Origin of the sequence: Streptomyces sp. NPDC001137 (genome assembly GCF_040298885.1) — a bacterium.
GTDB lineage: Bacteria > Actinomycetota > Actinomycetes > Streptomycetales > Streptomycetaceae > Streptomyces.
On sequence record NZ_JBEPBA010000049.1, the window covers coordinates 1 to 41,750 of the forward strand.

The window sequence follows — 41,750 nt, forward strand, 5'->3', positions numbered from 1 at the left end:
GCACCACCGACAAGGTGTCACTGATCACCGACGCGCCCCTGTCCGACCTCGGCAAACTGCTCGGCACCTACCCGGGCGCCATCGAGGTCAAGCAGGAACGGTTCGAGTTGCAGTCCACCCGGTTCAACGACACGTCCCCCTTCTCCGGAGGCGCCTCGATAACCAACGGCGGGGCTACCTGCACCTCCGGCTTCGCCGTACACAACCGCACACGCGCCAGCGACCAGTACATGGTGACCGCGGCTCACTGCTTCCCCAACGGCAACGTCGTCTGGAGCGGGCGGGTGGGCGGCCCGACGCTCGGTGTCGTCAGGTTCAGGTTCAACGACAACGACTTCGAGCTCATCGGCAACGGAAGCTACACGCACAACATCTACACCGGCGGCACCCACGACAGCACCGCGACGCACTTCATCTACACCACGCGGACGGCACGCGTCGGCGTCAAGGTGTGCGTGAGCGGACAGACCACCTTCAACCACTGCGGCCATAAGATCACCAACGACAGGTTCAGCATCTCCAGCCCCAATTCGGCCTTCGGCATCTCCAACGGCAACGGGTTCCTGTTCGCACGCGGCGGAACCAACAACCCCTGCTACTGCAACGGGCAGATGACGACGCACGGCGACTCCGGTGCCCCCATCTACGAACCGGACACGACCGACAGCGGAGCCATGCTCGTCGGTCTCAACCATGGCGCCATCGGGGGCCAGATGATCGGCGTGAAGGTGAACGCCATTCTGAACGAGTCGGGCACCGCGCTCACGACCTGACCGGCAGCGCCCGCGAGGACGGCGGCAGGCGGAACATCTCCGCCCGCCGCCGTCACCGTGCCCGCCGGTCGAAGCCGACGGGCCTCACGATTCCTCCTTGCCGTCGTCGGCGCCCGACCAGGAGATCCGGGAGCCGTGCGCCCCACGCCGCAAGGTCGTCCGCTATTGAGTCGATCCAGACCGAGTAGGTCGCGCGCCGCATCACGATCCGGTCTCAGGGTCTTGCGTCATCCGTGTGTAATCGTTTCCAATCCTCGCCGGCTGGCTGGCCTTCCTGCGCTCCCTGGTCGCGCGGGGTCTGTCCGGCGTCCAGCTGGTCGTCTCCGACGCCCATGCAGGCCTGGTCAACGCGATCGGTGCTGTGTTGCCCGGCGCTTCGTGGCAGCGCTGCCGCACTCACTACGCCCGTGCGTTGCTGAGCCAGGTGCCCAAGTCCGCCCAGCCGTGGGTGGCCACGCTGCTGCGGACCGTCTTCGAACAGCCCGACACCGACGCCGTCCAGGCCCAGATGCGGCACGTGCTGGACGCCCTGGAAGCCAAGTTCCCCAATGCAGCAGCCCACTTGGACACCGCGCAGCACGATCTTCTGGCGTTCACTGCGTTCACTGCGTTCCCGCGCGAGAGCTGGCGGCAGATCTGGTCCAACAACCCGCAAGAGCGGCTGAACAAGGAGATCAGGCGTCGCACCGACGTCGTCGGCATCTTCCCCGACCGCACCGCCCTGATCCGCCTGGTCGGCGCGGTCTTGGCCGAGCAGAACGACGAATGGACCGAGGCCCGCCGCTACATGGGACTCGACCTGCCGGCCAAGGCCCGCCTCCACCCGATCGAGTCAGATACCGACGAGACCGCCCTACCCATCATCGGGGCGCGGTGCCGGAATGAGGACCTGGCGGCCGTCGCGGACGATCACGTGAGCCGTGCTCCCGGTTTCTCGCCGACGGTGATGTCCTCACTGCGCGTTCGCCGACGCCTCCGGCTGGAACGAGGTCGCCTCCCGGCTCATCCGCGACGGCTATCCGGTCATCGCACCGCCGAACCCCTTGCGCAGCGTGGCCTCCGACTCCGCCTATCTGGCCGGCATCCTCGCGACCCTCAGCGGCCCGATCGTCCTCGTCGCGCATTCCTACGGCGGGATCGTCGTCACGAACGCCGCGACCGGCAACCCGAACGTGAAGGCGCTGGTGTACGTGGCCGCGTTCGTGCCCGATCAGGGGGAGACGCTGCCTCCCGCCCCCGCGACTGGTCGTCGGGCCTTGGGCGCACAGTGACTTCTCCGGTGACTTCCCCGACCTCAGCCTCGGCATCGCCGCCTCGTCCGGCGCTATGGGCGGCTACGGCGACCTCAACGCGATGCACATCGCCTGGTACGACGCCGTCCTCAAGGACGACGATACCGCGCTGCGCCGCATCCCGCCCGTGCTCCTGTACTTCCTCGGGGAGAACCGCTGGCACGGCTTCGAGCGGCTTCCCGGTCCCGCCGGGCACCGCACCTGGTACCTGGCCGACGACAGCCGACTTCTCGACCGGCCCGGGGGCAACTCCTGTGCCGCCTACGACTACGACCCGCTCAGCCCCGTACCGACCGTGGGCGGTGCCACGATGATCCACGGCTTCCGGCCGGGCCCGGCCGACGAGCGGAGCGTCGAGGCGCGGGACGACGTCGTCACCTTCACCTCCGAGCCCCTCGCCGAATCGCTGACCCTCTTCGGCGAGGTCCGCGCCGTTTTCCACGCCTCCTCCAGCGCCCCGGACACCGACTTCGTGGTCCGGCTCTGCAAGGTCTCACCGGACGGAGTCTCGATCGCGCTCAACGACGGCATCGTGCGGGCCTCGTGGCGCGACAGCTACGCCACTGGCGGCTACCGCCCCGGCCACCCGCCGACACCGCTCAAGCCGGGGAAGGTGTACGAGTTCACGGTCAGCCTGTGGAACTGCACGCTGGCCCCGGGGGAGCGGTTGCGCGTCCAGGTGACGTCCAGCTGCCACCCCCGGTGGGACCGCAACCTCAACACCGGCCTGCTCGCCCACGACTCGGCCGAGACCGCCGTCGCCCACCAGACCCTCCACCTTGGCGAGGACTTCCCGAGCCGGATCGTGGTCGGCACACTCTGACCTGCGGGTGCCGCGTGCCGGGCAGAGGACCGAAGTCGTCTCCACCGGCAGCGGCATCCCGGCGTAGAGAGGAGCCCGCGATGGCGAAGTAGCCGACGCCGCAGATGATCGGTCCGGTACGGAAGGCGGACCGGTCACCGTGTGCGATGTCGAGTCATCGCTGAGCTGCGGCCGGGATTCTCGCGTGCGTGTGGACGACGGCCTTGGGCAGCCCTGTCGTGCCGGAGGCGAGGATGAGGGCGAGTCCGTCCTCGTGGAAGGCGCCGAGTTCCGGCGCCCGGTCCGCCAGCTGCTCAGTGAGCCGGTCCAGGTCGACCACGTCGTCACCCGGGCGCAACCACCTTGTCATGTCAGGCAGTTGCGAAGCGATGTCGGCGGCGAGCGCACCGGCCGCCGCGTCGTGGACGAACCCGCCGCACCGGCTGCGCTCGACCATCGCGACGGTGACGTCCTCGCTCCCGAGCGGATTGAGGGGGTCCAAGGGTCACGCCGCCCATGAACTCCACGCCCGTTGTGGGTTTGAAGCCGTCGTCCGTCGCACCTCGTCCGGCAAGAAGCGGACGGACAGCGCACGCCGTCTCACGGACGCGGGATTCGACGTCCTGCTGGTTCCCGATCATTTCGTGGGGCCCCGCTTCGCCCCGGGCGCCGCGATGATGGCCGCTGCCGACACCACGACCCGGCTACGGATCGGCACGATGGTCTTCTCCAACGACCGCCGCCACCCCGTAGTCCTGGCCAAGGAGGCCGCGACCCTCGATCGAGGTCCTGTCCGACGGCAGGTTCGAGCTGGGCATCGGCACCTGCTGGATGCGCAATCACTACGACGCCACCGGCCTCCGGTTCGCCGCTCCCACGGACCGATTCTCCCGGCTCAAGGAGTCGCTGGCGGTGATGAGGGGCCGCTGGATGGACGAGCCGTTCCCCTTCGAGGGCGAGCACTGCACCACTCGGGAGGCGGACGTCGCCAACCTCGCACAGCGGGTGCTGCCCGACGGCAGTGCGCCGCCCCCGAGGACGGGGGGCTGGAGAACTTCCTGCCAGCAGCATCACGCCCAGGGCGAGCCTGAGGCGCTGGGGGACGCGGGACAGCGCGGCCAGGACGAGGGCAGGTGCGGAGGAGTGGGCGAAGCCGCGGGTGAAGTGGTGCTCGACCATCCACACGGCCTCGTACCCGAGCCCGTCGGCCAGCGTGGCCTGCTCGAACAGGCTCTCGAAGGTGTGTTGCTCGACCTTGCGAGAACGGCCCGCACCTCGATCTCGTACGCCATGCTCACCCGAAGTGATCCACATTCTTCCCCATCTCTGCGGCCAAGCGCTCACTCGCGTCCAATGGTGCTCTACGAGCTACTGGATTTGGCATGGCAGGGCAAGCGGGCTGCGCGTCACAGATGTCGGGGAGGGGCCGTCGCGCCGATGGAGGGACCAGTGCGGCATCCCCGAGACCACGAGGGGCGCCTGGCGAGTGTGAACCCAGTTCAGGCGCCCTTTGAAGTCGGTCAGTGGACTTCGGTGGCAGGTGAGCAGCGCCTTCTGCGCTGTGGTCTGCTCAGAAGGTGAGCACCACCCGTCCCCGGCGGCCGCCCGCCTCCAGCAACTGGTGTGCTTCGACGGCCTGTTCGGCCGGCAGCGTCCGCGCGACGCGCGAGGTGAGCCGGTCCGCCTCCGTCAGTTCGCGCAGGCGGTCGAGCTTGGCGTGCTCACGTGCGTACTGTGGCACGAACGTGAACCGGGTCTCGATGCCGCGTTCGTCGGGCACCTGGGTGCCGCCGACCGACGAGGCCACCCGGCCGCCGTCGCGCACGGCGCGGAGGGCCTGAGCGGCGATGCCCGCGGTGTCGACCAGTCCGTCGACCCCCTCGGGTACCTCCTTGCGTACCAGGTCCGGGAACTCGGCGCCGCGCGGCAGTACGACGTCCGCGCCGAGCTCCTTGACCAGCTGCTCGTCCTTGGCCGCCGCGTCGGCGATCACCCGGAACCCGTCGGCCTTGGCCAGCTGGACGGCAAGGCCACCGACGGCGCCGGCCGCTCCAGTGACCGCCACGGTGGCGCCTACGGGAAGTTCCAGCAGATCCAGCGCCATCCGGGCGGTGAGCCCGTTCATCGGCAGGGTGGCGGCCTCGACGTCGGTGGTGCCCGCCGGTGCGCGGACGACCGACTCGGCGGGGACGACGAGCTGCTCGGCGTACGCTCCGTGCGTGCCGGAGACGACCACCACGGCCATGACCCGGTCACCGACCCTCAGGTCGGTGTCGGTCCCTGCCCCGATCTGCTCGACGACACCGGCGGCGTCCATCCCGGGAACGTACGGCGGCTCGGCGTCGGCGACGAAGGCGATGCCACGGCGCACCAGCGCGTCGACGGGGTTGACCGCCGCCGCGCGCACTCGTATCCGTATCTCGCCCGGCCCGGCTTCCGGGACCGGTAGCTCCAGGACCCGCAGCACCTCGGGCCCGCCGAATTCCATCAGTCCTACGGCCTTCATGACAGGTTTCTCCTCAGGGATGGTTCATTCGCTCGCCGCGCCCCCGGACAGGCGGACCTCTTCGCTGTCGAGGGCGGCCTGCAGGCGGCGCAGTACGGTGTCGTCGATCTGTCGTTCGTCGCGGAGCCGGACGACGGTGGCGCGTTTGTTGGCGATGAGGGCCAGGCGCAGTGCGAGGTAGTCCTGGTGCTGGCGTACGGCGGGGTCGTCGTGGGCGCCCGTGCTCCTGGCACGGACGGATGCCAAATGGGCCTCGTACTCCTGCCGGAGCCACTCGGCGATCTTCGGATCGCTCCGCAGGTCGGTGACGAGCTGGGGCATCGCCTTGATCGCCTCTTCGATGGCGGTGGTCTCGGCGAGGTCGTGCTCCTCGTCGACAGAGGTGTCGGGCGGCAGTTTCGCCCACCTGACCGCGACCGGCAGCAGTAGACCCTGCACCACCAGGGTCACGAGGATGACGCCGGAGGTGACGAAGACGATGAAGCTGCGGTCGGGGAACGCCTCACCCGAGTCGAGGGTCTGCGGCACCGAGAGCACCATCGCGAGGGAGACCGCGCCCCGGAACCCGGCCAGTCCGCTGACCACCCTGGTCCGGTGACCGACGCGGAGCGATCGTTGCTGGGGGCGGCGATCGAGGGCGCGGACCAGGTAGGTGGAGGCGTACAGGAACGCGAAGCGCACGGCCACGAGGACAAGGCAGATGGCTCCGATCGCGATCAGCGCGTCCTGGAGATCGGCACGGTTGAGGTCGCGGACGGCGTACTGGAGTTCCACCCCGACCAGGACGAACAGAGCCCCGTTGATGAGGAAGGTGGCCAGCGGCCAGAACGCCAGGGCCTGCGTGCGGTGTTGGGCCTGGATGATGCGCGGGGCCACCTGGGACATGATCAGGCCACTGACCACCACCGCGAGGACACCGGATGCCTCGATCAGTTCGGCCAGCAGATAAGCGGTGAAGGGCGCCAGGATCATGACCAGGTTGCCGAGCAGCGGGTCCTTCAGGCGGCGCCGCAGGTTCATGTTGACCCACGCGACCGCGACCCCGACGGCCGCGCCACCGCCGTACGCGAGCAGGAACAGCCCGCCCACGTGCGGCATGCTCAGGTGTTCCTCGCCGGCCGTGATGCCGACGGCGAGCCCGTAGACGACCAGGGCCGTGCCGTCGTTGATCAGGCTTTCCGCGCGCAGGACGGTGACCTGGCGGCGCGGCAGGGCGCGAGCGAGGACGCCGACCGCGGTGGCGTCCGTGGGCGCCAAGGCGGCACCGAGCACCCACGCGGGCCCCCATGGCAGGCCGAGGGCGTGTCCCGTCGCGGCGACGGCCCAGGCGGTGAGGATCACGAGAACCGTGCTCAACTGCACGATGCCGCGCAGGTTGGTGCGGATCTCCCGCAGGGAGGTGGTCAGGCTCTCCCAGTAGAGTAGCACCGGGAGGAAGAGCAACAGCACGACCTCTGGGGGCAGTTGGGCCTCCCGTACCGCTGGGATGAACCCCAGGAGTACGCCCGTCACGAGCAGGACGACGGGCGGTGCGATGCCGAGACGCTGTCCCACGACGTTGCCCACGAGGACGGCCACGCCCAGGACCACGACGAGTTCGAGACCGAGCAAGGTACTTCTCCTGGAGGGGGGAAAGAGCCGCTGTTCAGCGGGGAGCGAGCTTCAGGGTCGTGTCCCGCGAGGCGACCATGGGGTCGACGTAACTCGCTCCGTAGCGGCCGTACTTGGCGCGGTAGGCGGCGTCGATGCGGTCATTGACGCCGGGGTCGGTGACCTCGACGAGGGTGACGTCCTTGTCGACGCCGCCGGAGCGGATACGCCCCTCGTGGCTGGCCCGGGCCGCCCGGTACCAGGCACCGGCGCTGCCGCGGAAGGAGCGGACGTAGAGGTCATCGCCGTCGCGGACAACCCAGATGGGCACGGGTGTGCGTGGCGTTCCGTCGGCGCGCGCGGGGGCGATCTGAAGTTCCTCGGCGTGCTCGATCCGAGTCAGTTCGTCGTTCGTCCAGACCGTCATGGGCTTGCCTCCTCTGCGATCGTGTGGCGGGGTGCCCTCGTGGGCGTGAGCGCGGCCTGCGCAGCTCACGCCCACGAGGCGATCGGGGCGGGTCAGGGAGTGAGGAGGGCCTTGATGGCGCGGCGTTCGTCCATCGCCTTGTAGCCCTCGGCGACCTGCTCCAGCGGCAGGGTGAGGTCGAAGACCTTGCCCGGGTTGATGTGGCCGGACAGCACCAGGTCGATCAGCTCGGGCAGGTAGCGGCGGACAGGGGCCGGGCCGCCGCGCAGGCCGACCTGGGAGAAGAACAGTTCCTGGCCGTCGACGGCCACCTCGTGCGGGACGCCGACGAAGCCGACGTTGCCGCCGGGGCGGGCGGAGTGCAGGGCCTGGCTCATGGACTGGGAGGTGCCGACGCACTCCAGGACGGAGTCGGCGCCGATGCCGCCGGTGAGGTCCTTGATGCGGGCGATGCCTTCCTCGCCGCGCTCGCTGACGATGTCGGTGGCGCCGAACTCCAGGGCGAGCTTCTGCCGGGACTCGTGGCGGGACATCGCGATGATGCGCTCCGCGCCGAGTTCCTTGGCGGCGATGACGCCGCACAGGCCGACGGCTCCGTCACCGACCACGACGGCCGTCGAGCCCGGCTTGACCTCGGCGGCGAGGGCGGCGTACCAGCCGGTGCCCATGACGTCGGAGACGGCCAGCAGGCTCGGCACCAGTTCGTCGGACGGGTGCTCGTCGGTGGCGACCAGGGTGCCGTGGGCGTTGGGGATACGGACGTACTCGGCCTGGCAGGTGCCCATGAACTCGCGGTTCAGGCAGGAGGACTGCCAGCCCTTCTGGCAATTGGCGCAGGTGTTGTCCGAGGTGGCGAAGGAGCCGACCACGAACTGGCCCGGCTTGACGTTGGAGACGTCGCTGCCGACCTCTTCGACGATGCCGACGTACTCGTGGCCCATCGGGTGCGGGTCGCCGACCGGCTCCAGACCGCGGTAGGGCCACAGGTCCGAGCCGCAGACACAGGTGGCGACCGTGCGGATGATCGCGTCCGTCGGGGTGAGGATCTTGGGCTCGGGGGCGTCCTCCACGCGGATGTCGCCGGGGGCGTGGATCACGGTTGCGCGCATGACTTTTCTCCTGATGAGTTTCTCGGGCAGCGGCGTCACCCGGGACGAGCCGGATTCGACGGCGACCAAAAGGCTGTACAGAATCGCCGCCGGCCTGTGAAAGTAATTCTCAGTCTCTAACTCTGTCGCCGCCCGCAAGGCCCGTACAGAGGAGAATTCCACCCCCGGAGGGATGTATCCAGGGATAAAACCTTCCTACCCAGCCGAGTGGCGGACGGCGCAGACTGGCCAGTATGAACAGCAGCGCGCACCGTAAGGAGCTGGGTCAATTCTTGAAGGCCCGCCGGGCCGAGCTCAGCCCCCGCACGGTCGGTCTGCCCGAAACCGACCGGCGCCGGCGTGTGGCCGGCCTGCGCCGGGACGAGGTGGCCGTATTGGCGGCCATCAGTACCAACTACTACACCCGCCTGGAGCAGGGCCGTATGGTCCCCTCGGCGTCTGTGCTGTCCGAACTCGTCCGGGTGCTGCACCTCAGTGACGACCAGCGGGACCATCTGTTCGAGCTGGCCGGAAGGGAGACCGGCCGGGCGCCGCGCCGGCGGGCCCCGCAGAAGGCGCACCCCCGGCTGCGTACCGTGCTGAACGATCTCAGCGTGTCCCCCGCCGTCATCCTGGGCCGGCACCTGGACATCCTGGCGTGGAACCCGATGGCCACCGCCCTGTTCGGCACCGACTTCGCGAAGATCCCCCAGCGGCAGCGCAACTACATCCGGCAGCTCTTCACCGACCCTGCCCTGAGAACGCTGTACGCCGACTGGGAGGGTTCCGCCCGCAACGCCGCGGCTGTGCTGCGGCAGCAGGCCGCGGTCTGCCCCGATGACCGGACGCTGGCTGACCTCGTCGGTGAGCTGTCGTTGCGGGACGAGCAGTTCCGCCAGTGGTGGGGAGGCCGCCCTGTGGTGCCCCGCACCGGTGGCACCAAGGTGTTCCACCACCCGGTCGCCGGTGAACTCTCCCTCGCCTGGGACGCCCTCACCTGTGCGGCCGACCCCGATCAGCAGTTGATCGTCTGGAGCGCCGAGCCCGACTCGCGTGCGTACGAGGGTCTGCGCTTCCTTGCTTCCTGGGCGGCGGCCTCCGTCATGAATTCGTAAAAGCGGCAGGTGGTCCCGGTGCAAGACAGGGACGGTAAAGCCAGGGACTAATCCTTCCTACCTTTGCTTTTGAATTCCGTGCCATGCTTCTGGGGCACGATTCAGAAATCCCTTTCGAGGAGCAACACCCCTATGTCCTCCACCTCTCGCCCCACTGTCGCCGTCGCCTTCCATTCCGGCTACGGCCACACCGCCGTCATAGCCGAGGCCGTGGCGCGCGGCGCCGCCGAAGCCGGTGCCGAGGTGATCTCGATCCCCGTGGACACGATCACCGACGAGCAGTGGGCGCAGCTGGACGCCGCCGACGCGATCATCTTCGGTGCCCCCACCTACATGGGCACCGCGTCCGCCGCCTTCCACGCCTTCGCCGAGGCCAGCAGCAAGCGCTGGTTCACCCAGAGCTGGGTGGACAAGATCGCTGCCGGCTTCACCAACTCCGGTGCCAAGAACGGCGACAAGTCCTCGACTCTGGGCTACTTCTTCACGATGGCCGCCCAGCACGGGATGCACTGGGTCAGCCTGGGTGTGCAGCCGGGCTGGGCCTCCACGCAGGGCAGCGAGGACGACATCAACCGTTTGGGCTACTTCGTCGGCGCGGGCGCCCAGACTCCCACCGATGCTGGTCCGGAGGCCGTCCACAAGTCGGACATCGCCACCGCCGAGGGCCTCGGGGCCCGCGTCGCCCAGCAGACCGCTTTCTTCCGCGCGGGCCGCGCCGCTCTCGCCGCCTGAGACAAGTCCGCCTGTATATCTCCAAAGGAGCGCAACATGTCCGACTCTCCTAACGTCGCCCTCGTCCGCCGTCTCTACGACTCCGGCATGGCCCCGGACGTCGTCGCCGAGGTCATCGACCCCGAGATCGTCTGGGACATCACCCCCGGCTTCCCCTACGGCGGCGTCTACAAGACCTGGGCGAGCGCCGGAGGCGACTTCTTCGGCCGCCTCGCGCCCCGCTTCACCTCCTTCGGTGCGGTCGCCGAGGAGTTCTACGGCGCCGACGGCGACCACGTCTTCGTGCGCGGCCACTACCACGGGGTGTCCAAGTCCGGCGAGGAGTTCGACGCCCGCTTCATCCACCTGTGGAAGGTGGCGGGCGGCAAGCTCACCGAGCTCGTCCAGGCCGCCGACAGCCACATCGTCCAGCAGGCCGCCGGTAACTGACCGCCCGCACCCATCCCAGGAGCAACCCCCATGGCGAAGATCCTCTTTCTCATCACCGCAGCCGACCACTGGACCCTGGCCGACGGGTTCGAGCAGCCGGCCGGCTTCTGGGCCGAGGAGGCCATCGGCCCGTACGGCGTCTTCAAGGAGGCCGGCTACGAGATCGCCGCGGCCACCCCGGGCGGCGTCCCGCCGACCCCGGACGCGCTCAGCCTCACCCCGGACTTCAACGGCGGTGAAGAGGGCGCCGAGAAGATGCGGACCGCTCTCAAGGAGGCCACCGAGCTGGCCAACCCGATCCGCATCGAGGACGTGAACATCGACGACTACGACGCCGTGTTCGTCCCCGGCGGCTGGGGCCCGATGGAGGACCTCTCCGACGACCCCGCGGCGGGCAAGCTGCTCAGCGACTGGCTCGCCTCCGGCAAGATCGTCTCGCTGGTCTGCCACGGTCCTGCCGCGCTGCTGTCCACCGTGGACGCCGACGGCAAGTCCCCGTTCGCCGGCTACCGCCTCACCGGCCTGTCCAACTCCGAGGAAATCCAGAACGGCCTCGCCGACCGGGCGAAGTGGCTGCTCCAGGACCGTCTCATCTCCGATGTCGGCGCGGACTACCACAAGGGCGAGGAGAACTTCGCGCCCCACCTGGAGGTGGACCGCACCCTCATCACGGGCCAGAACCCGGCCTCGGCCGTCCCCCTGGCCCAGGAAGTCGTCAAGACACTCGGCCGATGACACCCCGCACATCCGCTCAAAGGCTCCAAGGCTTCAAGAAAGAGGTAGTACCGATGGACAGCAACGCGACTCTTCCCAGCGTCGGCCAGACCTGGCTCGCGGACCTCGGCCCCGACACCCCGCTCGGCCACTTCACGGTGGAGATCACCTTCGAATCGGCGACCCAGGTCAGCTTCGAGGTCACGGGCGGCGCCATCAAGGGCCGCAAGCAGACGATGGAGTACACCACCACCCAGCTCCGGGACGGCCTGTACGTCGTCCGCTGGACCGAACCCGACGCCGGTGACCACGTCACCCACATCGAGGACTACACCGAGGGCACCTGCATGGCCAGCTCCGTCATCGGTGGCGAGTTCGTCCAGCTCCACGGAAAGTGGACCCGCGTCCGCTGATCCCGCGGGGCATCACGTCCCCTGGACGGTGAGGACTTCCAGGGACAAATCTCTCCCCCTGACAACGCGGCTTTCCGATGCCAAGGTGAGGGCATGAACCGCGATCCTCACCGCCATGATCTGGGGGAATTCCTCAAGGCGCGCCGCGCCGAGCTCGACCCGGCCGCCGTCGGCCTGCCCGACGGCGGCTCGCGTCGTGTCGCAGGACTGCGTCGTGAGGAGGTCGCCGTCCTGGCGGCCATCAGCACCGACTACTACGCCCGCCTCGAACAGGGCCGCATCCAGCCCTCGCCTTCCGTGCTGGAAGCCCTGGCCCGCGTGCTGCGCCTGGACCAGGACCAGCGCGCCTACCTGTACGAGCTCGCGGCCAAGGACGAATTCCGCCCGCCCCGCCGGCCGTCGCGCCCCAAGGCGCAGCCGCAGCTGCAGCGCATGCTCGACGACATGGCGCACACCCCCGCATTCGTGATCGGCCCCCGCACCGAGATCGTCGCCTGGAACGCCATGGGCGCCGCCCTCATCACCGACTTCGGGAAGATCCCCGAGAAGCAGCGCTACTACATAAGGCTGCTCATCACCAACCCCGCGATGCGCGAGCTGTACGCAGACTGGGAGGGCGTCACCCGGCTGGCCATCGCGCAGATGCGGATGCACAACACCAACAACCCCGGGGATCCGCAGCTCGCCGCGCTGGTCGGTGAACTCTCGGTGCGGGACGAGCAGTTCCGCCAGTGGTGGGGTGCCCACAACGTCGCCGTACGAGACACCGGCACCAAACACCTGCGCCACCCCGTCGTCGGCGACCTGCACCTGGACTGGAACGCCGTCACCTGGGCTGCCGACCCCGACCTGGCGATCATCGTATGGACCGCCGAAGCAGGCACGCCCACCCACGACAGCCTGCGCATGCTGGCCTCCTGGGCGGCCGACCCCAGCCGCTCGACCAGCGACAGCTCCACCTGACCGTCGCCCACGTATTCCCTTCAAAAGGGGGAGCCTTTCCTCCTATGCGCCCCGCGCCTAGGAAGAGGCTCTCCCCTTTTTCATGTGCGGCTCTCCTGGCACGCTCGTCACGAGGCCGACCGCGCCATGCGTCCCCGCTCCCGGTCTGGCCCTCTCCCACCGACAGAACCGGTTCCCTCAGCGCCGAGGCATCCGTCCTGCCTGCTCATCGCCAGGAAAGAGAACCACCTCCCCATGTCCCTGACCCAGTCCCGCCCCGGGACGCTGCCAGTCGCTGTCGCCGAGCCGCGCTGGAGCGCCCGCCTCTGGGCTGTCCTCGCCGTGCTGTGCCTCGTGCTGTTCCTCGACGGCCTCGACGTCTCCATGGTCGGCGTCGCCCTGCCCTCCATCGGCCACGACCTCGGCCTGGCCACCGGCTCCCTGCAGTGGATCGTCAACGGCTACGTCCTCGGCTACGGCGGCCTGATGCTGCTCGGCGGACGCACCGCCGACCTCCTCGGCCGCCGCCGCGTCTTCCTCGCGGCACTGGCCGTCTTCGCGGCCGCTTCCCTGCTCGGCGGCCTGGTCGACGACGGCATGCTCCTGATCGCCACCCGCTTCGTCAAGGGCGTGGCCGCCGCCTTCACCGCGCCCGCGGGGCTGTCCATCCTCACGACGACCTTCCCGGAGGGCCCGCAGCGCAACAGGGCCCTGTCGGTCTTCAGTCTCTTCGGCGCCCTCGGCTACTCCTCGGGCCTGATCCTCGGCGGCCTGCTCACCGGGTTCGGCTGGCGCTGGACCTTCCTCATGCCGGTCCCGCTCGCCCTACTCGCGCTGGTCGTCGGCCTGATCCTGATCCCGCGCGACCGCCGCACCGAGACCGGCGGTCAGGACCCGGCCGGGGCGGTCACCCTCACCGCCGGCATGCTGCTCGCCGTGTACGCCGTGGTCACCGCCCCCACCACGGGCTGGACCTCCGCGGCGACCCTCTCCGCCTTCGGCGTCGCCGCCCTGCTGCTGGTCGCCTTCGTCCTGATCGAGCAGCGGGTCCGCCACCCCCTGGTTCGCTTCGGCATCCTGCGCCAGGCCACCACGGTCCGGGCCAACCTCAGCATGATCGCGCTGATGGGCTCCTACATCAGCTTCCAGTTCATGATGACGCTCTTCCTCCAGGACGGACGCGGCTGGACGCCGCTGCACATGGCGTTCGCGCTGCTGCCGGTCGGCCTGATCGTCGCCGTCGGCTCGCCGCTCACCGGCCGGCTCGTCGACCGCTTCGGCACCGCACCGATGATCATCGCCTCGATGACCTCGCTGACCCTCGGCTACGTCTGGTTCCTGGCCACGGCTGGTTCCTCGCCCGACTACCTCACCGCGATGTTCCCGTCCCTGCTGCTTCTCGGCGGCGGCTTCGCGTTCGGCTACAGCGCCATCATGGCCCAGGCCACCGAGGGCATCGACGACTCGGAACAGGGCCTCGCCTCCGGCCTGGTGCAGACCTCGGGGCAGGTCGGCGCCGCCCTCGTGCTCGCCGTACTCACCGCCGTCCTCGCCGGAACCAGCGACAGCGGCGCCGACTTCACCGCCTACCGGCCCGGCCTGAACCTGGTCACCGGCGTCGCGGCGATCGGGCTGCTGCTGAACCTGGTCCCGGTGCTGCGACTGCGGCGGCGCTCCGCCGTGCGATGAGCGAAGTCCCCCTACCCAACGCCGAGACGACCCCATGTCGACTTCCACACTGACCCGTCCCGCCCCCACGCCCGCCCCTCAGCGGCAGCCGGTCGTTCCGGACGGACGGCCACCGTCCGTCGCACGGCCACGACACCGCCGTACCCTCAGCGTGCTGTGGTGGATCGCCTGTCTGATCTGCGGCGGCCTGGTCGGTCTGGTCCTCGCCGCTGTGGGAACACTGCGCGGTCGCGTGCCGTCCCGGTGGCGGGTGGCGGTGGTCGTCGCCGGGACGGTGGTGCAACTGGTGTGCGCGCTGTCCTTCGCGGCGGCCGGCTCCGCCGGCGAGTTCCGCACCGGCCCGGCACCGTCATCCCAGGCCGCCGGGGGTACCGGTCTGTGGGAAGCCGCTCGTACGGTGGTCAACGCGCCGGTGTCCGGGGCTGCCCTCCTCTACGGCATGAGCCAGGGCGGTGAGGTGTACCAGGGCGACAACGGGACGACCGCCGTGGTCCTGGACGACGGCGTCGCCCGCGCCGGCACCATGTTCGGCACGGTCTTCCTCACCGACCAGCGCATGGAGTCGGAATCGCCGCGCACGCATCGGCTGGCGGAGCACGAGGCCCGGCACGCCGACCAGTGGGCGGGCTTCTCCCTCGCCGCCGGGCCCGCCGCGTTCCCCGCGCTCTACGCCCTCGACGAGGCGTTCTTCCCCGGCGCGTTCAACCACTTCGAGCGTCAGGCGGGCCTTGAGGACGGCGGCTACGACACTCCTTCGGACTGCCCGTCCCTCGCCGGCCGGCTGGGCCTTGTCTCCCTCGGCCTGCTCGCAGGCTCCGCCCTGGTCGTCCGGCACCGGCGCCGTCGGCCAGCGGCATCCGAACGGTCCGGCGAGGCGCTACCGAACGGATGAGCGGGGCAGGCCCTCGGCCTTCCGGTCGGCCGGATTACCGGGACACGCTGACGACGGTACTGGTGTCGCGATACTGGCCGGCGGCACGGGCCCGCTGGGTGGCCAGTTCGATCACCAGGTCGAGGTTGGGGGTCGGGACCTGCATCAGCTCGGCCAGTTCGAGGGGGACGCGGAACATCGCGTCGATCTCCATGGGCCGGCCGGCTTGAAGGTCCTGCGCGATGCTCTGGAGATGCCCGGACTTCGCCAGCTTGCCCAGGCCCTCGTAGGGGTCGCCCGGGTCGCAGCCCAGGGCACGGGCGATGGCCGCGCCCTCCGCCGCCATCGCCTTCGCGGTACCGGCGATGGCGGGCTTGTCGAGGACGTCCTTCATCGGCGAGGTGCTCAGCACGGCCAGCGAGCCCCCGATCAGGTTCATCAGCAGCTTGGCCCAGATCGCGTCACGGATCCTCGGCGTGACGCTGGTCTCCAGGCCACTGGGGTTCAGGAGCGACGCCAGGGTGTCGAGCCTCGCGTCGGGCCGGCCGTCGGGGCGTCCGACGACCAGGCGGTTGCGCGGGTTCTCGGCACGGATCACGCCCGGCGCGATCACGCTGCACGCGGTGTAGGCGACCGCGCCCACGGCACGCTCCGGACCGACGTGGTCCCACAACACCCGCCCGGGATCCAGCCGTTGGAGACGGGTGCCGTCCAAGGGGCCGCCGTGGGCGTGGAAGTACCACCAGGGAATGCCGTTCATGACGAAGAGCGCCAGGCCGTCCTCGCCGAGCAGCGAACCGACCTGCTCGGCGATGGCCGGCAGGGCCGGGGCCTTGACCGCGACGATGACGAGGTCCTGAGGCTCCAGGTCGCCGGGCCGGTCGGTGGCGACCGGGTGGGAGACCAGCTCTCCGTCATGGGTCTCCACCCGCAGCCCCTGCCGCCGGATCGCAGCCAGCTGCTCACCCCGTGCGACGATCGAGACCTCGGCCTGGGCCGCGGCGAGGCGTCCGGCGATGTGCCCGCCCACGGCCCCTGCGCCGAATACGCAGATCTTCATGTGCGCTTCCTGTTCCGTGACAAGTCGGTCGGTCGAAGTGGGTCGGCCGGAGGGTCAGTCGAACTGCCGACGCTTCTGTGCCGCGGCGGCGCTGAGGAAGGAGATGTCGTTGCCGGTGGAGACATAGCCGGCGCCGAGTTCCAGATACTGCCGGACCAGGTCCGGCCGCCCGCCGAGTCCGCCGATGCCCACGGCCTTCCCGTGCGCTCGGCAGGCGTCGATGACGTGCAGAAACGCCTTGTGCACCTCGGGGTGGTCCACCTGCCCCGGGACCCCCAGTTCGACGCTGAGGTCGCTCGCGCCCACGAAGAGGATGTCCACCCCGTCCACCGCGGCGATGGCGGCCGCCGCGTCCAGCCCGGCCTGTGACTCGATCTGAGTCACCACCATGGACGCCTGGTCGAGTTCACGGACGGTCTGGTCGGCGGGCAGGGACCGGTAGAGCAGTTGAGGTGCGTTGCCCGCCAGGGAACGTTCCCCCAAGGGTGCGTGCTTGACAGCACGCACCGCGGCGAGCGCCTCGTCGGCGGACTGCACGCCGGGTACGACGATCCCCATGGCGCCGGCGTCCATGACCCTGGCGATGAAGAACGGGTCCAGGCCCGGCACGCGGACCAGGGGAGTGACGCCCAGGGAGGTGCAGGCCATGCAGATCTGGCCCGCGGCCTCCAGGGGGAAGCTGCTGTGCTCCATGTCGATGTAGACGGAGTCGAATCCCGCGGTGTGGGCGATGGCGGCGATGTCGACGGTCCGCACCAGACGGATGGTCATCGAGAACACCGGCTCGCCCCGGGAGAGCTTCTCCTTGGCGGGGTTGCGCAGCAGGCGGGTGGGTTCGTTGCTCATGTGCTGACGGCTCCTGACCGACTCGGGATGGCTCAGCCGAACAGGGTCGGCAACCCCTGCGCCTCGTCCTCGAACCCGTACACGGATTTGACTTCGAGATACTCCTCAAGCCCGAACCGGCCCATCGAGCGGCCGATGCCGGACTGCTTGTAGCCCCCCATGGGGGTGTACGAGTCCGTGGCCGCGCCGTTGTAGCTGACCCGTCCGGCCCGCAGCCCGTTCACCACGCGCCGGGCCTTCTCGCGGTCGCCGCCGAAGACATAGCCGCCGAGCCCGTAGGGCGAGTCGTTGGCGATGCGCAGGGCGTCGTTCTCGTCGCGGTAGGGCAGGACGGCCAGGACGGGGCCGAAGATCTCCTCCCGGGCGATCGTCATGTCGGGTGTGACGCCGGTGAACACGGTGGGCTGCACGAAATAGCCCCGGTCGAGACCCTCGGGGCGCTCGACGCCACCGGTGAGGAGACGGGCGCCCTCGTCGAGACCGCTCTGGATGTGGTCCCTGATCGACTTGAACTGGGCGGCGCTGACGACCGGTCCCATGGTCGTCGTACTCTCCAGAGGGTCGCCTAGGCGGTAGCGGCGTGCCTCGTCGACGAGGAAAGGCACCACCTGATCGACCTGGCTCTCGTGCACCAGCATCCGGCTGGGGGCGTGGCAGGACTGACCGGCGTTGAAGAAGGCGCGCCGGATGTTCCAGCGGGCGGCCTGTTCGAGGTCGGCGTCGGGCAGCACGATGTTGGCCGACTTTCCGCCCAGTTCGAGGCAGACCCGTTTCACGGTGCCCGCGGCGGCGGCTCCCACCAGCTTGCCGGCGGCGGTGGAGCCGGTGAAGGAGATCATGTCCACGTCCGGGTGGTGGGACAGCCTGTCGCCCACCTCGCGGCCGGTGCCGTTGACCAGGTTGAACACGCCCGGCGGCGCCTCGGCCTCGTGCAGCACCTGGGCCAGCAGTGCCCCGCTGGCGGCGGAGTTGAGGCTAGGCTTGGCGACCATCGTGCACCCGGCGGCCAAGGCGTAGACGGCCTTGATGACGCCGGTCTGGATCGGCCAGTTCCACGGTGAGACCAGCGCGCAGACGCCGAGTGGCTCGCGGCGGACGACGGCGCCGCCCACCCGCGCCTCGAAGGGGTACGCGCGCAGGGTGTCGCGGGCCACCCTCATGTGCTCGGCCGGGCCGGTGACCTGGGCGCGGTTGCCGACGGGAATGCCGACCTCGCGCGCGATCAGCTCGGAGAACTCGTCGAGGTGCGCCTCGTACACGTCGATGACGCGGTCAATCAACGCGATCCGGTCGTCGGGGGAGGTGGTGGAGAAGCTTTCGAACGCGCGTCGGGCCGCGGCGACCGCGCGGTCCGCGTCGGCGGCGGTCCCCAGAGTCACCCGGGCGAAGGCCTCCTCGCGGGTGGGGTCGACGAGCTCCACTTCGCGGGGCTCGGTCGATTCCGTCCATCGACCGTCGATGTAGAGGTGCGGGTACTGCCTCATGGGCGGCTCGGTCTCCTCGGACTGCGTGGGGTGGCTTGTCGGGTGGGTCAACTGCTGTGGGTGTAGCCGCCGTCGCACGCGATCGTCTGGCCGGTGATGAACGCGGACGCCGGTGCGGCCAGGAAGAACATGACGCCGACCAGGTCGGTGGGGACCATCCCGCGCGGGATGCACTGCTGTGCCGCCGCGCGTTCACGGACCTCGACGGTGGGGTTGACTGTGCGCTCGACCTCCGTGGCGACCATGCCGGGCCGCACGCAGTTGACGGTGATCCCGTGGCCGCCCAGCTCGCGCGCCAGGGAGTTGGTCATACCGATCAGCGCGGACTTCGAGGTGACGTAGTGCAGGTAGTTGACGGTGCCCCGGGTCACGGAGTCGGACGAGATGTTGATGACGCGGCCGAAGCCCGCCGCGCGCATATGAGGGGCCACGGCCCGCACACACAGGTAGGTCCCGGTGACGTTGACCTTCAGCACCTGTTCCCAGTCCGCCACCGGGATCTCGTCGAAGGGCCCCTTCTTGATGGTCGCGAAGATCGACGCGTTGTTGATCAGGGTGTCGATCCGGCCCCACCTCCCGACGACGGTGTCGACCATCGCCGCGACGGACGCCTCGTCGGCCACGTCCACCCCGACGGCCAGGCCGGTACCGCCGGCGTCGTGGATCTCCTTCACGACCGCTTCCGCCTTGTCGGCGTTGAGGTCCGCCACCACGGCGAAGGCTCCGGCCGCGGCGAACTGGCGGGCCAGCTCACGGCCGATGCCCTGGGCGGCACCGGTGACGAGGACGACCCGCCCCTCGACGCCGAAGTCCCGCGCCGACGCCGGTACTCCGGAGTCGTACGGGGTGTGAGTCAGGGGTGTCGTCGTCATCGTCGATCCTCACGGCGTCGCACTCAATCCAGCGGGCGCTTGAACGTTATCCCGCATTATGGGATATCGTCAACGGAAGTGGCTCCCGTCAAGGCTCCCGCCGCGGGACGACATCGAATGTGTGAAGGAGCGGAGATGCGCGTCAGCAAGGCATCCGACACCGGCAGCGAGCGGGTCGGAACCATGCGTGAGGGAACGCTCGACCAGAAGCACCTGCTGTTCGGAGAGGACGGCTCGCCCAACAACTACGACCTGAACATGGGCCTCACCGGCGGCGGTGGCTGGCGGACCCCTCGCCACCGGCACAACTTCGACCAGATCCGCTACGTCATCCAGGGTCGGCTGCCCTACACCGAGACCGACGTCCTGGAGGAGGGCTGGGTCGGCTACTTCCCCGAGAGCGTCCACTACGGCCCCCAGGAGCGCCCCGAGGGACTGCGCACCATGGTGCTCCAGTGCGGCGGGGCGAGCGGCGCCGGCTATCTGAGTGTCGCGCAGCGCGAGGCGGTCAACGCCGAACTGGCCAGGACCGGCGAGTTCAAGAAGGGCCTGTACCACTACACCGACGCCGACGGGGTGTCCCGTACCAAGGACGGCTCGGAAGCGATCTTCGAGCACGCCACCGGGGGCAAGCTGGAGTTCGCGCCCCCGCGGTACACCGACGTCATCGCGATGAACCCGGAAGCCTACGACTGGCAGAAGGGGGACGCGGGCGTCTGGGAGAAGTGGCTGGGCAGCTTCACCGAACGCGACCTGCGCATCGGCTTCCTGCGCCTGGACGCCGGCGCGGTGTACCAGGCGGGCCAGTTCCCCTCCATCGAGATCCTCTTCCAGATCAACGGCAGGGTGACGGCGGGCGGAGAGAAGTACGGCCCCGAGACCGGGTACGAGTTCCTGGCCGACGAGGGGCCGGTGCCCGTCGAGGCCGTGGAGCCGACCGAGTTCTTCCGCGCGGTGCTGCACCGGTTCTGAGCCGACACCGGCCGCCGGCCCCTGCCTGACCTCGCGAGAAAGAGCTCACGCCCATGACCGATTCCGCCGGCCGCCCGGCGCTGCTCCGGGAACTCGCGGAGGCAGGAGTGCGGGCGGACGCGTCGCCACGCAGACGCGCCGAGTACGCCTACGACGCCTCCAACTACCGTGTCGAACCGCTCGCGGTGGCGTTCCCGCGCACTGTCGACGACGTCGTGGCCGCCGTCGCGGTGTGCCGGGCGAGCGGCACCCCGGTCATCGCCCGAGGGGGCGGCACGTCCATGGCGGGCAACGCCGTCGGCCCCGGGATCGTCCTGGACTTCTCCCGGCACATGGACCGTGTCCTCGCGGTCGACGAGGAGGCCGGGACGGTCGACGTCGAGCCCGGAGTCGTCCTGGCGACGCTCTCCCGTGAGGTGGAACGCGCGACCGGCGGCCGTCGTACGTTCGCGCCCGACCCCTCGTCCAAGAACCGGGCCACGGTCGGCGGAGCGATCGGCAACGACGCGTGCGGCAACCACTCGGTCCGCTACGGCCGCACCTCCGACCACGTGGCGGAGATCGACCTCGTCACCTCCGACGGCGCGCGGCTCACGGCGACCGAGACGGGTCTGCGGGCCACCGATCCCGCCGACACGTTCTCGGCCCGCCGGGCGGAGTCCCTCGCGGCGGCGCTGGAGCGGCTCGCGCAGGACAACCTGAGCACCTTCCGCCTCGAACTCGGACGAATTCCCCGGCAGGTGTCGGGCTATCACCTCGACAACCTCCTGCCGGAGAAGAAGTTCAACATCGCGCGCGCCGTCGTCGGCTCCGAGGGAACGTGGGCCGTCGTCGTGGGCGCGCGCATGAAGCTCGTACCGAAGCCGGCGAGCGCGCTGCTCGTCTGCCTCGGCTACGAGGACGTCGTCGACGCCGCCCGTGACATCCCGGCGATCCTGGAGTTCTCGCCGGCCGCCGTCGAGGGCACCGACGAGGCCATCGTCGCCACGATGCGGCACCGCCGGGGCCCCGACTCCGTCCTGGGCCTGCCCGACGGGCGGGCCTGGCTCTTCGTGGACCTCGACGGTGACGACCCGGCGTCGGTGCGCGCCCAGGCGGACAAGCTGCTCGCGCGGCTGGCGGAGAACGGGCGCCTGGTACAAGGCCGTTCGGCCTCGGACCCGGCGGAACGCGCCTCGCTCTGGCGGGTCCGCGAGGACGGGGCGGGACTCTCCTCCCGGCCGGCGTCCGGGGGCGAGTCGTGGCCGGGCTGGGAGGACGCGGCGGTCGCACCCGAGCGGCTCGCCGACTACCTCGCGGACCTGCGCGAACTCCTGGCGGAGCACCAGCTCACCGGCGTCATGTACGGGCACTTCGGCGCCGGTTGCATGCACATCCGCATCACCTACGACCTGCGCAGCGAGGCGGGCCGGGAGGTCTTCCGCCGCTTCACCCACCGGGCCGCCGAACTCGTGGTCCGGCACGGCGGATCGCTGTCCGGCGAGCACGGCGACGGCCGCGCCCGGTCCGAGCTGCTGCCCCTCATGTACTCGCCCGAGATGATGGCCGCGTTCGCCGAGTGCCGCCGACTGTGGGACCCGGAGAGCATCCTGAACCCGGGCTCCATGACGGATCCCGATCCCATGGACGCCCACCTCGCCCTCGCGGGAGTACCGGAGCGCGAGTGGCGCACGAGCTTCGACCTGCACCCGGCGGCATCGGCCGGGACGGATCCCTGGGTGCACGCCGTCCAGGGCTGCATCGGCGTGGGCCGGTGCCGAGCGGACAGCGGCGGGGTGATGTGCCCGAGCTACCGGGCCACCCGGGACGAGAAGGACTCGACACGCGGCCGCGCCCGCGTCCTCCAGGACATGGTCCGGGGCGCGCGCACGGTCGAGGAGGGCTGGCGGTCGAAGGAGGTCCGGGAGGCACTGGACCTGTGTCTGTCGTGCAAGGCCTGCTCGACCGACTGCCCGGCCGGGGTGGACATGGCCACGTACAAGTCGGAGTTCTTCGACCACTACTATCGGCGCCGCCTACGGCCGCTCGCGCACTTCTCGCTCGGCTGGCTCCCGCGCTGGCTCAAGCTCACCGGCCGCCTCTCCGGCCTCGTCAACGCGGTCCTCGCGACCCCGTTGGGCAAGGTCGCGGCGGCGGCTGGCGGGCTCACTACGAAGCGCGCGCTGCCGCGGTTCGCCGGAAGAAGGGAGTGGCGGCGCGAGATCGCCGACGCCGGGGTCCAGGGGGCGGTGGGAGCCTCGGCGGTCCTGTTCGTGGACACGTTCACGCGCGGCTTCCGGCCCGAGGTGGCCGGTGCGGCGGCTCGTGTCCTCGCGGACGCCGGCGACGCCGTAGCCTGCTCCGCCGACGCCTGCTGCGGCCTCACGTGGATCTCGACCGGCCAGCTCGGCACCGCGAAACGGCTGCTGTCCAAGGCCGCCGAAGCGCTCGACGACAGCACCGACCGGCCCATCGTCGTCATCGAACCGAGCTGCGCGGCCGCGCTTCGCAAGGACCTGCCCGAACTGATCCCCACGGAACAGGCGAGGCGCGTCGCGGCGCGCGTGCGCAGCTTCGCCGCGTACGTCGCCGACCGGGTGGCTGCGGGCTGGGAGCCGTCCCCGGCGCGTCCGGTGCCGGAGCGGGCCGTACTCCAGACGCACTGCCACGAGTACTCGGTGTTCGGGTCCGCCGCCCAGCGCGCTGCGCTCAAGGCGGCCGGTGTGCGCGACGTCGTCGACGCGGACGGCTGCTGCGGTGTCGCCGGGAACTTCGGCTTCGAGGCCCAGCACTACGACGTGAGCATGCAGGTCGCCGAGAACGCGCTCGCCCCCGCGCTCAGAGCCACCGACCACGACGTCGCCGTGCTGACCGACGGCTTCTCCTGCGCCCAGCAGGTCGACCAGCTCGACCCTTCGAGACCCGGCCTGCACCTGGCCCAGGTCCTCGACCCGCGTGCGACCACCACTTCCACAGACCGTCCCACCCAGGGAAGAGAAGGACTCTCATGACCACCGATGTCAGCGCCCTCCGCCTCTCGCAGCAAGCGCGCGAGGCCATCGCCCAAGTCAGCACCGGCGTCTTCATCGACGGGCAGTGGGGCGAGGCCGCGTCCGGCGCCCGCTTCGACGTCGTCAATCCGGCGACCGAGGAGGTCATCGCGACCGTGGCCGACGGCGGCGCCGAGGACGCGCTGCGCGCCATCGAGACCGCGGGCCGCGTGCAGAAGGAGTGGGCCAGGACGAGTCCCCGTGAGCGCGGCGAGATCCTGCGCCGCGCCTACGACCTCATCATGGCGCGCCAGGACCAGCTCGCCCTCATCATGACCACCGAGATGGGCAAGCCGCTCGCCGAGGCCAAGGGTGAAGTCGCGTACGCCGCCGAGTTCTTCCGCTGGTTCTCCGAGGAGGCCGTCCGCATCGGCGGCGACCTCACCACGACGGGGGACGGGAAGAACCGCATCCTCGTCTCGCGCGAACCCGTCGGCCCCTGTGTGCTCGTCACCCCGTGGAACTTCCCGCTCGCCATGGGCACCCGCAAGATCGGACCGGCGATCGCAGCCGGCTGCACGATCGTGTTCAAGCCCGCCAACCTCACCCCGCTCTCCTCCCTGGCGCTCGTGGACATCCTGGTCGAGGCCGGGCTCCCCGCCGGAGTCCTCAACGTCGTCTGCACGACCGACCCGTCCTCGGTGGTCTCGCCGTGGATGTCGAGCGGCATCGCCCGCAAGATCAGCTTCACGGGCTCGACCGGGGTGGGCATCCGCCTGCTGGAACAGGCGTCCCAGCACGTCATGCGCTCGTCGATGGAGCTCGGCGGCAACGCCCCCTTCCTCGTCTTCGAGGACGCCGACCTGGACCGTGCCGTCGAAGGCGCGGTCGCGGCCAAGATGCGCAACATGGGCGAGGCCTGCACGGCCGCGAACCGGATCTTCGTCCAGCGGCCCGTCGCCGAGGAGTTCGCCCGTCGGCTCGCCGCACGGCTGGGCGCGCTGACGGTGGGCGACGGCGCCGAGCCGGGCACCGAGGTCGGCCCGCTTGTGGAGGAGAAGGCGCTGCGGAAGGTCCAGAAGCTGGTCGACGACGCCGTCACCAAGGGCGCGAAGGTCGTTTGCGGCGGCAACCGGCCGGATCGTCCGGGCTACTTCTACACGCCCACCGTCCTGTCGGACGTCTCGGCGGAGTCGGACCTCATGTCCCAGGAGATCTTCGGTCCGGTGGCGCCCGTCGTCCCCTTCGACACGGAGGAGGAGGCGGTCCGCATGGCCAACGACACCCCGTGGGGCCTGGCGGGCTACCTGTTCACCCAGGACGTGGACCGCGGCTTCCGGGTGGGGGAGGCCCTTGAGGTCGGCATGGTCGGCCTGAACACCGGCATCGTGTCCAACCCGGCCGCTCCGTTCGGCGGTGTCAAGGCATCCGGGCTGGGCCGCGAGGGCGGTCGCGTGGGCATCGACGAGTTCCTGGAGTACAAGTACATGGCGGTCCCGCGCGTGTGATCCGCTCACGGCGGCCGAGTGGGCCCCAAGCTCGTCACACGGCGGGGCCCTATCATGGTCAGCGTTTCCGGTGCCGCTGGACCCGTCCGCTGTCGTCCTGCGGCGACGCGAAGGCAACTGTAATTGTTGACGATATCCCACAATGCGGGATATCGTCTCAAAGGTGACAGCGACTCCGGACGGCGCAGGCAGCCTGGCCAAGATGCTCCACATCTTGCAGCTGTTCAGTGAAACGGAACCCGAATGGTCGACGGCCGCCATCATCGAGGCCCTGGAGACCTCCAGGTCGACGGGGTATCGCTACATCAAGACCCTGCACGAGGCGGGTCTGCTCAGCTCGGCGCGCAACGGCCACTACACCCTCGGCCCGCGGATCATCGAGATGGACCTGCAGATTCGCCTGACGGACCCGCTGCTCCTGGCCAGTCATGGAGTACTCGAAGAGCTGGTGGACAAGATCGGGCACTCGGCTCTCCTGTGCACCGCGTTCCGTGATTCGGTCCTGTGCGTCGGCGAACACCGCGCCCCGTCGAGCCCCGAGAACCGGTTCAGTCGCGGGCAGCGGCGCCCGTTGTTCCAAGGGGCAGTGTCGAAGGTCATCCTTGCCCACCTCCCCCATCACCGCCTGAAAGCCATCTACGCGCGTCAGCGCAAGGAAATCGAGAATGCCGGCCTGGGTGCCACGTGGAGCGAATTCCGCGCGACCCTGGGTGAGATGAAGAAGGCCGGCTACGTCCTGACCGTGGGCGAATTCAACCCCGGCGTCTACAGCGTCGCCGCGCCCATCCTCACGGATCAGAAGACGGCCCTGGGTAGCGTCGGTGTCGCCTGGGACGAGAACCAGCGCCGCGATGTCGAGGTCGAGCACGCGGTGCTTGCTGTCAAGCAGGCGGCGGCGACCATGTCGGAGCGCCTGCTGAAGCAGCAGCGCGACTGACTCGCCCGAAGGCGCGGGACGGCCGAAGCCCGCGCGGCGCCATGCCCTCACCTTTGCGTCGAGGTGTTTCTCGACGCCGTAGAGCCGTCTCTTCGCGGACCGCTCCGCCTTCCATGACGTCGTCGAGCGGCACGCAGGTGGCCGAAACCAGGCCATCGTCGAAGCCTGCAAAGCCGCCGTCGCGCCCGGCCCGGGTCGCGCGCCGCGAAGCAGCCGCCCGTTCCGAACGGTATGCGATTCGCCCTTGCAATGGCCTGGCCCTGCTCGGCGACGCGACGCGCCCGGCGGCCCCTCAATCCCAGCCATTGACGAAGTCTCGTAATGCGGGATATTTTCAAGCCCTGCTGTGAGGAGCTGTGCACCGTCGCTGTTGAACCGCCGGCATGTCGCATCGACGTGGTCAGGCGGAGCCGCCAGTTCAACTTGATCGAGACGGTCCACCCGTGAGCAGGGCCGATTCACCAACACATCGTCGTGTTCCCGCCGCTGCGCGCCGGACACCGAGCCGAAGGTAGTAAGCCGCATGACCGGACAATGTCGACCGAATCCGTGCGCAACTCGTACTCTCCGCCTGGCCGACCAGGCGCATATCACCGGAGCCGTCCCGGAAGAGGTCGGCCGATGAACACTCACGTCAACGCGGGCCCGCGGCTCGACAGTCTCTCCGTCGGCCCCTTCCACCGCCGCCTGGCGCTGCTGGTCGGCCTCGGCATGTTCTTCGACTCGTTCGACAACACGCTCTCGGCCGGCGTGCTGGCCTCGGTGCTGGACAGCGGATTCTCGACGCTGGAGCTGAACTCGCTCTTCCTGTCGGTCACCTTCGCCGGTCTCGCGATCGGCGCGATCTTCGCCGGCTGGCTCAGCGACCGGGTCGGACGTGCCTTCGCCTTCCAGTTCAGCCTGGCGCTCTTCGGGATCCTCGCCCTGTGTGCGGCGATGGCACCGTCGATGGAGGTGCTCATCGCCCTGCGAGGCGTGATGAGCATCGGGATGGGGGCCGAATACGTCATCTGCTACGGCATGATCACCGAGTTCATTCCGCGTGGCCGCCGCGGCCGCTACCTGGGCCTGCTCGGGATCTTCGCCGGGCTGGGTGTCTCGCTGTCGTCGCTGGTCGGCTGGGTGGTCATTCCCGGGTGGTCCTGGCGCGGAATGTTCGTCATCGGCGGCGTCGGCGCCCTCATCGCCTGGTGGCTGCGCCGGGGTATGCCCGAGTCCCCGCGTTGGCTGGAGTCGCGCGGGCGGTACGAGGAGGCCGAGGCCGTCATCCAGAGGATCGAGAGGGAGTCCGGCGTCCCGAGCGCGGAGGCCGGTCCGGCTCCGGCGACGCACCAGGCTGCCGACGCGGCGGACGAGAAGGCCGAGTGGGTGCCGATCACGGTGCTGTTCTCGCGCCCCGTCATCCGGCGGACGTTGATGGCGCTGATCCTGACCATCACCTGTTTGTTCGGTTCCTACGCTGTCACCGGCTGGATGCCAACGTTCTTCGTGGAGCAGGGGATGACTGTGTCGAAGTCCCTCGGGTTCAACGCGGCCATCATGTCCGGCTATGTCGCGGGTCCGCTGCTGTGCGCGTTCATCGTCGACCGCCTGGGACGGCGCCAGAGCATCATGATGTTCGGGTCGCTGGCCGCGGTCTTCGCCGCGATCTATCCGTTCATGACAGCGCCTGCCCTGGTCATCGCCGTCGGCTTCGTCCTGGTCGCCACGGTCGCGTCGTTCCTGACCCTGAGCCTGGGTACGACCCCGGAATTCTTCCCCACCGCCTTCCGCTTCCGCGGCGGTGGCTTCGCCCAGACCGTCGGTCGCGTCGGCCTGATCTTCTCGCCCTTCATTGTCCTGTGGCTGTTCAACAGCGCCGGCGTCTTCGGGGTGATCCTGGCCGTCTCGGGCATGTACGTCGTCGTGACTCTGCTCAACGCCGTCGCCGGTGTGGACACGTCTCCCGAGGCGCTGGCGGAGATCGCCCCGGGCGGCGACGCCGACGGTGGGCCGGAGGGCTCCAGCATCACGCATGACGCACGGCGAGAGGCGGACGCATCGGCCGGCCCTTCGCTCTCGGGCACGTCTCCCGCGGTGGGGCGGCCCGGCCTGGACGGTTGAATCCGTCCGACGGCAGGACCCGTCCGAAGGCCGAACCGAGGCGGCGCGACTCGGCCGCCGCCGGCCAGCACCCATGCGGCGTCGTCGCCGTCCACCTCCTGACCATCGAGGAGCGTTGACATGAAAGCTGTTGTCTTCCTGGGCGAGGGCAAGCTCGATCTCCGCGAGCTGCCCGACCCCGTACCCGGGCCGGACGAGGTCGTCATCCGTATGAAGGCCTCCGGCATGTGCGGGAGCGACCTCAACCACCTCCACGGCCCGGCGCGTACCGGAGCCCAGCTGGTGATCGAGGGGCATGAGCCGTGCGGCGTCGTCGAACTCGTCGGTGACGCCGTGCGACCCAGCGAGGCCAAGGCCGGAGACCGGGTCATGGTCCACCACTACGACGGGTGCCGCACTTGCCGGTACTGCCGTTCGGGCTGGACGCAGTACTGTCCGAACGGGCGCACGGTATATGGGGGACTGGACGGCGACGGTGGACACGCGGACCTCATGAAGGTCCCCGCGCACACACTCATCCGCCTGCCCGACTCGCTCTCGTTCAAGACTGGTGCGGCCATCTCGTGCGGCACCGGAACGGCCTTCGGAGCGATCAAGCGGGTGGGCCTGTCCGCCGACGAGACCGTGGCGATCTTCGGGCAGGGGCCCGTGGGCCTGAGCTGCACCATGCTGGCCAAGGCCTTCGGCGCTCGGGTCATCGCCCTCGACGTCGAGCCCTCCCGGCTGAAGATGGCCGAACGGTTCGGCGCCGACCACATCGTCGACGTACGGGAGCAGGACCCCGTGGTCGCGGTCCGTGCGCTGACCCGCGACGGCGAAGGCGCGGACAAGTCCATCGAGTGCAGTGCGAACGCCACCGTGCGCCGTCAGTCGGTCCAGGCGCTTCGGCGCTGGGGAACCGCGTGCATGGTCGGCGTCTTCGGCAAGGTCGAGCTGGACAGCGGGGACCTCATCCAGTTGCAGAAGACCGTCATGGGCTCGCTCACCTTCAGCAAGAACCTCCAGGAGGAGTGCGCCCAGTTCGTGGCCGAGCGCGGCCTCGACGTGGAGTCGCTGTTCACGGACGAGTTCCGGCTGGAGGACGCAGAGCGGGCCTACGACCTGTTCGACCGACGTCAGATCGGCAAGGGCGTCTTCGTCTTCGACTGACGTGATTCCACTCACGTATTTCGGCTGATACGGCGTTTCGACTACGGCGTATCGAAGGCCCGTTGAGAGGCAAGCAGTGACCACATCCCAGCAGAACGTCGCCCTGTGCAAGCAGGCCCAGGTCTTCATCTCCCGCGAGGCGCATCACCACTTCATCGACGGCCAGAGCGTCCCGGCCGCGTCCGGGCAGACGCTGACCACCGTCAACCCCTCGACCGGCGAGGTCCTGGCACGGCTCGCCGCCGGTGACGAGGCCGACGTCGATCGCGCGGTTCTCGCCGCACGCAAGGCGTTCAAGGGGCAATGGAGCACCTGGACCCCGTACGAACGCCAGGCGCTGCTGACGCGCATTGCCCAGATACTCGACGAGAGGTTCGAGGAACTGATCCAGATCGAGGCCCTGGACATGGGCGCCCCGGTCACGAGGCTGCGCACTACCAAGCCCGCCCTGCTGAAGATGGTGTCGTTCTTCGCCTCCCAGGCGGCCAACATCAGCGGTCAGACGCTGATGAACGGTATCCCCGGCAACGTAGCCACCATGACGTTGAAGGCCCCGGTCGGAGTGATCGGCGGCATCATTCCGTGGAACGGCCCCCTCAACAGCCAGTTCTGGATCATCGGTGCCGTTCTGGCCAGCGGATGCACCGCCGTGCTGAAGCCGTCCGAGGACGCCTCTCTGTCGGTGCTGCGGGTGGCCGAGATCCTGCACGAAGCCGGTATGCCGCCGGGCGTCGTCAACGTCGTCACCGGCCTGGGCAAGGAGGCCGGCCACGCGCTGGCGGCCCACCCCGACGTCGACCGCATCGCGTTCACCGGATCGACCCAGACCGGCCGCAGCATCATCGATGCGTCCACCGTGAACATTAAGAAGCTCCAGCTGGAGCTCGGTGGCAAGTCGGCGGACATCGTGTGCGCGGACGCGGACCTGGACAAGGCGGTGCCGGGAGCCGCGATGGGGGTCTTCGCCAACTCCGGGCAGATCTGCTTCGCCGGCACCCGGGTGCTGGTTCAGCGGCCCGTCGTCGAGGAGTTCACCGAGCGGCTGCTGGCGTTCACGGACACCCTGCGCGTCGGACACAGCCTGGACGCCGACGCCACGCTGGGCCCGGTCATCTCCCGGCCCCAGCTGGACAAGGTGCTCTCCTACATCGACGTCGGTCGCGAAGAAGGGGCCGAACTGCTCCGCGGCGGCGGGCGGTTCGAGGGCGACCTCGCGAACGGGTACTTCGTGCAGCCGAGCGTCTTCGCCGGCGTGACCAACGAGATGCGCATCGCCCGCGAGGAGATCTTCGGCCCGGTGCTGTCGATCCTGCCCTTCGACGACGTGGACGAGGCCATCTCCATCGCCAACGACAGCGAATACGGCCTCGGCGGAGCGGTGTGGTCACAGAACCTGTCCACCGCGCTTCGGGTGGTCCAGGGCGTGCACACCGGCACGATGTGGGTGAACTGCTACGGCTACATCGATCCGCTGGTCGGATTCGGCGGCACGAAGCTGAGCGGTTACGGCTCCAAGGGGAGCGCCGCGCACATGGACACCTACCTCTACACCAAGAGCGTCTACATGCAGCTGTAACCCTCTCACTCTGTGCGAGCCCCGTCGGCAACGGAGCCAACCTGTCGAAAGGGGGGAGGGATCTCTCCCTTTTCCGTGCCAGGCGGCGGTGTAAGCCTCGAATAGGCAGGCCCGTCGCCTGTCCGGACCTTCGCACTCTCTCAAAGGACCTGTTATGAGTACGCAGCCCACCGAGCGCTCCGCCGTAGCCTCGGGTACCTTCAACCTCGGGGGCGACCTGACGGTCAACCGTCTCGGTTACGGCGCCATGCAGCTGACGGGCCCCGGTGTCTGGGGCGAGCCACGCGATCCGGACGAGGCCGTCCGGGTCCTGCGCCGGGCCGTGGAACTGGGCGTCACCTTCATCGACACGGCCGATGCCTACGGGCCGTTCGTCAACGAGCAGCTGATCCGCAAGGCGCTGCACCCCTACGCCGACGACCTGGTCATCGCCACCAAGGGCGGCCTCCTCCGCCCGGGCCCGGGGGACTGGCGTCCCAACGGCCGCCCCGAGCACCTGCGCGAGCGGGTGGAACTGAGCCTGCGCCATCTCGGGCTCGAGCGCATCGACCTGTACCAGCTGCACCGCATCGACCCCAAGGTTCCGCTCGCCGACCAGATCGGTGAGCTGGCCGCGCTGCAGCAGGAGGGCAAGCTGCGCCACATCGGAGTGTCGGAGGTGACGGTCCAGGAGTTGAAGGAGGCCCGCACCCACGCCGAGATCGTCTCCGTGCAGAACCTCTACAACCTCGCGAACCGTTCGGCCGAGGACGTTCTCGACTACGCCGAGTCCGAGAACATCGCATTCATCCCCTGGTTCCCTATCGCCACCGGCGAACTCGCCCGCCCGGGTGGCCCGCTGGACGCCGTGGCCAAGCAGCACGGCGCGAGCCCGTCGCAGCTCGCCCTTGCCTGGCTCCTGCGCCGGTCCCCGGTGATGCTGCCGATTCCCGGCACCTCCCGGGTCGCACACCTGGAGGAGAACACCGCCGCCGCGCTGCTCGACCTCACCGACGACGAGTTCCGGTCCCTCACCGAAGCCGTATAAGAGGTACGGGGGCATCCGGCCGTCCAGATGCCCCCGTCACGTACTCGGCGTGGCGCTCACGCGAGGTCCTTGGTGAAGAACTCCTCCAGCTTGTCGAACGGGATCAGGTCCGTCCTGTCGTACAGGTCCACGTGGCCGGCGCCCGGGACGACGTACAACTCCTTAAGCTCCGCGGCGAGTTCGCAGGCGTCCTCGCTGTAGTAGCGCGAGTGGGCGTGCTCGCCCACGACGAACAGCAGGGCCCGCGGCGAGATCGACGCGATGTGGTCCAGCAGCGAGAAGTTCATGTACGCCATCGTGCTGGTCAGGGTGAACTGGGTGATGGCGTTGGGGTGATAGCCCCGCGGGGTGGGCGCCGGCCTCGCGGCCGATGGGGTCGGTGTTCTCGTTGAATCCGATGGGCGCCCCGCGCGGGGCCAGCGCGGGATGCCCGGCCTCGAGTCCCCGTACTGCTGCTCGGTCGTCGAGGATGCGGATGCGGTCCTCTTTGGTGATCGAGTCGCGGTGGCCCTTGCCGTAGGCGCGGGCCATGTCGTACATGCTGGTCGTGGCGCCTGCCTTGATACACCGGTCGACCTAGCGGCGCTGACGCCGAATCCGCCGCTGCCGCACATCCCGATCACGCCGATGCGCTCGCGGTCCACGAAGTCACGTGTACCCAGGTAGTCGACGGCCGCGCTGAAGTCCTCGACGAAGATCTGAACGACGGGTCGAAGGTGAGCGCCACGAAGCCGCGCTTGGCCATGTTCTGGGCGTAGATGCCCGAGCCCTGCTCCTTGACCGTGCTGTGCGGTGCGCCGACGATGACCGCTGGGACACGCCGAAGCCCTTGGGCCGGTAGAGGTCCGCGGCGATGGTGATCCCGAACCTGTTCTTGTACGACACCGGCGTACGGGTGACGGCGGCGTCCAGGCCCAAGATGTAGTTGGCCGTCGGGGACATGTCCTCGGCCTTCTCCCGCCGCCGGTCAGCGGACGTGCTCGTCGAACCAGGCGACGGCGACCTCGGGGTGCTCGCTGAAGTAGTTGTAGCCGTCGAAGCGGCGGGAGGTGCCGTAGATCCAGTGCATCTCCTTGTCCTCGACGGGGATGGCGTCGTGGACCGCCTGCACGGCCTCCGGGGTGGTCATGACGTCGTCGTGGACCTGTCCGACCAGGGTGGGCACGGTGATAGCGGAGGCGTACTTCGCGGGCGACTGCTCGGCCAGGTGGAAGCCGGTGCGCTCCAGGACCGCCTGGTCGAGGCGGTCGTAGCCGCCCTCGAAGCCGATGCCCTTGGAGAACTGCTCGCCGATGGACTTGCCCTCCAACGGCTGGTGCAGAACCATCGCCTGGATCTCGTCGAACTCCTCCGGGTGCTTGGCCCACGCCACCGCGGTGGAGTTGCCGCCCAGGCACACCGACAGCAGGGCCTTCTTCATGCTCACCGTGTCCGGGCGCGTCTTCACGTACCGGAGGGAGCCGATGACGTCGCGGTACTCGGTGAGGCCGATCGTGCATATGCCGCCGTTGCCGTAGCCGCTCATGCCGTGGTTGCGCAGGTCGTAGGTGAGCACGTTGTAGCCGGCGTCGTGCAGGCCCTTGTACGTGGGCAGGAAGTTGACCTCGAAGCCGCCGAACCGGTCCCAGCCGGGCAGGTGTCCGGGGTAGCCGTAGCGGTTGCCGGGGGAGAAGTGGTTGTGGATGATCAGCCGGTCCGAGCCCTCCGCAGGGATGAACCAGCCTTCGAGCGGTACGCCGTCCATCGACGGGAACGTCACGTCCTCGTAGGCCAGGCCCAGCTCAGAGGGGCGGCGCAGCAGGGGCGCACGCCTGCCGTCGGTCGTGCCTTCCGTCCATTGTCCGACGAATCCGTTGAATGCCAGCTCGGCCATGTCGAGTTCGGTCACGGTACGCTCCTGATTTCCCGGCAACGGTGCTTTGATTTGACACCGTTGTCTCCTGAACTGTTCGAGTTGCAGACCTGCAGGGTGTGTGGTGCTCCGGGCGTCTGGATTCCCATCAAGATTGGCCCTTGGACACATTTTCCGCATCTTGGGCTCGGCCTGGATAGAGAAGGAGAGGGGGAGGGAATTGTCCCAGGGAGCAATTCCTCCCTGCGCCCGCGTATGTCATGGCTGTGCCCTTGTCGGGCCGCGGTGCGGCGGCCCGACAAGGGCACAGGACTGGGGTGGGGAATCCCGGATCAGATCGTCGCGGTGTCGATCACGAACCGGTAGCGCACATCGCTGTTCAGCACCCGCTCGTACGCCTCGTTGATCTCGGACGCGGCGATGACCTCGATCTCGGCGCCGAAGCCGTGCTCGGCGCAGAAGTCCAGCATCTCCTGGGTCTCGGCGATGCCGCCGATGGCGGAGCCGGCGATCGACCTGCGGCCCATGATCAGCGGGAAGACGTTGACGGAGATCGGCTCCTCGGGGGCGCCGACGTTGACGAGTGCCCCGTCGATCTTCAGCAGGTTCACGTACCCGCTGAAGTCCAGCGGGGCCGAGACCGTCGACACGATCAGGTCGAAGGTGCCGGCCAGCTCCTCGAAGGTCTTCGGGTCGCTGGTGGCGTAGTAGTGGTCGGCGCCCAGCTTCAGGCCGTCGTCCTTCTTGCGCAGCGACTGCGAGAGGACCGTGACCTCGGCGCCCAGCGCGTGCGCGATCTTGACGCCCATGTGGCCGAGGCCGCCGAGCCCGACGATCGCGACCTTCTTGCCGGGGCCCGCGCCCCAGTGCTTGAGCGGGGAGTACAGGGTGATGCCCGCGCACAGCAGCGGCGCGGCCACGTCGAGGGCGAGGCCGTCGGGGATCCGGACGACGTAGTTCTCGTCGACGACGATCTTCTCGGAGTAGCCGCCGTAGGTGGGCCGGCCGTCCTTGTCGAGGTAGTTGTACGTCTGGATCATGCCGCTGCCGGTGCAGTACTGCTCCAGGCCTGCCTTGCAGTGGTCGCACTCGCGGCAGGAGTCGATGAAGCAGCCGACGCCCACCCGGTCGCCGACCTTGTACTTCGTGACACCGGGGCCGACCTCGGAGACGACACCGGCGATCTCGTGACCGGGGACCATCGGGAAGATGGCGGTACCCCAGCCCTCCTGGACCTGGTGGATGTCGGAGTGACAGATGCCGGCGAACTTGATGTCGATCAGCACGTCGAATTCGCCGACCGGGCGCCGCTCGATGGTGGTGCGCTCCAGCGGAGCCTTGGCGGCGGGAGCGGCGTAAGCAGCAACGGTCGTCATGTGGGGGATCTCCTCGCAGTGCTCTCGTGCCCGGCTGCCTTCCGGCCGGGCACGGTGACGAGCATGCCTCACCGTCGGGAAATCACCCAGGGCGGGAATGTGCCTATGTCCGCTGTTCCTACTACTGCCAGGGTCAGGCTCTTGCCCTGCGGTGCGCGAAATGTGTCATGCCTTCAAGAATTGGACCCATTCACCCCTGTCGCGCCATGGGGAGATCACGGGAAGGCAAAGGGGGGATAAAAGTCTCCCTGTCGCGAGTGTTGCCGGTGGTGCGAGACTTCCGGCGTGACCAGCCGCCCTGCCAAGGCGCAGGGTCGCCCCTTTCCTGCGGTGGCGTTGATCCCGCGCCTGCTGCCCCGCTGTTGTTCACGACTGTCCCGTCCGTGATGCGAAGGCGAATGTATGTCTGCTGACCTCTCTGAATCCGCTGTTCCACCCCCGACCGAATCGGGCGAGTCCTCCTCGGGGCCCACCCGGCGTACCCTCATCGCCACCGGTGTCGTGGTGGGCGGTGCCGTGGTGGCCGGAGGGACATTCCTCGCCGGCTCGGAGGAGGCCACCGCCGCGGAAGCGGCGCCCTCCAGCCGGGTCTCCCTGACCGTCAACGGCACCCGCCGCACCGCGACCGTGGACAACCGCACCTCGCTGCTTGACCTGCTGCGCGAGCACCTCGACCTGACCGGCTCCAAGAAGGGCTGCAACGCCGGGGCCTGCGGGGCGTGCACGGTGCTGGTCGACGGGCAGCGGGTCAACTCCTGCCTGACGCTCGCGGTGCGGCTGGAGGGCGCCGAGGTCACCACCATCGAGGGCCTGGCCGAGGGGGACAAGCTCCACTCGTTGCAGCAGGCGTTCATCGACGAGGACGCCTTCCAGTGCGGGTACTGCACTCCGGGCCAGATCATGTCCGGGGTTGCTTGCATCCAGGAGGGCCACACCAACTCGCCGGAGGAGATCCGCGAGTACATGAGCGGCAACATCTGCCGCTGTGGCTGCTACGTGAAGATCGTGCGCGCGGTCGAGAAGACCGCCGCGCGGAAGTGAGGACCGATGCATCCCTTCTCCTTCACCAAGGCCACGACCATCCGCGAGGCCCTCAACGCCGGTCGCCGCGGCGGCCGTTACATCGCCGGCGGCACCACGCTGGTCGACCTGATGCGCGAGACCGTCGAGCGCCCCGAGACGGTGGTCGACATCAGCGACCTGCCGCTGCGGGAGGTCACGGTCACCGAGCGCGGCGGGCTGCGTATCGGTGCGCTGGTGAGCATGGCCGAGACGGCCGCGAACCGGAAGGTCCGCACCGTGTACCCGGTCATCTCCGAGGCGCTGGAGCTGAGCGCGTCGGCGCAGCTGCGGAACATGGCGACCATCGGCGGCAACATCATGCAGCGCACCCGCTGCACCTACTTCCGTGACGTGACCGCCGACTGCAACAAGCGCGAGCCCGGCTCGGGTTGTGCCGCCCTGCACGGCTTCAACCGCATGCACGCCATCCTCGGCACCTCCGACTCCTGCGTGGCCACCCACCCGTCCGACGTGGCCGTGGCTTTCGCCGCCCTGGAGGCGACCGTGCACCTGCTCGGCCCGGAAGGGGAACGCCGTGTCCCCTTCACCGATTTCCTGCTGCGGCCCGGCAACACCCCCAACCGCGAACACGCCATCCGGCAGGGCGAGTTGATCACGGCGGTGGAAATCCCGGCTCATCCGCGTCCGCTGAAGTCCGGCTACCTGAAGGTGCGCGACCGCCAGTCGTATGAGTTCGCGCTGACTTCCGCGGCCGTCGCGCTGCATGTGCGCGGCGGCGTGATCCGCGAGGCGAAGGTCGCCGCCGGGGGAGTGGCCACCGTGCCGTGGAAGCTGTCCGCCGTCGAGCGGGCCCTGATCGGCGAGCGCCCCTCGGACCGCCTGTGGGCCGAAGCCGCCAGCCACGCGGCCGACGGCGCCCGCCCCCTTGAGCACAACCGGTTCAAGGTCGAGCTCCTGAAGCGAACCGTCGAACGCCAGCTGCGCACAGTAGGAGAAATGGCATGAGCCCCCAGCCGCAGGCAGCCGTAGGCGCACCGCTGTCCCGCGTGGACGGCCGGCTCAAGGTCACCGGCCAGGCGGAGTACGCCGCCGAACACGACCTCAAGGGTGTCGTGCACGCCGTCATCGTCGACGCCGGCATCGGACGCGGCCGCATCAGGTCCATCGACACCCGCGCGGCCGAGAAACACGCGGGCGTGCTGCGGGTGATCCACCACGGCAACGCCCCGAAACTGCCGTACCGCGACAACGCCGGCTCCAACAACCCGCAAGGGCGCAGACTGCGGGTCTTCCAGGACGACAAGGTCCTCTTCCACGGCCAGCCCGTCGCCGTGGTGGTGGCCACCACCCTGGAGGCCGCCCAGCACGGCGCGAGCCTGGTCAAGGTCCGCTACGACGCCGAAAAACCCTCGACCGACATCACCAAGGCCAAACCGGGCGAGCCGACACCCTACGCGCGCGGGGACACGGAGGCCGGTCTGGCTTCCTCGGCGGTGAAGCTGGACCTGACGTACGAACTGGCGCGCAACCACCACAACCCGATGGAGCCGCACGCCACCGTCGCCCGCTGGGACGGCAACCGGCTCACGGTGTGGGACAAGACGCAGTGGGTGATGGGCACGCACGACGAGATCGCCGCGGTCTTCGACCTCCCGGCGGACGCGGTGCGGGTCATCAACCCGTTTGTCGGCGGCGGCTTCGGCAGCGGCCTGCGCTGCTGGCCGCACACCATCGTCGCCGCGCTGGCCGCGCGCGTGACGCGGCGCCCGGTGAAGCTGGTGCTGTCGCGCAAGCAGATGTACTTCGGCACCGGCTTCCGGCCGGCCTACGAGTACCGGCTGCGCCTCGGCAGCGACCGGCGCGGCAAGCTGAACGCCGCGATCCACGACATCGACCACGAGACGTCGTCGTACGAGACGTTCTTCGAGGCCGTGCTGGGTACGGGGCAGATGATGTACAGCATGCCCAACGTCCGCCAGGCGTACCGGCAGGTGCCGCTGGACGTTAACACGCCGATCTGGATGCGCGGACCCGGCTTCGCCCCGGCGTCGTTCGTGATCGAGTCGGCCATGGACGAGCTCGCGCACGAGATCGGCATCGACCCGATCGAACTGCGCCGGCGCAACGAACCGGCCGAGGACGAGTCGACCAACGAGCCCTTCTCCTCCCGACGGCTGAGCGAGTGCTACACGGTCGGCGCCCGCGAGTTCGGCTGGGACCGCCGCAACGCCAAGCCGCGCTCGACACGGGAGGGGAACCTGCTGATCGGCCTGGGCATGGCCGCCGGGGCCTACGACTGCGGGCGGTATCCGGGACAGGCCAGGGCGCGGCTGGATGCCGACGGCACGGCGGTCGTGGAGGCGGCCACCACCGACATGGGGCCGGGCACGTACACCTCCCAGACCCAGGTCGCGGCCGACGCCCTGGGGCTGACCATGCGCACGACGACCTTCCGGCTGGGGGACTCGGAGTATCCGTTCACCTCGCCGCACGGCGGTTCGTCGACCATGGCCAGTGTCGGCTCGGCCGTCGCCGACGCCTGCAACAAGGTGCGGCAGCAGGCGATCAAGCTGGCCGTGGAGGACCGCGAGTCGCCGCTATACGGGGTGAACGCGGACGACGTCGTGGTGCGCAACGGGCGACTGCACGACCGGAACAACACGGCGCGCGGGGAGACGTACAAGAGCCTGCTGGCCCGCAACGACCGCTCCCACCTGGAAGCGAACGGCGCCTACGAAGGCCCCGGTTCCGACCGGTCCGCCTACTTCGCCTACAGCGCGACCTTCGCCGAGGTCTCGGTCGACGCGGACCTGGGGCTGGTGCGGGTGCGCAGGATGCTCGGCGTGTACGACGCCGGGCGGATCATCAGCCCCAAGCTCGCCGACAGCCAGGCGGTCGGCGGCATCGTGGGCGGCATCGGCCAGGCCCTTCTGGAGCACACGGTCACCGACCACCGCGACGGACGGATCGTGAACTCCAGCCTCGCCGACTACCTCGTACCCGTGAACGCCGACGTCCCCGAGATCAAGGCGATCTACCTGGAGGGCGAGGACAACGCCGGCAACCTGCTGGGCGTCAAGGGACTCGGCGAGGTCGTCCAGGTCGGTGTGGCGGCCGCGATCGGCAACGCGGTCTTCAACGCCACCGGCCGACGGATCCGCCAACTGCCGATCACCGCCGAGGCGTTGCTCTGACGGCTCCGCCTCCATAGACGGGTCCGGCAGCCGAACCCCCCGTACGGCTGCCGGACCTCCCAGGGTCGCCGTCGCGTATGCGCCGCCGTTGACGCGGCGGCGACCCGAGCCACCTTCTGCGACAGCGACCGTCTGTGCCGGAGATCCTGGAGACTCCCATGCTGAACATCGCGGACACACTGCACCGCTGGTGCCGCGAGGAACGCCCCTTCGCCCTGGCCACCGTTGTCGACGTCACCGGCAGCGCACCCCTGCCCATCGGCACGTCGGTGGCGGTGGACGAGGACGGCAACGCCATCGGCAGCATCTCCGGCGGCTGTGTCGAGGGCGCGGTGTACGAGCTGTGCCGGCAGGTGCTTCGGGACCGAGGGCCGGCCCAGCGGGCCTGGTTCGGCTACTCCGACGACGACGCCTTCGCCGTCGGGCTGACCTGTGGCGGCGAACTCGACGTCCTCGTCCAGCGCATCGACCCCGCCGCCCAGCCGCATCTCGGCGCCGCGTTCGGCGCGGCGGTCGAGGGGCGGCCCGCCGCCGTCGCCCAGGTCGTGGACGGCTCCTTCGCCGGCGCCACGCTGAGCGTGCTCGGCGACAGCTGGATCGCCGACCGCGCGTTCGGCGACGGGCCGACCGGCCGGGCCGTGGGGGACCGGGCCGGTTCCCAACTCCGCAGCGGACGCACCGGACTTGTCTCGCTCGGCGGCGACGCCGACACCTGCCCCGAGCAGGTCACCGTCCTCGTCCACGTGTCCGCCGCCCGCCCCCGCATGCTGATCTTCGGCGCCATCGACTTCGCCGCCGCCCTCGCTCAGGCCGGCCGCTTCCTCGGCTATCACGTCACCGTGTGCGACGCCCGCCCCGTCTTCGCCACCGAAGCCCGCTTCCCGCACGCCGACGAGGTGGTCGTCGACTGGCCCCACCGCTACCTGGCCCAGACGGCCGTGGACGCCCGGACCGCCGTCTGCGTCCTGACCCACGACGCCAAGTTCGACATCCCGCTGCTCCAGCTCGCCCTCGACTTGCCCGTCGGCTACGTGGGCGCCATGGGCTCCCGACGCACCCACGACGCACGACTCCACCGCCTACGCGAAGTCGGCGTCACCGAGGAGCAGTTGGCCCGGCTCCGCTCACCGATCGGCCTCGACCTCGGCGCCCGCACCCCCGAGGAGACGGCCATCTCCATCACCGCCGAAATCATCGCCCACGCCCACCAGAGCACCGGCCTGCCCCTGACGCGGGTCACCGGACCGATTCACCGCGTTTCCGGTGCGGCTTCCGAAATTCAGACCGTGTGCGATTTTCTGTGAATTACCTTTGAAGGTGTGAGGGGAATAGGAAGCGCGTGCTCAACGACACCTACGGCCGGATGGCCACCGACCTGAGAGTCTCGCTGACCGACCGGTGCAATCTGCGCTGTACGTACTGCATGCCCGAGGAGGGTCTGCAGTGGCTGGCCAAGCCCGACCTCCTCACGGACGACGAGATCGTCCGCCTGATCGAGATTGCGGTCACTTCCCTGGGTGTCGAGGAGGTCCGCTTCACGGGCGGTGAGCCGCTGCTGCGGCCCGGCCTGGTGGCCCTCGTGGAGCGGGTCGCGGCCTTGGAGCCGCGCCCCCGGATGTCCCTGACGACCAACGGCATCGGCCTCAAGCGCACCGCGGCCGCCCTGAAGGCGGCGGGTCTGGACCGTGTGAACGTGTCCCTGGACACCCTGCGTCCGGACGTCTTCAAGACCCTGACCCGCCGGGACCGGCACAAGGGCGTCATCGAGGGCCTGTACGCGGCCCGTGAGGCGGGCCTGACCCCGGTGAAGGTCAACTCGGTGCTGGTGCCGGGGCTGAACGAGGACGAGGCCCCGGACCTGCTGGCCTGGGCGGTGGAGCACGGCTACGAGCTCCGCTTCATCGAGCAGATGCCGCTGGACGCCCAGCGCGGCTGGAAGCGCGACGGCATGATCACCGCCGACGACATCCTGACCTCCCTGCGCACCCGCTTCGAGCTGACGGAGGAGGGCTCGGACAAGCGCGGCTCGGCTCCGGCGGAGCGCTGGCTGGTGGAGGGCGGCCCGCATGTCGTGGGCGTGATCGCCTCGGTCACTCGCCCGTTCTGCTCGGCCTGCGATCGCACCCGCCTCACGGCCGACGGCCAGGTTCGCACCTGCCTGTTCGCCCGCGAGGAGACGGACTTGCGTGCGGCCCTGCGCTCGGGAGCGCCGGACGAGGAGATCGCCCGCATATGGCGCGAGGCTATGTGGGGCAAGAAGGCAGGCGGGGGCTTGGAAGACCCGTCTTTCGTCCAGCCGGACCGACCCATGTCCGCCATCGGCGGCTAGCCTCGCGCTTTCACGAGGTGAGCTGTCCAGGAGCTGATCAGCAACACGGAAAGTGCCCTTGACCTGCAACGATGGGACTTGCTGAGGGTC

The 41,750-nt window shown here is 69.4% G+C and carries 36 protein-coding genes and 4 pseudogenes; 27 read left to right on the top strand and 13 right to left on the bottom strand.

The window, feature by feature from the left end:
• The 4 genes and pseudogenes from ABT254_RS45670 to ABT254_RS45685 all read left to right on the top strand — a co-directional run.
• On the top strand, positions 1 to 773 hold a 773-nt coding region (locus tag ABT254_RS45670; RefSeq protein ID WP_502972154.1), incomplete at its 5' end, for a chymotrypsin family serine protease.
• 256 nt (positions 774 to 1,029) lie between these two features.
• A pseudogene (locus tag ABT254_RS45675) lies at positions 1,030 to 1,626 on the top strand (IS256 family transposase); the annotation flags it as partial.
• 151 nt (positions 1,627 to 1,777) lie between these two features.
• On the top strand, positions 1,778 to 2,044 hold the full coding sequence (locus tag ABT254_RS45680; RefSeq protein ID WP_351483672.1) for an alpha/beta fold hydrolase: 267 nt from the start codon (positions 1,778 to 1,780) through the stop codon (positions 2,042 to 2,044).
• Positions 2,016 to 2,888: a CocE/NonD family hydrolase gene (locus ABT254_RS45685; RefSeq protein WP_351483673.1), complete on the top strand. Its 873-nt coding sequence runs from the start codon at positions 2,016 to 2,018 to the stop codon at positions 2,886 to 2,888. The genes ABT254_RS45680 and ABT254_RS45685 overlap by 29 nt, the downstream gene beginning before the upstream one ends.
• 154 nt (positions 2,889 to 3,042) lie before the next feature.
• On the opposite strand, the gene ABT254_RS45690 is transcribed toward ABT254_RS45685, so the two are convergent.
• Positions 3,043 to 3,369 carry a hypothetical protein gene (locus ABT254_RS45690; protein ID WP_351483674.1) on the bottom strand — a complete coding sequence of 109 codons (327 nt, stop codon included), beginning with the start codon at positions 3,367 to 3,369 and terminating at the stop codon, positions 3,043 to 3,045.
• Between ABT254_RS45690 and ABT254_RS45695 the strand changes: the two are divergent.
• Positions 3,257 to 3,634, top strand: a pseudogene (locus tag ABT254_RS45695) (LLM class flavin-dependent oxidoreductase); the annotation flags it as partial. The gene ABT254_RS45690 and the pseudogene ABT254_RS45695 overlap by 113 nt on opposite strands.
• A gap of 22 nt (positions 3,635 to 3,656) precedes the next feature.
• Positions 3,657 to 3,845 (top strand): annotated as a pseudogene (locus ABT254_RS46655) (LLM class flavin-dependent oxidoreductase); the annotation flags it as partial.
• Positions 3,846 to 3,923: 78 nt separating this feature from the next.
• On the opposite strand, the pseudogene ABT254_RS45705 reads toward ABT254_RS46655, so the two are convergent.
• From ABT254_RS45705 to ABT254_RS45725, 5 genes and pseudogenes are all read right to left on the bottom strand, one after another.
• A pseudogene (locus tag ABT254_RS45705) lies at positions 3,924 to 4,181 on the bottom strand (LLM class flavin-dependent oxidoreductase); the annotation flags it as partial.
• Between the two features lie 256 nt (positions 4,182 to 4,437).
• The gene (locus ABT254_RS45710; protein WP_351483641.1) at positions 4,438 to 5,373 is read right to left on the bottom strand and encodes an NADP-dependent oxidoreductase; all 936 of its coding nucleotides are present in this window, start codon (positions 5,371 to 5,373) and stop codon (positions 4,438 to 4,440) included.
• 24 nt (positions 5,374 to 5,397) lie between these two features.
• A complete protein-coding gene (locus tag ABT254_RS45715; protein ID WP_351483642.1) occupies positions 5,398 to 6,984 on the bottom strand; it encodes a Na+/H+ antiporter in 1,587 nt (528 codons plus the stop codon).
• A 34-nt stretch (positions 6,985 to 7,018) separates the two neighbouring features.
• Positions 7,019 to 7,390: a DUF2255 family protein gene (locus ABT254_RS45720; protein ID WP_351483643.1), complete on the bottom strand. Its 372-nt coding sequence runs from the start codon at positions 7,388 to 7,390 to the stop codon at positions 7,019 to 7,021.
• A gap of 92 nt (positions 7,391 to 7,482) precedes the next feature.
• Positions 7,483 to 8,499 carry a zinc-dependent alcohol dehydrogenase family protein gene (locus tag ABT254_RS45725; RefSeq protein WP_351483644.1) on the bottom strand — a complete coding sequence of 339 codons (1,017 nt, stop codon included), beginning with the start codon at positions 8,497 to 8,499 and terminating at the stop codon, positions 7,483 to 7,485.
• A gap of 233 nt (positions 8,500 to 8,732) precedes the next feature.
• Between ABT254_RS45725 and ABT254_RS45730 the strand changes: the two genes are divergently transcribed.
• The 8 genes from ABT254_RS45730 to ABT254_RS45765 all read left to right on the top strand — a co-directional run bounded on the left by ABT254_RS45730 (position 8,733) and on the right by ABT254_RS45765 (position 15,404).
• Positions 8,733 to 9,593 carry a helix-turn-helix domain-containing protein gene (locus tag ABT254_RS45730; protein ID WP_351483645.1) on the top strand — a complete coding sequence of 287 codons (861 nt, stop codon included), beginning with the start codon at positions 8,733 to 8,735 and terminating at the stop codon, positions 9,591 to 9,593.
• Positions 9,594 to 9,725: 132 nt separating this feature from the next.
• The gene (locus ABT254_RS45735) at positions 9,726 to 10,325 is read left to right on the top strand and encodes a flavodoxin family protein (protein WP_351483646.1); all 600 of its coding nucleotides are present in this window, start codon (positions 9,726 to 9,728) and stop codon (positions 10,323 to 10,325) included.
• Positions 10,326 to 10,361: 36 nt separating this feature from the next.
• On the top strand, positions 10,362 to 10,754 hold the full coding sequence (locus ABT254_RS45740; RefSeq protein ID WP_351483647.1) for a nuclear transport factor 2 family protein: 393 nt from the start codon (positions 10,362 to 10,364) through the stop codon (positions 10,752 to 10,754).
• 30 nt (positions 10,755 to 10,784) lie between these two features.
• Complete coding sequence (locus ABT254_RS45745; protein ID WP_351483648.1) at positions 10,785 to 11,489, top strand: type 1 glutamine amidotransferase domain-containing protein; 705 nt, start codon at positions 10,785 to 10,787, stop codon at positions 11,487 to 11,489.
• Between the two features lie 53 nt (positions 11,490 to 11,542).
• On the top strand, positions 11,543 to 11,881 hold the full coding sequence (locus ABT254_RS45750; protein WP_274243812.1) for a MoaF-related domain-containing protein: 339 nt from the start codon (positions 11,543 to 11,545) through the stop codon (positions 11,879 to 11,881).
• 93 nt (positions 11,882 to 11,974) lie between these two features.
• Positions 11,975 to 12,844, top strand: a complete 870-nt coding sequence (locus tag ABT254_RS45755) for a helix-turn-helix transcriptional regulator (RefSeq protein ID WP_351483649.1) — start codon at positions 11,975 to 11,977, stop codon at positions 12,842 to 12,844.
• 234 nt (positions 12,845 to 13,078) lie between these two features.
• Positions 13,079 to 14,512: an MFS transporter gene (locus tag ABT254_RS45760; protein WP_351483650.1), complete on the top strand. Its 1,434-nt coding sequence runs from the start codon at positions 13,079 to 13,081 to the stop codon at positions 14,510 to 14,512.
• Positions 14,513 to 14,546: 34 nt separating this feature from the next.
• Positions 14,547 to 15,404 carry a hypothetical protein gene (locus tag ABT254_RS45765; RefSeq protein WP_351483651.1) on the top strand — a complete coding sequence of 286 codons (858 nt, stop codon included), beginning with the start codon at positions 14,547 to 14,549 and terminating at the stop codon, positions 15,402 to 15,404.
• A 34-nt stretch (positions 15,405 to 15,438) separates the two neighbouring features.
• Here ABT254_RS45765 and ABT254_RS45770 read toward each other — a convergent pair whose 3' ends face one another.
• From ABT254_RS45770 to ABT254_RS45785, 4 genes are read right to left on the bottom strand one after another with little or no spacing between them, the layout of a single operon-like run.
• Entirely contained in the window at positions 15,439 to 16,443 is a 1,005-nt protein-coding gene (locus ABT254_RS45770) for a ketopantoate reductase family protein (RefSeq protein ID WP_351483652.1), read from the bottom strand.
• Positions 16,444 to 16,497: 54 nt separating this feature from the next.
• The gene (locus tag ABT254_RS45775; RefSeq protein WP_351483653.1) at positions 16,498 to 17,289 is read right to left on the bottom strand and encodes an HpcH/HpaI aldolase family protein; all 792 of its coding nucleotides are present in this window, start codon (positions 17,287 to 17,289) and stop codon (positions 16,498 to 16,500) included.
• Between the two features lie 32 nt (positions 17,290 to 17,321).
• Positions 17,322 to 18,773: an aldehyde dehydrogenase family protein gene (locus ABT254_RS45780; protein WP_351483654.1), complete on the bottom strand. Its 1,452-nt coding sequence runs from the start codon at positions 18,771 to 18,773 to the stop codon at positions 17,322 to 17,324.
• A 47-nt stretch (positions 18,774 to 18,820) separates the two neighbouring features.
• Positions 18,821 to 19,645 carry an SDR family NAD(P)-dependent oxidoreductase gene (locus ABT254_RS45785; protein ID WP_351483655.1) on the bottom strand — a complete coding sequence of 275 codons (825 nt, stop codon included), beginning with the start codon at positions 19,643 to 19,645 and terminating at the stop codon, positions 18,821 to 18,823.
• Between the two features lie 135 nt (positions 19,646 to 19,780).
• Between ABT254_RS45785 and ABT254_RS45790 the strand changes: the two genes are divergently transcribed.
• The 8 genes from ABT254_RS45790 to ABT254_RS45825 all read left to right on the top strand — a co-directional run bounded on the left by ABT254_RS45790 (position 19,781) and on the right by ABT254_RS45825 (position 31,886).
• The gene (locus ABT254_RS45790; protein ID WP_351483656.1) at positions 19,781 to 20,617 is read left to right on the top strand and encodes a hypothetical protein; all 837 of its coding nucleotides are present in this window, start codon (positions 19,781 to 19,783) and stop codon (positions 20,615 to 20,617) included.
• Between the two features lie 53 nt (positions 20,618 to 20,670).
• Positions 20,671 to 23,607 carry an FAD-binding and (Fe-S)-binding domain-containing protein gene (locus ABT254_RS45795; protein ID WP_351483657.1) on the top strand — a complete coding sequence of 979 codons (2,937 nt, stop codon included), beginning with the start codon at positions 20,671 to 20,673 and terminating at the stop codon, positions 23,605 to 23,607.
• The gene (locus ABT254_RS45800; RefSeq protein ID WP_351483658.1) at positions 23,604 to 25,094 is read left to right on the top strand and encodes an NAD-dependent succinate-semialdehyde dehydrogenase; all 1,491 of its coding nucleotides are present in this window, start codon (positions 23,604 to 23,606) and stop codon (positions 25,092 to 25,094) included. The genes ABT254_RS45795 and ABT254_RS45800 overlap by 4 nt, the downstream gene beginning before the upstream one ends.
• Positions 25,095 to 25,257: 163 nt before the next feature.
• Positions 25,258 to 26,031, top strand: a complete 774-nt coding sequence (locus tag ABT254_RS45805) for an IclR family transcriptional regulator (protein WP_351483659.1) — start codon at positions 25,258 to 25,260, stop codon at positions 26,029 to 26,031.
• A 621-nt stretch (positions 26,032 to 26,652) separates the two neighbouring features.
• Complete coding sequence (locus ABT254_RS45810; RefSeq protein ID WP_351483660.1) at positions 26,653 to 28,134, top strand: MFS transporter; 1,482 nt, start codon at positions 26,653 to 26,655, stop codon at positions 28,132 to 28,134.
• 120 nt (positions 28,135 to 28,254) lie between these two features.
• On the top strand, positions 28,255 to 29,283 hold the full coding sequence (locus ABT254_RS45815; protein WP_351483661.1) for a zinc-dependent alcohol dehydrogenase family protein: 1,029 nt from the start codon (positions 28,255 to 28,257) through the stop codon (positions 29,281 to 29,283).
• Positions 29,284 to 29,359: 76 nt separating this feature from the next.
• Positions 29,360 to 30,859 carry an aldehyde dehydrogenase family protein gene (locus ABT254_RS45820; protein WP_351483662.1) on the top strand — a complete coding sequence of 500 codons (1,500 nt, stop codon included), beginning with the start codon at positions 29,360 to 29,362 and terminating at the stop codon, positions 30,857 to 30,859.
• Between the two features lie 154 nt (positions 30,860 to 31,013).
• Positions 31,014 to 31,886 carry an aldo/keto reductase gene (locus ABT254_RS45825; protein ID WP_351483663.1) on the top strand — a complete coding sequence of 291 codons (873 nt, stop codon included), beginning with the start codon at positions 31,014 to 31,016 and terminating at the stop codon, positions 31,884 to 31,886.
• 56 nt (positions 31,887 to 31,942) lie between these two features.
• Here ABT254_RS45825 and ABT254_RS45830 read toward each other — a convergent pair whose 3' ends face one another.
• The 3 genes from ABT254_RS45830 to ABT254_RS45840 all read right to left on the bottom strand — a co-directional run bounded on the left by ABT254_RS45830 (position 31,943) and on the right by ABT254_RS45840 (position 35,114).
• Positions 31,943 to 32,173 carry an alpha/beta hydrolase gene (locus ABT254_RS45830; RefSeq protein WP_351483664.1) on the bottom strand — a complete coding sequence of 77 codons (231 nt, stop codon included), beginning with the start codon at positions 32,171 to 32,173 and terminating at the stop codon, positions 31,943 to 31,945.
• 680 nt (positions 32,174 to 32,853) lie between these two features.
• Positions 32,854 to 33,774: an alpha/beta hydrolase family protein gene (locus ABT254_RS45835; RefSeq protein WP_351483665.1), complete on the bottom strand. Its 921-nt coding sequence runs from the start codon at positions 33,772 to 33,774 to the stop codon at positions 32,854 to 32,856.
• Between the two features lie 296 nt (positions 33,775 to 34,070).
• On the bottom strand, positions 34,071 to 35,114 hold the full coding sequence (locus ABT254_RS45840) for an NAD(P)-dependent alcohol dehydrogenase (RefSeq protein WP_351483666.1): 1,044 nt from the start codon (positions 35,112 to 35,114) through the stop codon (positions 34,071 to 34,073).
• A gap of 402 nt (positions 35,115 to 35,516) precedes the next feature.
• On the opposite strand from ABT254_RS45840, the gene ABT254_RS45845 reads away from it, so the two are divergent.
• The 5 genes from ABT254_RS45845 to moaA all read left to right on the top strand — a co-directional run bounded on the left by ABT254_RS45845 (position 35,517) and on the right by moaA (position 41,660).
• Positions 35,517 to 36,155 carry a (2Fe-2S)-binding protein gene (locus ABT254_RS45845; RefSeq protein ID WP_351483667.1) on the top strand — a complete coding sequence of 213 codons (639 nt, stop codon included), beginning with the start codon at positions 35,517 to 35,519 and terminating at the stop codon, positions 36,153 to 36,155.
• 6 nt (positions 36,156 to 36,161) lie between these two features.
• Positions 36,162 to 37,142, top strand: a complete 981-nt coding sequence (locus ABT254_RS45850) for an FAD binding domain-containing protein (protein WP_351483668.1) — start codon at positions 36,162 to 36,164, stop codon at positions 37,140 to 37,142.
• Entirely contained in the window at positions 37,139 to 39,331 is a 2,193-nt protein-coding gene (locus ABT254_RS45855; RefSeq protein WP_351483669.1) for a xanthine dehydrogenase family protein molybdopterin-binding subunit, read from the top strand. The genes ABT254_RS45850 and ABT254_RS45855 overlap by 4 nt, the downstream gene beginning before the upstream one ends.
• A 158-nt stretch (positions 39,332 to 39,489) precedes the next feature.
• The gene (locus ABT254_RS45860) at positions 39,490 to 40,635 is read left to right on the top strand and encodes an XdhC family protein (protein ID WP_351483670.1); all 1,146 of its coding nucleotides are present in this window, start codon (positions 39,490 to 39,492) and stop codon (positions 40,633 to 40,635) included.
• 35 nt (positions 40,636 to 40,670) lie between these two features.
• Entirely contained in the window at positions 40,671 to 41,660 is a 990-nt protein-coding gene (moaA, locus tag ABT254_RS45865) for a GTP 3',8-cyclase MoaA (protein ID WP_351483671.1), read from the top strand.
• Positions 41,661 to 41,750 lie beyond the last annotated feature (90 nt).

What these genes read in the sequence shown, in the direction of transcription:
- ABT254_RS45710 (WP_351483641.1), bottom strand. Translation starts at nt 5,373, where the DNA reads ATGAAGGCCGTAGGACTGATGGAATTCGGCGGGCCCGAGGTGCTGCGG.
- ABT254_RS45720 (WP_351483643.1), bottom strand. Translation starts at nt 7,390, where the DNA reads ATGACGGTCTGGACGAACGACGAACTGACTCGGATCGAGCACGCCGAG.
- ABT254_RS45725 (WP_351483644.1), bottom strand. Translation starts at nt 8,499, where the DNA reads ATGCGCGCAACCGTGATCCACGCCCCCGGCGACATCCGCGTGGAGGAC.
- ABT254_RS45730 (WP_351483645.1), top strand. Translation starts at nt 8,733, where the DNA reads ATGAACAGCAGCGCGCACCGTAAGGAGCTGGGTCAATTCTTGAAGGCC.
- ABT254_RS45735 (WP_351483646.1), top strand. Translation starts at nt 9,726, where the DNA reads ATGTCCTCCACCTCTCGCCCCACTGTCGCCGTCGCCTTCCATTCCGGC.
- ABT254_RS45740 (WP_351483647.1), top strand. Translation starts at nt 10,362, where the DNA reads ATGTCCGACTCTCCTAACGTCGCCCTCGTCCGCCGTCTCTACGACTCC.
- ABT254_RS45745 (WP_351483648.1), top strand. Translation starts at nt 10,785, where the DNA reads ATGGCGAAGATCCTCTTTCTCATCACCGCAGCCGACCACTGGACCCTG.
- ABT254_RS45750 (WP_274243812.1), top strand. Translation starts at nt 11,543, where the DNA reads ATGGACAGCAACGCGACTCTTCCCAGCGTCGGCCAGACCTGGCTCGCG.
- ABT254_RS45755 (WP_351483649.1), top strand. Translation starts at nt 11,975, where the DNA reads ATGAACCGCGATCCTCACCGCCATGATCTGGGGGAATTCCTCAAGGCG.
- ABT254_RS45760 (WP_351483650.1), top strand. Translation starts at nt 13,079, where the DNA reads ATGTCCCTGACCCAGTCCCGCCCCGGGACGCTGCCAGTCGCTGTCGCC.
- ABT254_RS45765 (WP_351483651.1), top strand. Translation starts at nt 14,547, where the DNA reads ATGTCGACTTCCACACTGACCCGTCCCGCCCCCACGCCCGCCCCTCAG.
- ABT254_RS45770 (WP_351483652.1), bottom strand. Translation starts at nt 16,443, where the DNA reads ATGAAGATCTGCGTATTCGGCGCAGGGGCCGTGGGCGGGCACATCGCC.
- ABT254_RS45775 (WP_351483653.1), bottom strand. Translation starts at nt 17,289, where the DNA reads ATGAGCAACGAACCCACCCGCCTGCTGCGCAACCCCGCCAAGGAGAAG.
- ABT254_RS45780 (WP_351483654.1), bottom strand. Translation starts at nt 18,773, where the DNA reads ATGAGGCAGTACCCGCACCTCTACATCGACGGTCGATGGACGGAATCG.
- ABT254_RS45785 (WP_351483655.1), bottom strand. Translation starts at nt 19,645, where the DNA reads ATGACGACGACACCCCTGACTCACACCCCGTACGACTCCGGAGTACCG.
- ABT254_RS45790 (WP_351483656.1), top strand. Translation starts at nt 19,781, where the DNA reads ATGCGCGTCAGCAAGGCATCCGACACCGGCAGCGAGCGGGTCGGAACC.
- ABT254_RS45795 (WP_351483657.1), top strand. Translation starts at nt 20,671, where the DNA reads ATGACCGATTCCGCCGGCCGCCCGGCGCTGCTCCGGGAACTCGCGGAG.
- ABT254_RS45800 (WP_351483658.1), top strand. Translation starts at nt 23,604, where the DNA reads ATGACCACCGATGTCAGCGCCCTCCGCCTCTCGCAGCAAGCGCGCGAG.
- ABT254_RS45810 (WP_351483660.1), top strand. Translation starts at nt 26,653, where the DNA reads ATGAACACTCACGTCAACGCGGGCCCGCGGCTCGACAGTCTCTCCGTC.
- ABT254_RS45815 (WP_351483661.1), top strand. Translation starts at nt 28,255, where the DNA reads ATGAAAGCTGTTGTCTTCCTGGGCGAGGGCAAGCTCGATCTCCGCGAG.
- ABT254_RS45825 (WP_351483663.1), top strand. Translation starts at nt 31,014, where the DNA reads ATGAGTACGCAGCCCACCGAGCGCTCCGCCGTAGCCTCGGGTACCTTC.
- ABT254_RS45830 (WP_351483664.1), bottom strand. Translation starts at nt 32,173, where the DNA reads ATGAACTTCTCGCTGCTGGACCACATCGCGTCGATCTCGCCGCGGGCC.
- ABT254_RS45840 (WP_351483666.1), bottom strand. Translation starts at nt 35,114, where the DNA reads ATGACGACCGTTGCTGCTTACGCCGCTCCCGCCGCCAAGGCTCCGCTG.
- ABT254_RS45845 (WP_351483667.1), top strand. Translation starts at nt 35,517, where the DNA reads ATGTCTGCTGACCTCTCTGAATCCGCTGTTCCACCCCCGACCGAATCG.
- ABT254_RS45850 (WP_351483668.1), top strand. Translation starts at nt 36,162, where the DNA reads ATGCATCCCTTCTCCTTCACCAAGGCCACGACCATCCGCGAGGCCCTC.
- ABT254_RS45855 (WP_351483669.1), top strand. Translation starts at nt 37,139, where the DNA reads ATGAGCCCCCAGCCGCAGGCAGCCGTAGGCGCACCGCTGTCCCGCGTG.
- ABT254_RS45860 (WP_351483670.1), top strand. Translation starts at nt 39,490, where the DNA reads ATGCTGAACATCGCGGACACACTGCACCGCTGGTGCCGCGAGGAACGC.